This is a genomic window from Deltaproteobacteria bacterium (assembly GCA_016235345.1).
Lineage (GTDB): Bacteria > Desulfobacterota > Desulfobacteria > Desulfobacterales > Desulfatibacillaceae > JACRLG01.
Window position 1 is genome coordinate 1 of record JACRLG010000007.1, and the last position, 57,671, is coordinate 57,671.

The following is a 57,671-nucleotide window of genomic DNA, read 5'->3' on the forward strand; positions in this document are numbered from 1 at the left end:
GAGCGAACTCGCAAGAGAGGCAGCCAGCTAAGGTATGGCCGGTAATTGGGGTGGAGTCGTAACAAGGTAGCCGTGGGGGAACCAGCGGCTGGATCACCTCCTTTCTAAGGAAGTACCCGACTTTCGTCGTCGCTATTCGGTTTTGAAAGATCAGGAAACTGATCTTTGAAAAGTTTTTTTGCGTAAGTGCTTGAAAAGGCCGGGATTATCAACCCCGGCGCTCTTAGCATGAGTCCCGGCAGGGCCTGTAGCTCAGTCTCGGTTAGAGCGCACGCCTGATAAGCGTGAGGTCGATGGTTCAAATCCATCCAGGCCCACCATCAGGGAACGTGCCATCCGAAACATAAAGGACCTGGGGGTGTAGCTCAGTTGGGAGAGCGCCTGCCTTGCACGCAGGAGGCCATCGGTTCGAACCCGTTCACCTCCACCAAATACGCAAAATAACTCTTTCCGGTTACGCCGGAACCCGAAACCAGTTTCGGGATTTGTTCTTTGACAATTCATTGCGCGTGGAAAAAAGCGTTCAATCTCTCTTTATGGCGGACCAATTTGTGGTCAAGCTACTAAGGGCAGACGGTGGATGCCTTGGCGCCAAGAGGCGAAGAAAGACGTGGAAGGCTGCGATAAGCTCCGGGGAGCCGCCTAACAGGCTTTGATCCGAAGATTTCTGAATGGGGAAACCCATCCCGGGTAGTGTCGGGATATCCGTAACTGAATACATAGGTTGCGGAGGCTAACGAGGAGAACTGAAACATCTCAGTACCCTCAGGAAAAGAAAACAATTGTGATTCCCCAAGTAGCGGCGAGCGAACGGGGAAGAGCCCAAACCAGGTACGTGTCAAGCCCGAAAGCGTTGCGTATCCGGTGTCGAGGGACCAATCGGACGGAGTTTCGGATCCGTCGGGAAGTCAAAAATCCGTTACCTAGCTGAAGCATTGAAAATGATGCACCATAGAAGGTGACAGTCCTGTAAGCGAAAGGTATACGGACTTCCTGGGTTGTGTTCCCAAGTACCACGGCTCACGTGGAATCCCGTGGGAATTTAGGAGGACCATCTCCTAAGGCTAAATACTCCTTGGCGACCGATAGTGAACTAGTACCGTGAGGGAAAGGTGAAAAGAACCCCTTCGAGGGGAGTGAAATAGAACCTGAAACCGTCTGCTTACAATCTGTGGGAGGGTTATGGTATTTTTAAGGGCGACCTTCAAAATACCGGCCTGACCGCGTGCCTTTTGCATAATGAGTCAGCGAGTTACTCTGTGTGGCAAGGTTAAGCCGTTAGGCGGAGCCGTAGCGAAAGCGAGTCTGAAATGGGCGAATAGTCGCATGGAGTAGACCCGAAGCCAGGTGATCTATCTATGGGCAGGGTGAAGCGCGAGTAAAATCGCGTGGAGGCCCGAACCAATGTGGGTTGAAAACCGCTTGGATGACCTGTGGATAGGGGTGAAAGACCAATCAAACCTGGAAATTGCTGGTTCTCCCCGAAATATATTTAGGTATAGCCTCGGTGATTAAGTAACGGGGGTAGAGCACTGGATGGGCTAGGGGTCCTACCAGATTACCAAACCTAACCAAACTCCGAATACCGTTAACTTTTACTCCGGGAGTCAGACTGCGGGGGATAAGCTCCGTAGTCGAGAGGGAAATAGCCCAGATCGCCAGCTAAGGTCCCTAAGTGCGTGCTAAGTGGTTAAGGATGTGGAAACGCGTAGACAACCAGGCGGTTGGCTTAGAAGCAGCCATCCTTTAAAGAAAGCGTAATAGCTCACTGGTCAAGTGGGTTTGCGCCGAAAATGTATCGGGGCTCAAGCACGCCACCGAAGCTGCGGGATTCACTTTCGAGTGAATCGGTAGGGGAGCATTCTGTACAGTCAAGGGTGACCGTAAGGACATCTGGTTTGTACAGAAGAGACCATGCTGACATGAGTAGCGAAAAAACGGGTGAAAAACCCGTTCGCCGTAAACCCAAGGTTTCCTGGGTAAAGTTAATCTTCCCAGGGTTAGTCGATCCCTAAGCCGAGGCCGAAAGGCGTAGGTGATGGAAAACAGGTTAATATTCCTGTACCACCGGGATATCGTTTGTACGAAGGGGGGACGCAGGAGGGTAGGCCAGCCGGCGGATGGAAGTGCCGGTTCAAGCCCGTAGGCTGAGAAGGCAGGCAAATCCACTTTCTCACTAGGCCGAGAGGCGAGCTACCAGAGACTTTGTCTCATAAAGTGGCTAATCCCATGCTGCCAAGAAAAACCTCTAAGGAGATGTCCAGGTGATCGTACCGCAAACCGACTCAGGTGGGTGGGGAGAGCATCCCAAGGCGCTTGAGAGAATCCTGGTTAAGGAACTCGGCAAAATGACACCGTAACTTCGGGATAAGGTGTGCCCTCATTAGGTGAAGAAATTTACTTTCCTAGCCAAAGGGGGTCGCAGAGAAACGGCGGTAGCGACTGTTTACTAAAAACATAGGACTCTGCAAAGTCGCAAGACGACGTATAGGGTCTGACGCCTGCCCGGTGCTGGAAGGTTAAGGGGACGGGTTATCTTCGGAGAAGCTCGGAACCGAAGCCCCAGTAAACGGCGGCCGTAACTATAACGGTCCTAAGGTAGCGAAATTCCTTGTCGGGTAAGTTCCGACCTGCACGAATGGCGTAACGACTTCCGCACTGTCTCAACCAGGAACTCAGCGAAATTGTAATGACGGTGAAGATGCCGTCTACCCGCGAATAGACGGAAAGACCCCGGCACCTTTACTATAGCTTGACATTGGGTTTTGAAACTGCATGTGTAGGATAGGTGGGAGGCTTTGAAGCTGGGACGCCAGTCTCGGTGGAGCCAACCTTGAAATACCACCCTTGTTGTTTTAGAGCTCTAACCTCGATCCCGTAAGCCGGGCGAGGGACAGTGTCTGGTGGGTAGTTTGACTGGGGCGGTCGCCTCCTGAAGAGTAACGGAGGCGCGCGAAGGTTCCCTCAGGCTGATTGGAAACCAGCCGTAGAGTGTAAAGGCATAAGGGAGCTTGACTGCGAGAGAGACATTTCGAGCAGGTACGAAAGTAGGTCTTAGTGATCCGGCGGTTCTGAATGGAAGGGCCGTCGCTCATCGGCTAAAAGGTACGCCGGGGATAACAGGCTGATCGCATCCAAGAGTTCACATCGACGATGCGGTTTGGCACCTCGATGTCGGCTCATCACATCCTGGGGCTGGAGAAGGTCCCAAGGGTTCGGCTGTTCGCCGATTAAAGTGGTACGTGAGCTGGGTTTAAAACGTCGTGAGACAGTTTGGTCCCTATCTTTCGTGGGCGGAGGATATTTGAGAGGATCTGTTCCTAGTACGAGAGGACCGGAACGGACGAACCCCTGGTGATCCTGTTATCGTGCCAACGGTATAGCAGGGTAGCTATGTTCGGAAAGGATAACCGCTGAAACCATCTAAGCGGGAAACCAGCCTCAAGATTAGATATCCCTTTCATGCTTCGCAAGGAGCATGGACTAAAGACCCCTTGTAGACTACAAGGTTGATAGGCCGGATGTGTACGCCCAGTAATGGGTTCAGCTTACCGGTACTAATCGGTCGTGAGGCTTGACCACATTTCCTCCATAAGGCGAGAGTGAACGCTTTTTTCTGCGCGCAAACAGAATTGTCAAGGTGAATATGACATAAAGGTTTCCGGTGGCTACAGCGGAGAGGCCACACCCGATCCCATCCCGAACTCGGAAGTTAAGCTCTCCAGCGCCAATGGTACTGCACGGGCAGCTGTGTGGGAGAGTAGGTCGCCGCCGGAATTTAATACGAATGGCCCGCAAATCGAAAGGTTTGCGGGCCATTCCTGTTTTATGGCCCCGCCGCTTGACCCCAATCCCCCCGGAGGAGTATTTTATATGCATGATGTCATCATTCCGCGCGGTTCAAGGAGACCCCGCCATGCTCACGAAAAGCGCAGTGAAAGCCAAAGACCTTGATACTGTCAGCAGGCTTAAAAGCCTTTTGCAGGAAAAGGTAAGGCTTCACGAAGTGATACTTTTCGGTTCCAGGGCGCGAGGAGATGCCGAACCCGATTCCGACATGGACGTTTTGGTTATTCTGAATGAGCCTGTAACAAGGCTTAGGCGTAAGGCTTCAGAAGGCATGGGAGGCCGGGTTTGACGCCGGTCTTGTTGTGGTGCCGGTGGTTGTGTCCCGCGATGAATGGGAAAACAGTCCTCAAAGGTCTTCTCTTCTGGCCATTGCCGTGCATGAGGAGGGAATGCGGATACGAAGGATGACGACGAGAAGATTCTTGTCCGTTATCGTCTGGAAAGGGGGAAAGGTCCGGCAGTTGTCGGCTCTATACTCTGATTCTGTTTTGCCTTTTCCTTTAAGGCAATGCTGAGGTTGCGGGCGGCGTCCGGGTAATCGGGCCTGATTTTAAGGGCGGCCCGGAAAAGTTGTATGGCCGGATCCGTCTTCCCGGCGGCAAGGTACACGCCTCCAATGCTGTTCACGGGCTCGGCCCTGCCCGTATTGAGTTCATGAGCCTTCATGAGGTGCATGAGGGCGTCGTCATAGAGTCCCATCCGCGCAAGGGCGTTGCCCAGGTTGAGCTGGGCTGTGTAATTGCCAGGGCCGGTGACAAATATTGTATGGCTGAAAAGAGTCGCCCCATTTTTCCAGTATCCAGTCTGCATCCAGGCAGAAAATCCAAGCCCGCAGATTATAGCCGCCGAGGCTAAGGCCACCGCCTTTTTGTTGACCGCAGATATCTTCAAAAATTCCCCGAAGGATACAGCCACAGCCAGATACAGGCCAATGAAGGTGAGATAGGCGTAGCGATCAGCCACCAGGTAGTCGCCTATGATGAAAATACCGCTCACCGGGAAAAGCACGCCGCAGAACCAGAACCAGCCCGTGAACAGCCAGGGGGCCTTTTTGATGTATTTCAGCGCGACCAGGCTTATTGCCAAAAGCAGGAAAAGAGCACCCATCCATTGCAGTGCCGGGGCCGTGGCCGGGTAGGGGTAGCACACCGCAAGGTCCGTGGGTATGACCATTTTTCTTAGATAGGTGGCGTATGAAATTAAGGTGTTCAGAAGGCGAAGGGACCAGGGAATGGAATCCATGGAAACCCAGGCGCCGCCTTTTTTCTGATAGACTATCGCTCCCGCGCTCACCAGGGGAGTGAGCAGAAGAAACGGAATTTTTTCCACTGCAAGCGCCCGAAAACTTTTCCAGCCCCGCCCCATGCGCGAAAGCGGCCAATGGTCGAGCAGGAGCAGCAGAAAGGGAAATGTTACTAGCATGGGCTTTGACATGAGCCCCAGCACAAACAGCACCAACACCAGGATATATTTTTGCCAGGAGGGATTTTTTGCGTAGCGGGCGTATGCGATGAGAGAGAGCATGAAAAAAAAGCCGCACAGCAGATCCTTGCGCTCGGCCACCCAAGCCACCGATTCCACGTGTATGGGATGCGCTGCGAAAAGGGCGGCAACAAAAGCGCTTTCATACTTTCTTCCGGTAAGCATCCTGAGTGCCGTGAAAAGAAGAAGCACATTGGCCAGATGCAGGACCAGGTTGGTGCAATGGAAGCCGCCCGCGTTCACGCCCCAAATCGAGAAATCCGCCATGAAGGACAGCCAGACCAGCGGAATCCAGTAGTTGGGAACCAGGGTAGCCCCGGTAAAGGCGTACTTTACGCCCTCCCATGTAAGCCCGTTCTGCGCTGTGGGATTATCGAGGGTGTAGAGATAATCATCGTAGTTGACGAAATCAAAACCTGCGGTCTGCGAGTAAATAAGTAAAACAAGCACCGAAAGCAGAATATAAAAAAGAATTATGATTTTTCCTTCTTTGGAGTCCGTCATTTTTATTCCCCTTCGGGTGTCGCGGCATTTTAAAAGGCGTCGCAAGCATGAGGGTTCAGGAAAAAGAGTTTATAATCAGTCGTTTTCCCATAATAGTACCGCATGGCTGATGCACAGGCCACATAAAAATGACAACGGCGGCGGTCGGCTGACATGCCCGGACAGGGCTTTCCCAGGGGCGCTGCCGGGCCGCGTAAAATTTGCTTCCCCCTGGCCACGGCGAGAGTGTAAATTTATCTATAAAATTCATCTTCACAACCTGTTGGCGAAGAATCCGCAAAAAAAGGGGGGGGCGATGTCCGAGAAAAGCATATTCGGCGTTCATCACATCAACTGCTGCACGAACATGCCATGGGTGGGCGGGCTTTTCGACGGGCAGGCACCCGCCAGGGTAATATCGCACTGCCTGCTGGTGGAATCCGACCGGGGACTGGTGCTGGTGGATACCGGAATAGGCGCGGACGATATGAAACGCCCCTCGCGCCTGGGCGTCATGCGATTTGTCAACAGGCCGCGTCTGGACCCTGGCGAAACCGCCCTCATGCAGGTCAGGAAACTGGGCTTTAACCCTGATGATGTCAAAAACATCATCATGACCCATCTCGATCTGGATCACGCGGGCGGGCTCCCGGATTTCCCGAAAGCCAGGGTCCACGTGATGAAGCCGGAGCACGAGGCGGCTATGAGGCCCAAAGATATGAAGGAGAGGGAACGGTATCGCAAGGCGCACTGGGCGCACGGGCCCGACTGGGTTGTTTATGATGAGCGATACGACGAGCCCTGGTACGGATTCGATGCGATAAGGCGTCTGGACGGGCTTCCGGTCGGCATGGTTTACGTGAGGCTTCCGGGCCACAGCGCGGGGCACTGCGGGGTCGCAGTTGAAACGCCCGGCGGATGGCTCCTGCTTGCGGGGGACACCTATTATTATCATGAACAGATGATGGATGAGCCGCGCACTCCGTTTCTGGTCCATCTGTTTCAGCGTCTGGCGCACAAGGATTTTGGGCAGGCCCGAAACACGAGGGAAAAATTGAGGGCGACCCTGATCCAGAACAAAGACAGGCTGAGGGTGGTTTCGAGCCACGACAGGAAAGAGTTCGAGGAACTGTCGGGAACGCGGGTAAAGTAAACATTCAAAGCCAGGGGGAAACCGTGCATGAGAATATGAAAAGCCCCGCAATTCCAGCCCTCATAGTGTTTTCCTTGATGGCCCTTCTTGTTTGCCTGGGCGGATGCGGCTCCTACCCGCTTTCGCCTGACCCCGATCTTGGGGCGCGGGCGGAGTCAGGGCCGTTTTCGGGCGGCATCGACTCATTTTTCGCCTACAGCGCGGGCTCCGATGTTCTCATCCGCCGCATCCAGAAAAAAGGCCGCATCCGCATAAAAGACGCCTGCGAAGGGCCGGTCCTGGCCGTCGCGGTGAGCCCAGGGGCGAAGCTCCTTGCCGCAGCGGGAGGGGGAGGCGAAATCCGGCTTTTCGACATATCGGCCATGTCGGGCCTGGGCGCAAAAAGGCCGAAACCCGCAGGCTCGCTTTCCGGGGGTGTGCCGAAGATTTCCGCCCTGGCCTTTTCATCGGACGGCAAAAGGCTCCTGGTTTTGGGGCAGGAGACCGCCGAGCTTTGGGACACGGTTTCCAAGAGTGCCGTTGGCCGCCTGGATGGACCGCTGCCCGAAACGGGCTCGTTTCTGCTTTACGCGCGGGAATCGGTGATAGGGGCCGCAGGAGCCCGCCTGGAGTACGTGAAAAACGACAACGCCGTGGAAAGGGGAGGGTTCGAGAATCCGCCCCTTTTGACCGACGCGGTGTCCGGCCTGACCCTTGCCACCTTCGGAAAGCCCTTCTCGGAAAGCTGGGGGCCGGGCGGGCGCTTTCGGGGCTATGCCGACGGGAACGATATCCTTATATGGCGGCTGTGCCGGGCGGCGACGTGCAGGCCGGGTCCGGTCCGGGACCGTACCATTTCCCGGCTGAACCGTTTCGCTGCAACGATGTCCGCATAAACCCGGCAGCCGCCAGGGCCTGCTGTCGTTTCAAGGCCTGCTCCGCGCGGCTTTTGCCTGGGAGCGCGGGCGCTCCCGGGCTGGGGCGCGCAACAAATTTTCCGTTTCGCTCAAAAATTGCCTGGAACCGCGAAAGCCTATAATTCTCTTACATTTTCTTCCTTTTCCTCGGCCTCCATCTGATCCCGGTATTTCCTCGCCCAGATATCGGGAATGGTTTCCTCAACCTCCAGAATGGACCTCCAGGCGATCTTGAAGCCTGAAAAAATCTTCATCAAAACATCCTCGCCGGGAGCGAGCCACAGGCAGTACCTGGTGTTATTCTCCACGTTGTAAAAGGTGCGGAGCCAGGTGGCGGATTCGATCTCCGCCATTTTGGACCAGTTTTCTTCAACCTTGTCCCAGCTCATGCCGGGATCCCTGTGGACCACCATGAACTTTTTCAATGCCTTCATGTTGACCTCCTCTCAGGATTATCACAAAGTGAATACGCACCTCGCCCAAGGGCGAGGGCTTCGCTCTCCGGCCAAAGCCGGCGGCGTTTTCCCTAAAGCAGGCTTAAGAAGAAGGACTGTCCTTTGCGGCTGGGATTTCTCCACCGGCATATGGATTTTGACCGGTGGCATATGTAACAGCCTGGTAAGAATTATATCATCTGTCATGTTGCCGCCGCCACAACAAAAGCAGCCATGCGCCCAAAGGGGTCGGCCCCAATACATTTTTCCCGATTGGCCAAAACCTTCTTCACTTGATAGCATGATGCAGACGAAAAAGAAGACGGGGAACACAGGTGATCAAGAAATTGGCGGAAGTGCATGGGAATCGAACCCACCTGGGACGCTTCTCAACGCCCCACACCGGATTTGAAGTCAGTCCTTACTGTATATAATTTCAAGTAGTTATAATCGGTTGGGCGCTTTTTGGACGCACTAAATCTTGAACCCCTTGATCTGCTCCCGAAGGGTGTCCTCCAAAACCTTGGCGTAAATTTGCGTGGTGCCTATGTTGCTATGGCCAAGAATCTTCTGGACCGTCGAGATGGGCAAGCCGGAGGCCAGCATGTGCGTAGCGGCGCTATGGCGCAGGCTGTGGAGGTGGAATTGGTCGGGCAGTCCAAGCTCCCGGATAATGTCCTTCAGGCCGCGAGTCAGGAACTGCTCCATGTAGGTCGTGCTCGCGGGCTTGGGAAATACCAGCCCTATATCCTGGCGCGGCCCCAGGGCTTCGAGGGCTTGCGGCGTCAGCGGTACGAGGCGTTCTTTTTGGCCCTTTCCGGTGATCCTGGCCATGTCAGAGCGGACATTTTCCCACCGAAGGTTGATTATTTCCCCGCGTCTGCACCCGGTCCACACGGCAAAGGTCAGCATCCGCCCCAAAAGCGGGCTACGTTCATGTGCCTTTTCAAGCACGGCCATAATCTGCTCCGGGCTCAATACCTGCGGTAGCGGTTGAGGTTCCCGGACCATTTTCACCCGGACGGGTTTTTCCAGGTATTCCACTTCATAAGCAGCGTTCAGCGCGGCCCGGATATGGCGCAGATACGAATTGACGCTGGCTTTCGAGTTGCCACGGGCAAAACAGACGCCCACAAACTCGTCAAGCCGTTGCTTGGTGATGGAGCGCAAAAGGATGTTTCCCCCTATCGCCTCGCCCAAAAGCCGCAAGGAAAGTTCGTCCTTTTCAAGGGTTTTGGGCGACAGGTGGCCCCGGCCAGCGAGATATTCGTCCTTCCATTCCAGAAGCGTAATTCGCTCGCCCTTTGGAAGCTGGAACAGCGCAGCTCCTCGCCGGGCCTCTTTTTCAGCGAATTTTAACGCGGCTTGGGCCTCGGCCTTGGTAATTTTGCCAAGGGATTTTTTGTGATCGTGGTCTATTTGGAGATACCACCGGCCATTTTTGTGGAGGAAGATACGCATGTGGCCATTGTTAGCACGGGGAGTATGAGAGTAACAAGGGGTCATTTCGCAAGACGCCGCTTGATTTTTTCTTGCAGCCCACGCGCTACGGCCTGGAAGTTGTCCGCCTGCATCCTGTGCCACTGGTCAAGGCTTTCTGTGTTGACAAACCACGTTCCCCTGCCATCCTCGGCGCTTTTATAACCCCGCACGGCACCCGCCTGAATCAACGCCACTATCCGTTTCTCCCCCAAAGAGTATAGTCGGGCCGCCTCACGTACCCGGAGCCACTTGGGCTCCGCTGCCAAGGCCAGAACGCGCACTATTGCCGCTTCAAGGTCTGCGGTTGTTATGGGAACGAGAGCAGGCACCTACAAGACTCCTTTTTTATCGCCGGGCAACAAACAACACCTGCCACTGCGGCACATTCTTGTCGTTGAAACCCAGGAGCCGCGCTCCCTCCGGCATAAGCTTGAACAGATATTTTCCCCGTTCGATCACCGAAGGCGAAAGCTCCGCCAGTCCTCGCCCCGCAAGCCCCTGCATCACCGGCCAGTCACCCTGGCCCTCCCAGGCGTCAAGGCAATTTCTGACCGGTATCGTGCCGGGCCGGATATCGAGCGCCAGGGCGCGCAGCATCACGGCCTTTTCCGCTTCGCTTACGCCCCGCACAAATCGCTCCGTTCGGCCACCGCAAACGAGATCACCCAAACCCAAGGGTTGGTGTCCCACCCGTAGCCGCGCTTGGCGTTTATGCAGTCCCACAGCGCCCTGTAGGCCGATTGCGGGGTATGGTGGATGCAGGCTTCCAGGCTCTTCGGATCGGAAAAATAAGTGACGGTCCAGTTATCCACCCGTTTCCAGTCAATCCCCTCCGCCAGGGCGTCGTCCGCGCTTATATCCTGCACCCGCTCAAGCCGCACGCCGGTCACTTTCAGCGTCAACCGGCAGAACCTCCGGGGCATGAATATTGAGGGTTTCCAGGGAGGAACCGGATGCTGACCCGGAAGTCCCGCCTTAAACAGCACAGACCCATCAGCATGGAGATAAAACGTCTCCTTCACCCACAGCCTTTCGGGATATCCGCTTGCGGCCCAGGCTTTGTCGGAATCCGCCCGCATCTCCTGGAGGGATTCGGGGAGCCATTTCCCGATCCCCTTGAACACCCGCCTTGTCTGAGTCTTCCGGCCCGCAAGAATCGCCTCCATCATGGGCGTTGAAAACAGAATCGGAGATTCGGTCTTGACCCTTATCATTGCCTGTCACCCCCCAATCCTCTATTTGGCCTTTATTCCAACAAAGCAGTTCCGGCGCGTCACCAGCGCACCATCCTGGCAATCGCACTTTTTCTTCTTCACCTTCGGGTTGCTGATAAGCTGGATACCGAACTGCACCTTGCCAAGCGGCCTCAAGCCGCCGTCTTCGCACCATTGGCGGTAAACTTTATACAGGTCGTCGGAAGGGACTTTGTTGTCGGTCCCGAACTCCACAAATTCGTCCAGAAAATCCAAAAGCGGATTCAAGGTGTGCATAAAGTTGTCTGTATCCCGGACGATCTCTGCGTCAAGGTTCACGAATCCCTGCTTCAGTTGCAGCACAAAGGCTCCGTGAAGCATCCAGGCGAATATTCCGGCGGCCTCCTCACGGATCAACCTCTCCGGAAGGTCTCTGTCCTGCTTTTCTTCCGGTATCCGGTAATCAAAATTCAAAACGAGTATCCGGCGTTTGAACCCGTCCGTCTTGTCGGTCACGGCGGGCGGATTGTTCATGGCGAAGATGAACTTGCAGATGTTATGAAATTTTATCCTGCGGCCAAACTTCTCCTCGCCCATTATGGAGTCTCCAGCGATGGCCCGTTTGAAATTTTCGGTGCTCTGGGCTTCCCTGGTTTCAACCTCGCTCGCTACGGACAAAAGCTTTCCCTGCAAATCGAGCACTGCAAATGGCCGGGAAAAGTCGCTAAGGCTTATGGAGCACACGTTGTCGTTGCCAAGAAGCTGTTCAAGCACCGTGATTATCGTGCTCTTGCCGTTCGCGCCGCTCCCGAACATGAAAAGGCTTTTATGGAATTTTGCAGTCGGCATCAGGGTGTATCCGCAGAAAAGCTGCAACAACCCCATCTTTCCCCGGCTTCCCTCGAATATCTCATCCAGAAATTTCAACCACAACGGGCACTTGGCGTACATGTCATACGCCACCGGCAGTTGAACCCGGCTGCCGTAATCCTTGTCGTGCGGCAGAAGAATCTTTTCGCTGATGGAAGGGGCGTCCTCCCGGATTTGCTCAAATTTGTAGTGCGTGAAATCACACGACAGGTCGATCATTCCATTCTTGCAATTCACGAGATGCGGATACACCTCCCATGATAATTCAGGCTTGTTGACCTTGGCCTTTAAGAGCGCCAGGGCCGCATCCAGGTGGCCCGCCTTGCATAAATCCTTCAAAGCCCGGTAGATAATGTTCCTTACAACGTCCTGCTCCAAGATTTGCCACCACCCGCCCATGAACCTATAGAACTTCCCGTCCGTATGCCGGATCGGGTCGAAGTACCGGCCAAGGTATTCGGCCATGCGGCTTTCCACAAAGCTCCCGCGCTTGCGCTTGCCTTCCGGTCCCAGGTCGAAAAAAACGAACGGAGGAATCTTTTCGGGCAGAAGAGTGGGAAAGGCTTCCCAATCCACCCGCGACACCTGGGTCTCCGGGTCGTAGGTGATGAACTGCGCAACCAGCGCCATGTTGCGGGTTTCGATTTCGGATTCAGAAGGTTCGGCGTCGTTGCCCGACCGGTCCCTAAGCTTCCGTTTCTTGCGTTCCGGCTTCCAGTTCGGGTCGTAGCCTTCGCAGAATTGCGCCAATGAGTCGTTTCCTGAAATGGCGTTCCTGGCGTCTTTCCAGGTCCTTGACTTGCAGCTTTGGTGGAAACAGGCGTAAGTGAGGTACGGCTGGTTTGGGCTCAGAATCACGGCGGGCTTGCCGTCCGCGTGACCGGCGTCGAAGATGCAGTTTTCAAGCAAGTAAAAGGTGGAGGCCCCCTCAACCTTCACGCCCTTGAGCGGTACGCCATAGTGGGCAAGGTAGCGTTCCACGTCCACCGGCCCAAGATTGCCGTCCTGGGGCAGGCTTTTGGTCCGGGCGGGCGGTAAGCGCGGCCTCTGCTGGCCCTTGCCTTTTTCAGCCGGGGCCATGCCCGCCAGCTTTTCCAGCACCTCGCGGGGCGTCACCGGGACATCGGCAAGAGTCAATGGACTTCCCTGAAACAAAAGGCTTTGGCGGTGCGGCCTCTCCGGGGTGTTGTCGCCCTTGCAGGCCCGCGTTCCATAAAGCTTCCATATCCGCGCCGCGTTGGCCACGGTTACGTCGATCTTGACGCCATTACCCTTGAACCGGTCCGCCAGGGCGGCCAGGGACCGCGCAATGAGCCCATTGGCCCGCCCGGAAATCTCAGGCTCGTTGGGAAGGTCCGGCAGGCGGTAGTTCAGGTGATACCCGTTGCCGCTCATGGCTTTCACCGGCGTGGCGAATCCGGTTTCGGCCATGAACTCGCTCACCTGTTTGCCAAGTTCCTTTGCGAGTTCGAGTTCCTCCGGGCTCGCCGAAATGCCGCTTGAACGCTCCGGGTCCAGGTCCACCAGAAGCCAGCGGATGATGGAAATATCGGTGTCGCCGGTAAGAGGCTGATCCTTGGAGGACTGGTAGCCCACAAGGTGGTTTGCGGCCCGGCTCAAAAGCTCCGGTTTGCAAGGGTTGGGCGTGAAATAAATGCCCTTGGGCGGCTTGTCGAGCCCGGCCATCATGGCCGCAGCCCTGCCGAAATCGCTTGCGTTGTCGAAATATCCGTAAACTATACCGGTGAAGGCCGCGCTGTCCCAGGCCCTGTGAGTCCTCTGGGGAACGGCGAGCACCCTTATTTCTGTGACTTCGCCCGGATTGAAAAACGTCCGGTAAACCTGATCCAGTTCAAAGCCCATAATGAGAAACACCCGTAAGAGAAAGGTTTCCGGCCAGCATCAAAATTGAATTTCACCCCTGCCGCTCGCCATGGAAAGCCGGAGCGATAAACCCCGGTCCCGGCGCAAGGCGTCCGCCACGTCAACGGCCCTGGCCTTTTCCCCGAAAATCTCCGTGAGCCATTTAAGGCCCGCCATCACGTTTCCGTTAATGGCGAACCCGCCCCGGACCCTGGTTTCCGCTATTTCAGACGCTTCCATTTGAAGCCTCCTCTTCCGGCCACACCACATCCACCGGCCCGCTGTACCGTTTGTGCAGGTCCACAAGCGCCTTGTGAACATTCCTCTGAAAAACGATGCTGGTGTCCCGCACCCCATCCGCCGCCAGGAAGGTTTTCTTGGGAGGCAGAATCCGGATTTCCTTGTAGGGTTTCACTTCATGCACGTAGATTTCATAAGTCCACGCCAACTTTCCAACCACGTGCCCCAATCTCAGGACAGACGCATAGGCCACACAGTCCAGAAGGCACCGGTCCGCCACCACGATGTCGTTTTGGGCGCAAAGGGAAAGTTCCCTTGAAAGCTGCTGGCCGAAAATCCAAAGCTGGCCTTCCGCGCCCCCCTTGCGGTTGATGGGATAAGGGCACTCGCGGGCGACTTCGCTCAAAAAGCCGATTTTCGCCCCGGGGTTTTCGAGCTTGAGCTTCACAGCAAGCGCATGCGCCGCCGTGGTCTTGCCGGTCCCGTGGGAGCCGGAAAATGCGATTATCTTTCCCAAGTTCATTCTCTCCCCATTTCAAGCCACGTTTTCACCCGCAGGCAGGCTTCCACAAGCTCGCCGATCTCCCTGATGCAGGCCCCGCGTTCGCCATCGGTGATGAACCCGTCGCTTATGGCCCTGGCGAAGGATTCCGTGGCCTGGGCAAATTCAAGGGCCATGGCGCTTAAACCCTTTACAAGATTCTCCGGGCTGCCCCAGGGCCGCCCCGGAACAGGCACCGTCACCCGGTTGAATATGGCGTTAATCTCCTCCAGGGGCCGCATGTCGCCCGTCTTTGCCATGATCAAAATCGCGGTTGAGAGCCCCAGCTTGTAGGTCGGCTGCCTGGAAAGCTCGTTGGCGAGCGCCGAATAGCTCTTGTCCACTTCCGGCGCGAGTCTCTTCATCCCGAAGGTTTTCGCCGCTATTTCCAGGGCGTCGAAAACGTCCTCCAGCTTTGCAAGTTGCGGTGTTTCGGCCATAACAACCTTTCTTCGGTTTTCTGATGGATTCTTGAAGGTTACGGGCGTAGGCTCCTTTAAGACGTAAAAAGGAACGCCGCGCAGGCGCGTTTTAAAGGAGCCCGATGCAGCTAACGCCCGAAACCGCCCTTCTCCGCGAGCATTTCAAGGCCCTCTTCCATCCATCGGAGGATGCCGTCCTTTTCCTCCTCAAAATGGAAATGAAGGGGCGTCTCGAAGTCTTCCGGCAGGCTTACGGGGAAGCTCACAAGAATCATTTTTCTCGTGATGGAGGTATCCGCGTCCGTGGGCGGCTCCTGGAAAAAGCATACGATCTTCGCCCGCGAGCGGAAGCTTATGCGCGGCCGCATTTTCGCCTCGGCGGTGATGAAATCCCCGGTTACAAGCCTGAAAAATTGTTCGACATGCTCGCTGTTCCGGGGAAGCTTGCCCCGGTAGCGCGCCAGCCACGCATTGCGGAACGCCATGCGGCCGAAGCAGGAAAAGGCGATGACGTCAATTTCGATGGTCTTGTCCTCGCCCGCCGCCATGGCCATCACCCTGAAAACCGCGCCCGTGGCCTCCGCATCGCCGCAAAGCGCCAGAAACCGCTCGTACCGGCAGTGGTCCGCCAGCACGTACCCGCAGAACATTTTAAAATCCTCCAGGCTTTCGGCCTTGTCCTCGAACAGCTTCCCCACGAATCCTTCCCAAACCGGACACTCGCCCATCGTCTTTCCTTTCGTGTTGTAAATATTAAAAAATCAGTTGATTGCGCTCTGAAAAGTGCCAAATGCAGGCCAATGACGGCCAACAAATCCCCGCTCCAATCCGGTCAGCGTGTCCGAGGAGTTTTTGGGAACGCCTCCCCTACAATCTGTTCATGTAAACCTTCTCCAGCTCCTCCGGCTGGACGCAAAGGTAGGCCAGGGTTTGCTCCTGGCTGGAATGACCGAACGCCGCCATCAAAACAGGTATGCTTTCGCCGAAGGTGACCCTTGCATGATACCCCCAGGTTTTGCGAAGCGTGTGGCTTCCGTAGTTGCCTTTAAGGCCCACGGCACGGCACCAGCCTTTCACGAGCCGGTGAACCGAAGGCACGGTCAAGGGGCCTCTGATGCCCCGGAACAGCCTTTCCCCATCATTCCCGCCGCAGGCCGCCAGATAAGAGTTCACGGAATCCGTAACGGCCTCGTTCAGGGTGATGTGGCGCTTGTTGCCGGTTTTCTTCTCTTTCAAAAGAAGCCCGTCGCCCGGCATTTTGCCGCGCACCTGACCTATGGTGAGCCTCAAAAGGTCGCTCGCCCGCAGGTTCGTGTTGACTCCGAAGGTGAAAAGGCACAGATCGCGTGGCCGGTCGGCCAGAAGCCGCTTTATGGCCTCGATGTCCTTCTGCCCCCGTATCGGCTCCACCGTTATCCGGTCGCCCTTTTTCGGATGATTCAGGTTCCCGTCCATTCAAAATCCCCCCGCGCAAGCCTCCGCCTGGGCGTCCGCCATTTCGTTCAACCGCCGGACCCTTTCCCGCTCCGCCTTCTCGATCGCCGCCCGAATCTCCGCCGGCGAACCCTCAAGCCACACAATGGGATCGGTTCCCGTGGCAGCGGCAAGACGCTTGGCGGTTGGCCACGATGGGCGGGCCTTGGCATGAAGAATCAGGCTAAGATGCGCGCCTGTAATTCTTGCCCCTTGCGCAATTTTTTTATGGTCTCCGTGTTTCATGGGGTAATAATGAAAAATAATTTAATTTTAGTCAAGCAAAAAGATTAAACTATACTTAGTATTAAATTCTTTTTAATTTACTCCGTATATGATAAATAATTACAATCTATTATCCTCTATTCATACACATCACTACCGATCTAAAGGTGAGGATCACTATGAATCCCAACGCCGAGATCATCTATTCCTATTTCATAGCTGCGTTGCGGGAAATGGCCGAAAAGGAAGGCCGAGGCATACAGGTCACCTGGGCCATGGAGATTGAAAGGACGCCTACAGCGGTAAACCAAATTCTAAGCGGAAAAGCGAAGGCAGGATTTGCGGCGCAGGTGGCCTTAGCGGGTGCATGTGGCTATAATTATATTGATTTTTTGGTTTACGGTAGAAAGATACTTGAGAGCGATACCCTACCAAATACCGAGGACAAGACCCAACAATTGCCACCAGACTTGCTGAAAAAATTGGCAAATCTTGATTCCAGGCGTCTTAAATCCCTGAATGCCTGGATTGATGGCCTTGGCTTTGACCAAGCGCTTATATCAAAGCTGACATCATTGGATCGGCGGGGTATACAATTTTTGTCAACGTGGATGGATGGGTTTCTGGCGCGCGAACAAGTCGAACCTAAAGCGTCCTGAATATAAGACTACAAAACTTCCTCCCCTTCTGTCGTTAAGTACCATTTAACAATTAAATGATATTTAAATATGCTCAGAGCATTTTTTCCCCAAAAAATGCCCTCGAAAAACCATGTTGTTGTTAAGCGCAATTTAATAATTAAAGGGAATTTAACAAAATTCGAGAAAAGCGGTGCAAATTTTTCTGGCGAACCGGGACAAATTTTGTTAAATACCATTTAATAATCAACAACTGGATGTGCATGAGCCATTTTGCCGGACTATCAGCCGGAGAAGCTCACACGCCTTGACAAATGGGACCGGCAGGCAATTGACATTTGGCTGGACGGCTACTTGGCGTGCATGAAACATCAGGAAGAAAGACCGGACTTCATATAACCGCTTTAGGCTGCTTTTTGGACTACGCACACAGAGTTAACAAAGCATGGAAATAGTTTATTGCTGTCTAAATTATATAAAGCATCTCAGGCGGTAATTGATTCACAGTACAAGGAGAAACCATGTCTCACACTTTTACAAATTTGGCATCTAAGGTCTTCCCCTCGGATGCGAATAAAATCTGTGCTGAAAAAATTCCGCTAATGCATACTGTTAGGTCTGCGGACGGAATTAACCGACTAATAGATATTTTTAAATCGGGTAGATTAGGCGGTGTTGACATCTGTCAACGTGTATCCACGAACAGTGCTCAGCAGGAATTAGGAATTCCTGCCAATTCAGCATATTTTTATGCTGGTAGAGTATTCCCAGACGATTTTGATCCTCCGGCATGCTTTCTAATAACAGGCGAGCTTGAATCTGAAGCGGATTCCGGAATAGGAGGCAAGCCTCCATTTGTAGGCGGCGGGGCGGTTCCTTTTGATTCTGGAGGCTTGGCAACCGACAAGCTCAGGCTTTGGGAATTTCAGAAGACCCTTGCTCAAACCGACAAATTGAATTATTTTAAAGATCATTCGGTCACGCTGGAAAAATGGCGTGAATACTTTTCTTTATTCGTGGAAGAATTTTTCAGCAATCCCGAAGGGTATTGGGGGAGCAACCCTGCAAAAGCTATAGATAATGTCACCTTTGAGCCTGAAGACGATTGGCGCAACTGGTCGTTTGAAATTCATTCCTCAGCCCCGGTTGGCTTTGAGAACGCCGAAGTGGTTTTTGTTGGTGAGAATGTTTTAAACACGCTCCAAGACGAGTTGGTTAACATGCCGCAGCTGGCATCCCTAATGGGAAAATTTCAAGTTTGCACTTTTTTGCAGGTTGATGCGCTAAACGAAGCTAAAAGACTATCCTGTAACTTGTAGGGGATTAAAATGGGCAAGCTTCGACTTGAGGGGATTAATGGCATACCGTTAGGTGATGCAGGCCTTCTTGCGCCTATTTTTTCCTATGACGAAGGCTTTTTTCAAGCAGGCGATACCAGGGGTAAAAGTTTTTCGAAGGAACATCTCCTTAACGCCTTTGGGTCGGGAGGAGCCTTTCGGGCTCAGCCGAATAAACTAAATAAAGAATATGCAGAAGGGGAAATGCGCTCTTTGGATATGGTGACATTTCGTTATGCTCTTCCTGCAATAATTATATATATCGCAAAAGACTTATTAAAGTCTTTTATAGAAAAAGATGAAGTGCATAGTCTTGTATTACAAAGTCATGGAAAAATACTTAAGCTTTCGTCTGATGTCACTTTCGAACATAAGGCGTTTGATTACTATTTATTTAAGCGAAAAGATGCTATCTCTTTTACTGCTAAATTTATCGAACAAGCCGCCAAGGCTATAGACAGAGAATTGATTGAGCGTCTAAAAAGCTTAAATGCCAGAGAGAATCTTATTTCAGGTCAGAACGATTCAATCTATAGGCTTGCTCAAGTCATGCACAATCTTGCAGGTGCAGAATCTATATACGAAGCGGTGAGGTACAAAAGCTTCTCAATACTTTTTGGGCCGAATGCTAAAAATTTTCGCATTTGGCTGAGATCATTTTTGACCCGCTCCGACATCGCCAAGCTGTACCTGCCACAAAGTGCAGACCATTGGTTTGATGCAGCACTTGGACTCTTTGACAACGCAGAAATGAAACTTAAAAAAGCTATGCATAGAAGGAAAATTGGTTACACTGCAACATTGAATTATCTGTCAGGCTATTCCCATCCAATGATTATGGGTAGCTCTATAAAAGGATATCTCCGCGACTTAGCTAATGATCATTCCATTGTTTTTACTCAAAAGGAACGGATAAAATTTGATCCACTGGCAATAGAAATAACAGGAGCAAGTCAGCCTTTTCTTGCAAAGCAGCATGCAAAAATATTAGTTGAGTATAACAAGAGTTCGTTGTTTGAAACACAGGATACCGATGATACACCTATTGAAGAAAAGATAGAGCAACTCTATAAGCAACCAACCTTAGAACAGGCAACACGTCATTAAAGGAGATTTCTATGTCTCAGATTTCTGTTGAAAATGATATTGCCGAATTGGTAAAGCTATCCTCCCAAGAAGAGGGCAGAATCAAATCTATTCTACAAACCGAAAAGCCACAACGGGAAATTTTAGAAAATGAAATACCTGGTTTTTTCTTTCGGCTTCTATTTATCTATAAGTTAATTATAGATAACGGTGGGATAGACAACCTGGAAAAGGCGACTATCCCAACAGTTATGCCTTTATTTAAATGGATTAATGACAAACTTCCTAATGTATTAAGCATGCCAGGGTTTAATGAAGTCTTAGCATATGCAGAAAAAGTTCATTCGCCAAAAATTAGAAACGATTTAAATGCTAATGCAACACGTGAAAAAATTATCGCTCAAAAAATGGGTAGTACAACTACAATGCATGCTATTGAATTGTTAAATTGGAAATATACTCCGACACTAAGAATTTTTTTTATGAATGAAGATGAAATTCTTTTTGATTCACATAACGGATGGGGCGAATGGCTTTATGTTGCTGGCAGCATAATAAAATTTATTTCAAATCATGCAGAAAGGCTAAACGGGTTGATACCTGTTTGGGCAAGCTTACAACAAAATATTTTGCAAGATAATATTCAAAATCTCAAGAATGAACTTGAGATTTTTGAATCGGTACTAAAAGCCAACTCTGCTCCACAACCTATTGAGCCACCAAAAAGCAAGCGAAGAAAACGAAAAGCTGATCAAAGTAAAAGAGTAGGGCGTTAATGAAGGTAAGCATTTTTCACCTCGTCCTAAACTCCCTAAGCTTCGTATTCTCCACCAGCCTATCCAGCGTCTTTGCCGTGAAGACCTTGCCACGGGTTGCCAGAATCATTTTCTTCATGTCCTCCCGGCGCACACCAAACCCACGTCCGCCGATGCAAGCTATCACCTCGTATTTGGGCGAGTCCTTTGTGCGCCCGTCCCGGCTCAGTTGGCCCAGGTGCTGAATGCGGGTCACCTTGTCCCTGGCTGTCCCGTCGTCTTCGGTGATCTTGGCCTCAATTATAATCTGCGGATTGAATTCGCTGGGGATTATGAAGTCCGGCGTTTGGTCGAACCCATCTATTCGTTCAGCCCGCTTTGTCTTGCGGAAGCTGATCCCGGCCTGGGACAAAACCTCTTCAATAGCCGATTCCAGGCTGTCTCCAACCAATTCGCTCACGGAATCACGATGGCCAGCAAAGGGCCTTCCAAGAAATCTTTCGTAAAGCAGCATGGCGTATGGCGCGCCCATGCCCGCAAGATTGGAGATGCTTTCAAGCCCTCGCTTTGTGTCCGCCTTATCCAGCCTGTGTAATTGTTTGGCACCCACTTCGGGTGCGCCTTCCGAAAGCAACCGGCAGGCAGTATCCACAAGGGCGGCAAGGCGTTCTTTCGTCACCCCGTTGGCGCTTATCGGCGTTTCGGGCGACATGCGGACTTTGCGGTCAAGGCTGCGTACAAATCCCTGATCTATTTTAACACCGGTTTTCTGGCTTGTCACATAAGCCCACTCCGGCGGGGTGAATCCAAGCATGGTTCGCAAAACTACTAAAACGATGGGCTCCGCAATGGTCACGACAAGAACGTCCGCCGGTTCAAACTTGGCAAATCCTTTGGAAGCGGCTTTAAGCGCCTCGTAACCCCGCTCGAAAACGGGGTATTCAACGAAACCCAATCCCTTGGGCATAATAAGGAATTCCGATTCAAGACAGGAAAAAACGGCGTCAACATAGCTTTCCGGGTCTTTCAGAATTTCATCGAAAGAGGCTTCAAAAGGAAACATTGGCATATAAAAGTCCACGATCTCCAAGGGGTTCATTTCCAACTGGCACATGGGAGTCAGGTAGGGGGCTTTCCATGTTCTTAAGGTGACGGCTCACTTCCGGCCATCCTCCAAAGTCGTTCAGCCAAGCATCTACGACTGCAATTTTTTGATTCGTTTCCGCAGCCTTGTCCCAAAAGTTTCGCAGATTCCATATCGCCAGCCTCACAAGATGCCCATAGCCTATGCAGCGGGTGTCCCCCAATGAGGGCTTGACATTGCCTTTCCGCAGTTCTTCCAAATCCTCATTCACCAGCGCCGCGACGCCTTCCGGCGAATCGGGCAGTTTCTTTTCCGAAACCGCCCCGGAGGCGCGGCAAACGAAGACGGTATCAATAATTGATGAACCGGTTCCGTTGATATGAATTGAAGCGCCCATCTCAGCCGGACACGGCAACGTGGCCGAGCAGGTCAGGCCGGAGTCAAGGATTGCCACGGCCACCGGCAGATATGCGTCCATGTTGTTGTGATGATAGGTAAAGGCCAGCGGGGCGCCTGGTTTAAGTGCAGCGGCCATCTTGCAGAATACCGAGGAAAGCCCTTCCGTGAAATGGTCAAGGCCCCGGCCCATATCAATATTTCCGGTCAACTCCTGTGCGTTTCTTGTTGATTCCTTTTTGAACGATCCAATTTTTTCGCCCACCAGATTCCGAAGCCACACGTAACAAAAATCCATCAGCTCCGCATATTGAACGTTGCCGAAGTAAGGCGGGTCCGTGAAAACCGCATCAAGTGAGGATTCCGGCAGATCAACATCGGCGGCATCCCCGCAGAAAATGTTCACCGAGCGGACCTTGCCGTTCCCGGAGCCGTTAAGTGTGTCGCCGATCCATTCGCCGGATGTTCGCACGACTTCCTTCTTGCTTCCCTTGTGTCTCATCTCGAAGGGCGCGTCGCAAAAGGATTTGGCTTTGCGGTATTTCTCGGTAACGTTTTTCCAGCCGCCGCTTCCCACGCACATATTCTTGTCAGGGTCCATTATTCCAAGGAAATTGGATTCGCACTGAATAAGGCCGACAGGAAAACCATGCACGGAAAATATATCCAGGGACTTAAGCGCCATGGAATCATAGCGGCAAAGCATGTTCTGGTAACGCAGAAGATCAGAAAAATTGGTGGCCAGGGCGTTTCTCACGCGCTCGTTTGAAATCCGGGATATGAATCTGGCTGAAAGCTCAAGGCCCAACAACTGCCTGTGGTTGAACATTTCGCGGTAGCGCCTGTATCCCCACCTGTGAAGGCGGTTGGTCTCATCCCCGGATGGAATTTCGGCGTCAGGCACATAAGAGGCGAGCGTAGAGCCCCACCTTTCTTCGGCTTCTCTGGCCTTTCTAAGGTCTTCCCTGTCGGGAACCTTGAAAAACCGCCCGGCGTGGCCGCTCTTGCACAAGGGACAATGATATTCCATTGCATACAGGCGGTGCTTGGGTGCGCCACGTTCGGCCTGGGGAAAATGGTTTTCCGTTTGGCAGTTTGGGCACCTGCATTTGTTCCGGCTTGCCGGGCCGCTGGTCAAAAGCATGTCGCCGCAATGGCCGCAAATGCCTGGATTGTTTTTATCTTCGGTTTCGGTCAATTGCCCGCAGGAGGCGCAAACGAAAACATTTTTTGGGTGCCGCGCGTCAATGGAAAGAATGTAGCCCGGAAAAAGGTCAATCTCTTTGGCGCATTTTTCGCATTCAATGGTTTTGACCCACAGGAAGTATTTTACGGAGGCGTCGGGATTACCGCAAATAGTGCATTTTGTCCGGTACAGCCTGCCGATTTCCCTTTCAAGCTCCCCGCGCAAGGCTTGCGCTTCAACATCGTAGGCTTCAAGGTCAAGGTGTTCGATTTCCTGTTTTACAATCCAGTAGGACATGGGATTGATGTCAAACCCGATAACGTCGCACCCGATGCGGTTGGCTTCCAAAAGAGGAGTACCGCCTCCCATGAATGGGTCGGCAATTCTCAATCCCGAAAAATCGTTGGAATCGTAAAATGCAACTTTGAGCGGAGTTTTTGAGAACTCGGAAAGCAGAAGCCCACGAAAGAGGGTGCCGGGCCTGCGGGCGAACCACTTGTGAACCCCGATTATGGGGCGATAGTTCTGCTGAATCTGCTTTTCCCTAAGGGCAAGGTCCGCAATGAATCCTATGTCGAAATTCTTCTCGATCACCTGACAAATTTCCCGTTTATAATTTTTTCGCAACGCCTGCGCCTTTTCCCATCTGATACCACATGGCGCATTTTGTCGCTATCCAATTTTTCCGCCAGCGACCAAGCCTCTAAAAGCCAAGCCGAATGTCCCCGCCAATGTGGAAAACGAACTTTGAGGAATGAATCTAATTCTTGCCTTGGCCTTGTTTTTGTTTTACTCTGCACAAAACACATCACATGGGTAGTATAGGCCACTACTGAGGCTGGCACCAGGAATTGGGTAGGCGCGGGTTTGGGGTCCCATAGCGCTATCCGTCGGGGTGAGGAGGCCAGGAGGAATCATGAAACTTAAGACTGTGCAGGTAAGGATGTTTCGCAACATCCTCGATTCTACGGTGGTAAAAATCGATGACAAGGTTACCTGTCTTGTTGGTAAGAATGAATCAGGTAAGAGTGCTTTTCTTAACGCGCTGTGGCGGTTAAAGCCTGCTCGCACGAACCCGACATTTTACATTCCAGATCATTACCCGGCTTGGCTCGAAAAGAGGCACAGAAACGAGGGGATAAATCAAAAAGATGTCACCCCCGTAGAAGTATGTCTTGAATGGGAGCCAGCAGACGTTCAGCACATTGAGAAAAGGTTCGGCCAAGGGGTGGTGACATCAGGGACAGAGTTGCGGCTGTGGAAAAGCTACGACAACAAATTTCGCTGGGATAACGGTTGTAGCGAAGGACAGGCCGTTAAAAATTTTCTCAGCAAGTGCAGTTTGCCGACTAAAGCAAAGTCAACATACGCAGCTTTTTCGGATTTCGAAGCTCTCGAGACAAAACTATCCGAGGATATGGCTAAAAGCGCGGAAGCTCCAGATGACCTAAAACTTTTCAGCAACGCACAGGCTGCACTAAAGGCCCTGTTTGGTAAGAATCAGAGTTTCGACCAAACGACCTGGGAAGTGGCTGCGCCCAGGTTACCTGAGTTTTTCTACTTTGCGGATTACAGCAAGCTTCCTTACAGTGTGAAGATTGAGCGCATACTTAAGGAGAGCAATCTTGATGATGGTGAGGCAACTGCGCGTGCACTTCTGAAGTTGGGAGGCACCGAAGACGAGTACATGCTAAACCCGGATTACGAGCGCCGGAAGCGCGAATTAGAGAACGTCGCGAACGTGCTTACGAATGACATAAACACCTACTGGTCGCAAAATCCGGATCTCCGAGTTCAGCCCGACATCACGCAGCAGACAGTACGCAACAATCAAGGTCATCAATCCGTTCTTGATGAAATGAGGCTACGCATCTGGGATAACCGACATTTGTTGTCCCTACCATTTACAGAGCATTCGGCAGGGTTTCAGTGGTTCTTTTCCTTCTTGGCCGCGTTTTCAGAATACGAACATAGAGATCCGCCAGTTGTTATTCTGCTCGATGAGCCTGCTGTGGGGCTGCATGCGAAAGCTCAGGCCGACTTCCTCCGCTTCATTGAGGAGCGCCTGACTAAGCGTTGTCAGGTTATTTACACTACGCACTCGCCTTTTATGGTGCAGCCCGGCAAGTTGGAACGCGTGCGCCTTGTTGAGGATTGTGGCAAGGAGATAGGTGCTGTCCTATCCAGTGATGTATTGAGCCGGGATCGGGATACGTTGTTTCCTTTGCAAGGCGCACTTGGATACGACTTGGTACAGCACCTGTTCGTCGCTGAGCACAATCTCGTTGTCGAGGGAACGTCAGACTACGCTTACCTCAAGCTGCTATCCGATTTTCTTGAGGAAAAAGGACGGACGAGCCTTGACCCTAAATGGAGTATCGTTCCTGTGGGCGGGGCGGATTTAATCCCTACATTCGTCGCCTTGCTCGGCAATCACCTAAAGGTGACTGTGTTGGTCGACTCACGTAAGGAAGGCAACCAGCGTCTTGAGCGCATGGCGAAGGATGGTTACCTGGAAAAGCAGCGAATAATTATTGTCGGTGATGTACTCGGTCGAAAGGCTGGCGACATTGAAGACTTTTTTGAAGTGGACGAATACCTCAAACTCTATAACAAGGCATTTGGAAAATCGCTTAAGGCCAAAGACCTGAAAGGCGACGACGCGATTGTGGCCCGAATTGCTAGATTCGAAGGTGTAGGCCGATTCGACCATGGCCGTCCAGCCGATTATCTGTTGCGGGAGCGGATCTCGGTGTTGCCAAAGCTGAGCGAAGAGACATTGGGACGCTTCGAGAATTTGTTCAAGCGTATCAATATAACTCTTGGGGAGTAGTATGACTAACTCACACTACAATTTTATTATTTCCGATGCGAGTTTGAGTCATACTCATGATCATTTTCGAATTGTTTTGAATGGCTCCAACACTTTTTCGGTTTTGAATAATTAGGGAGTTAAAAAATGGGAATTGATCTCATTATGATGCTGGGTTCAGGTATACTTACAACTATCGCTGGCCTAATAGCTACAATGATATTTCGTAAAAGAATTGAACAAGAAAATATTCAAAAGAAAAATATTGAATTCATAGCAGAAGCGGTTAGTGCAAAAGCATCTGAAGCTCGCTCTAATGTTATTGCAGCACTAGCTTCTAAACTTCCTGAAGGGAGAACACTAAAAGAAATCGAGCAACTTCTTCAAAGTAGTATAAATATCGGAGGGGATCTCATAATAACTCAAGCTGATAGCGAGGAAGGAAATTTTATACAGGATTTGGTTAATAGCTATCATCAACAAGCTCTCTCGCAAGCAAAGGTGCAATTTTGGTTTAGTGTTTTTGCTGCAACAATAGGGTTTATATTTATTCTTTATTCATCTTCATCAATTACAGTTCAATATCCTTCAAGTTTCATAAAGATTATGCCTGGTGTAATCATTGATGCAGTTGCCTTACTGTTCTTTCGTCAGGCTGAACAAACGAGAGAAAGAGCAACAGCTTTATATGACAGACTGAGATCTGATAATCAGATGCTTAAATCTCAATCTTTAGTAGAAAGCATCGAGGATATTCAAATACGCAGTGCAGTGAAAGCCCAAATCGCTCTGCATATGGCAGGCTTACGCCCAAAAGAAATAGACCTGCCGACTTTCATGAGTCCAAATGGCTCTGAGAAGCATATAAGCTCCTGATTAGAGCTTTAACCTTCACAAATCACCTGCATTCCCCAAATCACTCCCCCAACCTCGCCAGCCACCCGGCCAGAAACCTCGGCTTGCCAAGCCGCACGTACCGATCCGCCGCCAGATACTTCACCGCCATCAGCAAGGCGTCCTGGTGACGCCAGGAGTTGGCGTATCCTGCGGTTTGCGGCCCCATGGCACCGTCCGCCGGTGTGCGGAGGCCAAGCAGGGTCAAGGCCCCTTGGAGAAACCTCACCGCGTTTCCGGTCCCGCAGTTTACGCCAAGGTCGAAGAGCTTGGCGGCGAGCTCGTCGTTTTTCAGCCGGTCGAACCGTGGGGCCTTCCAGTAATCGCGGTAATAGATTTCGGCGGCCCGCTCACGCGTGAGCGCCTTGATGTCTTCTTTCGGATAGGCCCGCTTGCTGATTCCGAACTGGGTTTCCCCTCCCGGATCCGTCGGATCGTTCACGTACCCACCCTCGTGTTCCAGGGTCTTGTCCAGAACCTTCAAAAACCACGAGTCAAGCTTGCTGTCCATACCCCCCTACCTTTCATATTGTCCGCGCAGAAACGCCACATCTTCCGCCACTTGGTCCAGCTTCTTGCCCTGGTCCTGCTGGGTCTTTTCCATGCGCTCGATTATCGCGTCACCCTTGGCCAAGCGCTCCTGATGCTTCCTTACCGTCTTCTGGCATTCCGAGTCCTGGCATTTGTCGCCGCTCGCCGGGCCGAATTTCAGCACCCCGGCCTTGTGCAAAATCCCGCCCGCGCCGACCACCACGGCCACCGTAACGCTCAAAACCTGCACCACCGCCTGATCCACTTGGCCGTCCCTCCGCTCGATCTCAGCCTCAGTTTACGCACCACACCCAGGCCCCGCCCGTCTGCGGCCTGTACTCGTCAATCCCGATGTCCCAGGCCGCGCCATAGGGCCTCACGTCGCCTTCAAAATCGTCCGTGAAGGTCCCGGAAAGGCTCGTCCCCTGGTCAATGGCCAAGGCCGCTGTCGATTTGAGCCGGAAATCCCCGCCCGCCGCGTCCACGAAACCGTTGAACCCGTCGGCGTTGCGGATGGAGGTAACCCAGGACGGGCCGTTGCCCCAGGTCTCGCCCGAATTGTCGTCAAAGATGCAGTTTGTGGCCGTCCCGGTTCCGGCCACGGTGCCCCAATAGCCGTTGGCCCACTTGTAAATTACCGAATTGTTGAGCGAAAGCCCGCCCGTGGTGGACGTGACGATGGCGTACAGGCTGTCCGTGCCAAGGCTGCCCCGGAAAACCGTGTTGGTGACTGATGCCGTGGCCCCGCCGTAAAGCTGCATTCCCACGCACCCGGCGGAGTTGGCGTTCACCAGCGGGCCGATCACGCACCCGGCGACCCTTATGTTCTGGCAGCCGCTGAAAAAAAGCGCCTTCACGACCACGTCGTCGTTCACGTGAAGCCGCACGGTCAAGTCGTAAAGGCCGAAATTGCTTTCCGTGGCGTCCCAGATCACGCCCGCCTGGGTGTCCTGGCTGGCGGCGCTGTCGATCACAACACGGCGCTCGAACCCAGGCGCGGCGCGTATCACGCGGAAATAGCTGGAATTTACGGTGGCGATGCCGATGGCCACGGTCTGGTCGTAGGACACCTCGTCCGGGTAGCAGGTGAGGACCTCGCCCCGGCTGTTTCCGGCGCAGTTCACGTCCGTGTCGTTTTCCCAGGCTTGGAGCGACGTGTAATTACGGCCCGCACCGGCTGAACCGAAGGTGCTCTCGTTGTAGGCCAGCGGCAGGGGGCGGCTGGACGCCGGATACACCGGCCCCGAAAGAACCAGCAGAACGGCCAAAAGCCTGAAAATCAGGCGCGCCCGTTTCATTTGATTTCCTCCAACGCGGGCGCGGACTTGGCCTCAAGATCGGCGGCCACTGCCGCTTTCGCCTCGGTAGGCGTCACGGCAAGGGACGTGGCCCTGTCGCCGATCACAACCCTGCCGTCAACCTCGGAAGCCGTGAACCTCTTTTTCCGCACCAAAGCGCCCTCTTCGTCCGTCACCGGGGCAAGCAGGGCGTCGCGTTCGGCCCTTGTCGCCGAAATTCTGACCACCTTGTGATGAAGCAAGTCCCTGTCCCCGAAAGCGTGGCCGCATGGGAAGCAGTCCACGATGTCGCCCTCCACGGCCTTCCAGGGCCGCTCCGGGTCTTCCGGCCATGTGGAGACGAGGCAGTCCCAGCAGAGGTCCTCACCGGCCCGCGCCAACAATGCAGAAACAGAGGAAAAAGCAGCAACGAGAATGAAGACGGCAGAAATTTTCGTTACCTTATTCATAAGGCTCCCGCGATAAGGCCCGGATCAATTTCCTGATGCCACGAAATTGATCCGGGCGTTTAAGGCAAAAAATTCAACGTAATCCACAGCCCCTTGGACGCAGTTGAATGAATCCGCGTCACGTTCACGCTTACGATGTCGCCGGCGGTCACGCGCTCGTTTGCCTCGGTAAGGGTTCCGTGCCAGCGGGTGTAGCCCGTGGCCACGGTGGCCGAATACATGGTTGCATCGCTCGCTCCGGTGCGCCGGGTCACGGTAACGTCCAGGGTGCCGGTTCCCAATCCCAGATCGTAAACCCGAAGATCGGCGTCAAGAATCCGCCAGCCGTCCATCCAGCCCGGAACGGTGAAGGCCGCCTTATTGTTGCCCACCGTCGCGGCGGTGGGCGGCCCGTCAATCTGTATGGCGACCGACCGGCTCCGGGCTTGTCCCTTCCAGGCCCCTTGTTCGTTCCAGCCCGCAAGTGCAAGGCCAGCCGAAAAGGCGAGAGCGGCGGCCAAGGCCCAAAAGCCAATGGTGCGCTTCATTTGTTGATCCCCATGCGCAGAAAGATGCCCATCAGGCAGGTCACTCCGGTTTGTAGGGCCTGCCCCAGGCTTGCCTCGCCTGCTGCGTAGGTTCCGGCAGCGGTCACGACTCCGGCAACGGCGGTCCAGAAGGTTTTGGTTTTCCAGATTTTGTTTTGCAGAATTGCGGAAACGTCCATGATTTTTCTCCTTTGATTGTTGGCAAAATTGCCGGTTTGCGTTTTTGACGGGCCTCAATTGGCCAGGATAAAAAGCGTTCCGCCCGTCAGGCTCAAAACCCCGCCGGTTTCCGTCACGATGAAGCGTATCCAGAAGGCGAAGTCAGGCGAGAATTGGGCGTACTTGGGCGCGGCGGATGTGACCCCGTTTAAAATGGACGAGGCACCCACCGGGGTAAACCAGTGGACGTTGTCCGGCGAGACTTCGTAGGTCACTTTTGCGGTGCCGCTCCCGGTGATGGAAAGCGCGACGGCAAAAAGCCCGTGGGAATAGGGGACAGCGCGGGATACGGCGTCGTAGCTCGATCCGGCGGCGCAGACGGTGGTGTAGGACTCGCCGGTCCCCTTGGAGAGGGTCACGGAGTCCTGCATCTTCCAGCCGTTGTCACCGGCAAGGGCAAGGGGCGAAGCGAACAGCAGAAAAATGGGGATTGCGGCGAGACAGAATAGAAGCGTATTTTTGAGGCGGAAATACCCTTGAAATGGCAGAAACCCAAGCATGGCGCGCCCTCCGCGACGAAACGGGAAGAGCCGCCAAAAGAAAACGGCCCTCCCCACGTTCTTCGCGGCGGGGAGGGCCGTTCAACTACGCAGCCACACTACACAATATACAGCGGTCCTGTCAAGCACATATTCAAAATGTACGAAAACAACCCAAATCGTGCCCTAAACACATTTTGCATACGACCGGTTAAGAAATTCGAGAGGAAACGACACGAAAGCCTAAGGGGCCTGTCGTGTTGTTATGAGAGTCCCAGCCGCGATTCGCCGACCGGCAGGTCCCGGCCTCGTGGCGATTCGAGCCACCACGAAGCACGCGGAAACGAGCGGAATTCGGGCCTTCTGGATCAACATTTGGCGATTTATCATAATAATAAGTGCTTTCATACCAATCCTTACACCATTCCCAAACATTGCCATGCATATCATAGAGTCCCCATTCGTTGGCCTTCTTTTTACCGACCTGATGGGTTACACCGCCGGAATTTTTATTATACCAGGCATATTCAGCCAATCCGTCATCCGAATCCCCGAAACAATACTTGGTTGTGCTTCCCGCCCGGCAGGCATATTCCCATTGGGCCTCGGTGGGCAGGGTGAATCTTCTCCCTGCTTCCTTGGAAAGCTTTTCGCAGAAAACCATGGCATCTTCCCAACTCACATTTTCAACCGGACGGTTCTTGTCTTCGAAGTTTGAGTGTAAGTATGAGGGTGTCTTGCCCGTCAATGCCTCGTATTGCTCCTGTGTCACCTGGGTAGCGTTCATTTCAAAGGCGCTTAAAGTAACCTCGTGGGGCGGGTTGTTGTTGTCCAAGCCATCGCCCATCGTAAATGTCCCGGCGTGGATTGAAACCATGTTTGATTCTATTTCAGCGATGACCTGGGCCAGCTCCCTTTTCGGCCAAGCGAACTCATTTTCAGGCTGCTTGTGCATCTCGCCTTTATCGGGCAGCCTGTCATCCGGCTTTTCATCTTTTAGAATTTCAGTCAGTTCCTCCCGGTAATTCTTGTCCTCAAGCCATCTGATCCCTGCTTCAGTTATCAGAATGCTGCATAAATGCTCATCTTTTTCTATTTTCTGCAATTTGAAGTCCATAGTTGTTGCTTCTTCGCATATTATTTTTTCCCTAAGCGTGGCGCATCGTAAATTATGGCTTGATGAGTTCTTAACATCATCAAGTTTAAAAGCATTCGCCAATTGCTGGCCGATTGTTGTTTCGTCGTCTTTCTTGGGCTGATAATCCAGGTCAGACCGGAAGGAATCGTATTTTTTTTCTCCAAGCACTTCATTTATCAGCATTGCGAAAAGATCAAATTTGTCTTTATTTTCAGCCTTCCGAATCCGGTACTTTACGATGAGTCCATTCAGTTTTCTTACAATTTCACGGGGATTATACTTGCCAACTTCGGCTATGAGGGCATAGAGCTTGTCCGGCGAAATGCCGCCAGCCAGAAACACACTCTTTATACCAGCCTCGTCCAGAAGCTTTTCTATGAATTCATTCATCTCCCCTGAATTGCGTTTGGGCACATAGTGACGAACCTGGATAATTTTCCCCAAATATTCCTTGAAATACTCCAAGTACTCGCCCATGCGCTGTTTTAATTCCTGATCGTCCCCGGCAAGGGGGGCAAAATGATATTCCTTGGTGTACTTGTTTTTTACGAATTCCTCAATAATCTCCGGGTATATTCCAAGTACGAAAGCGAAGCCGGGCTGATGCAGCACCAGTTTTATGCTTTCCAAAAGGCGCACGGCCTGTTCGGGAAAGCAGCGGTCAAGGTCATCAATAAATACAACTATCTTGGGCTTGTTGATATTTTCGTCGCAAGCCAGTCGGCTCAGCTTGTCGAAGGCGTCGAAATAGAGGCTACGGTCAATCAGTGAGTTCTGGGTAGGAATGTCTTTGTTAAGTTCCTTATAACGCTCGATCATGTCTTTTACTGAGGCATTTATCTTGACCTCGCTTATCCCCGGTATTCCAAGCTTGCCTTTCATGGAAAGCCCGAAGAGAATCGAACGGAGTGCGTTGTGGACCTTTTCACCGCCGTCCTTCAATATTTCCAAGCCTTTTTTAGCGGCTTCGAAAACATTGTCAGCTATGCCAAGCTCATCTCTCTGTTTTCCGTCCCGTGAAGAAATATACTCCCAAAACTTCTCTTTATTGGCAATATCGCGGGCTATGGTTGAAAGAAGCGGGATAATGAGGTGCTCCTCGCGTTCGTATTGCCAGGCGTTGAACCAGACAGGCACTGCTGTGTTTTCGAGCAAGCCTTCGACATTTATAACATTCATCATAAGGCGCATGAGGGAGGTTTTTCCCGAACCCCAATTTCCGAAAATACCTATGGTTATGGGGTCAGGCGTATATAGCGCGGCCTTGGCTAAAACTTCGGCTGTTGCAGCGAAACTTAAATCGTCTTTGCGTGCGGTCTCGTTAACCGGTTGATCGCTTATAAGGACGTGGTTCTTCTTCGGGCTCGACCCTGCTTGGCTCATGCGGTATCTCCGAAAAAATTACAGGGATGGCAATCTGGCAAGACAATCTCAACGCTTATGGTATATTGAGGGCATACTTCGGAATTGGCATGACGTCAAGTACGTATGCCTTAACCGAAAACATGGAAATTTTTTCCATACCAAAATTTGTTGAGGCGTATGGCTTCGGGCCTTCGCCTTCTCAAGCCGCCTCGGCAACCTTTGCCGCCTTAGCGTCCCTAAGCACCTTCGCTTTCGCCTTTTTCCTGGCCCTTTCAATCACCTTTTTAAAAGCTCTGGCTTTCTTTTCATCCGTCAATCCCGCCCAGCCCGGCGTTTCAACGTAGCGTTTTAGGCGCGGCTCCGCGATGCGGGCGGACTCTTCCACGTAGGCGCGGTATTGGGCGTTGGTCATAGTCATGGGGATTCCGCCCTTGGCGTAGTTTCGGCCCGGAGGCCCCATGGTGAAGGCCCCGGAGTCCGTAAGGCGCTTCATTTCATTAAGCACGGCCTTGTTTTCGGTGCGCACGGCCAGCGTCTCCGGCGCGGCGAAGGCCCTTTGTATGTGGATACCGCCCGCCTGCAAAAGGGCCGTCAAGCCGTCCTCCTCGCCACGCAGTTTCTGCAACAGGGCCTGCGCCTGTATGGGCTGCATGGATAGCGCCACGTTGGCCACCGTCGCCGGAAGCCTGTTCCAGAACCCTTCCACTGGCTGATGATAGCTCTTGCCCACGGTTTTTCCGGTTGCCAAAAACTGCCCGGCCCCGGTGAAGGGCCGCCCGGCGTAATCCCGGCCCGTGGCGAATGACCCCGCAATCTTGACCACCGGCGCGCCCTTATTAATGATGAGCCGGTCCAGGTCAATGATCTTCAATGGGTCCAGAAAATGCCCGGCAACAGAGAAAACTTTGCGTTCGCCGTCGTCAAGGTCCTGACCAAGCCATCCGTAAATCTTCGTAACGTCCACCCCGGCCCAGCGGAACCGCTTGAAATTTATCCAGTTATCCGTCTGCTCCTTCCAGAACTCCCAGGTGTCCTCCCAACCGTTTATCAGCATCTGTAAAAGCATGGTGGTCGCCACCGAGCGCACAATCACCTTGGTGAAAAACTGCCGGTAACGCGCGGGCATACCGGGCGGGGGCGCAATGTCGCCGATTGCCCGGCTGATCTTTTCGTTTACGCCCGGCACAAGGCCCGTAACCATGCGAAAATTCGATTCCGTCCAATCCGGGGCCAGGAGCAGCAGCCGCGCCGCTTTCTGCAAGGTCGGATTCCTGCCCATGCGCCCCAGGTGCAGGCCGCCGAAGTCCTCGTTGATAAGGCGCGCCGCGATCTCGGCGACCTTGTCCGCGTCCGGGCGCGGTCCCTTGCCTTTAAGGTGCGCGTCGTGCCGCTCCTGCAAAAGGTGAGCGTACTCGTGGATGAACGCCTCGGCCTTGAGCCCCGCGAAAAAGCGCCCGAAAAGCGAGGTCTCGAAATTCTCCCGGCCCCGCCTGATGCCCCGGATAACCTTCACCGCCCGCTCAAACCCGGCTGATTCCGCAAGGCTTTCCACGATGCCCGGCATGGAGCTCAGGGCACTCTCGTTCCAGTCCGCAACCTCACCAAGGGTGAGTCCGTTTTTGACGCCCAGCGTGATAAGCGGATGATTGTCCATAATCTTCTGGAACCCGGCCTTGTAGGCCGAAACCGGGTTGACGCCAGCGCTCTTGTAAACCCGGCCAGTCATGGGGTCCTTTATTTTGCGGCCCGCGGTCCAGCCGTGATTCACCGCAAGCGCCCAGCTTCGCGTTCCCGCCATGTGATGGAAAAAGCTCGACAAAAGTATCCAGCTTTTGAGGGACGCATTGAACCGCGCAAGCCACGAGGCCCCCGGAGTCTGCCGGAAAAGGGCGTCAATGGCCGTCATCTTGTTAATCATGTCGGCCAGCTCGACAGGCGCGTAAAGGTGCCGTTTTTCCCACATGTCGGCCACATCGTGGGCTGGCCTGTGCTGGATGAAAGCCCGGTCCCAACCCTTTTGCGCCGCGAATTCCTTTGCGTCCTCTTCGGTGTCGAAAATCCGGTAAGCCCGTTCGTTGCCCGCAAACTTAAACAGCGCCCATTTCTCCGGCACATGCCTCACCGGAGCCACAAAGAACGACCGCGTGCCGTAAGTGTCTACCATAAGGGCCGATGCGTCGTCAGGCCCGGCCCCGGCGCTTGCGGACTGCCCCGTCCATTCCCAGACCGAAAAGCCCGGCGCTTCCAGCTTCGCGTATCCGGGCCGGTTCGAGTCAGTGTCGAAAAACCGCCGCCCGTTCGCGTCGCGGGTTTCGTAGCCGTTTTTCAGAAAATCCTTGTGCGCCAAAATGGTTTCAAGCTCTTCGGCGTAGGTCCCCCAACTGTTGGTGAGGCCCTTTACGCCAAGCTCGTACCCGGCCTCCCATCCGTCCAGAATTGAATCCAGGCTCCGCTTTTTGGCGGCGGTGGTGGAAACCCTGAACCCGTAGCCGCTCCCTGCGCCCGAAAATTCGGCCTTGCGTTTTTCCGGGAAGCTCCATATCCGGCGCACGTAGTCGTCGGCAAAGCTCTGGATGACCTTGTTGGCCTTGGCCACGTTAAATGCGTTGTCGAAGCGCGCGCCGATCTCGTCCGCCAGGGCCTTTTCGGCGTCCGTCAGATTTTCCACCCGGTCCAGGATCGCCAAGTGGTCCTTGATTTTCAGCTTCTGCTTTCGTGATGCAAGCGGGCTCATCATCTGCTTTTTTGCCCAGGCACGGTGCTTTTTGATCCTGCCTGTCTCGCCCTTCACGTCCCGCCAGACCATGAGCGCCAAGTCCAGAAGATCGCTGTCCGCGCTACGCTTCCATTCATCGAACCCGATCACCTTCTTGCCGAGGAACTTCCTGCTTCCCGCAAGCTGCTGAAGGCGCTTCTGAAGCCTCAGCACGTCCGTTCGGGCCTGCTGAACGCCCACGTCCTTCTGCTCAAAAAGCCTGTTGGCATAGCTGCGGTTCTGCTCAAGGTCCCGCGTCAAGGAAGGGCCTGTCACTTTTCCGGTTGAAAACTCGGCCCATCCGCCGCCGGTAGCGGGTTTGACAAAATCTAAAATATCCGTTATTTTTATCTTGAGGCTGGATGCAGGCTGGTTGCCAGGAAGTTGTTGGTCCCCGCGCCAGGCGACCCCATCCAGCCTCTGTTTTTGAAACACGCTGTGATCGTAAAATTTCCTGCCAACTTGTGTTTCTCTGATTACGAGTTTAACCGCGTAACCTTCCCCGGCAATATCCACCGCACCCAACAACGTATGAATTGCCTTAATATTTCTGTCGCTATGCCTGTGAGTTGTTGTTCGCGCCAAGACTGCGGTTTCCAAAAGCCTGGGTATTGCAGCAATGGACTTCAACTGTTGTAGGGGCATCCATGCGTGAGAGGTCGTGTGCTTGACCCCAGACCACAACCCGGTTATCTCCCATGACGTGTCTTTATTCACCACGGATTCAGGAAAATTATGTTTAGCGTATTTCCTTGCATCATCAGCCCTCAATTCGCCCGAATGAGAAATTTCTTCCCCGCTTATCAGCACCACTTCCATATCAGGCTTTTTGGCGGCTTCCTCCTGCGAAAGCTCATACAGCTTGTCGGTGTCGTAAGCGGCGCTTATGGCCGCCTCAACAACGCTTGGCCTTCTTGCCTGAATACGCCCCCGCTCCAAATCCCGCACTACCCTTAAGCCGGTCTTTGTAACCAAGTTCACCAGGGCGTCCGCCCAATCGGCCAGCCGTTGAAGCACCTGCCCAACAAGGGTCTTGCGGTCGAAGTCGCGTTTTGCAAGCGCCCATTCCACGTAGCGCGCCCGGTCCTCTTTGCCGCCAAGGAGCTTTTCGTCCTTGCCCTTTGCTTCATCAAAGGCGCTCTTGAAAGGCAGCTTACCGGCCTTGTGGAGCCCCTTTACGGCGTCACTTAACGCCTCGATCTCATCGTCGGTGAAAAATCCCAAATCCTCAAGCCCGTGCGTCGCCTCATGCGCGAAAGTCCACCTGTCACCGGCCTTGCGGCTTATGGTGATCCGCCCGTTTGCGTAGCGGCCTTTTACCACCTCGCCCGTTTCAAGCTTCCTGCCACGGCTGGCCTTGAATGTCACCGAGTCCGCGCCGATTTCGTCCACGGCCTCAACCAGAAAGCCCACACCGTCAAGGTTCTTAACGAACACCGCCCCGTCCGGGCTCCTATCCACGCTCCACCCGGCATGTTCCGGGAAAAACCCCTGCACTTCCTGGATGTTCACATCCGACCAGGGCGCGAACTCATCACAGTCAAAGGCCCCGGTCAGGTCCTCAGTGGAGAACTCCGCGACCGGCAAGGGGCTTGCAATCCCAACCGCAACAGCCGCTTCCGCGTCGTCAGCTCCTTCCGGCTTTTCACCAAGCCCGGCCAAAAGCTCATCGTCGCCCTCGTCGTAATAGGCAACCTCGCCCGACTCCTGGCCATCGCCCGCCACCGGCACATCCAGGGTCACGCTTCTTAGGGCGTTGCGCATCCCGAACATGACCGCATCCATCATTTTCCGGTCCGGCTCAACGTCCGGAGGCGCGTTCTTCCCGGCCTCCTCAAGGGCCGCGTTCACCTCGCCCAGGCGCTTTTCGGCGGCCTCAAGCAGGCCCTTTTCCTCAAAGGGGATTTCGGCGTTTTTCGCGTAATCGGCCTTTTCCCTTTGCAGGTTTTCCAGGCGCTTTTGAAGCCTCCTGTCCTTGCCGAAAACCGGGGCAGCCTCGCGGCCTTCCACGAATTCCAAGGCCCCCTTGGCCGTGGCATACTGCATCCCGTCCCTGGTGTAAGCCTTTTCAACTCCAGGTATCCCGCTAAAAACCACCGTTGCCTTGCCCAGGTTGTTCACCCCGGCTATGGTTTTTTGCTCGTTACCGTCCTTGTCCGTGAACGTTGGAAGGAAGAGGGCGTCAACCTTGATCTCGAAAAGGCTCCCTATGCGGAACGCCGCCGTTTCGCCCGCAAAGCTGTGTTTCTCCCGCAGGGCCTTTAGTTGGTCTGAATACTGGCTCCTGGTTTCCTCTTTTTGGGAGTCGAGAATTTTCTTCTCAAGAACCGCTTCCTGGAACTTGAAATCGTCAAAATCCCTTTTGGTGTAGTTCTTGAAATGCTCCAAAGCCTTTTTGCGGTTCTCCGCGTGGAACTTGGCCGCCAAATCCAAAAATTCCTTGCGGCCAAGCTCCCGGCCATCAAAGGTAATGGTTTTGGCCTTTATGTCGCCTTTTTCATCCTGCCCGAAAACCTCAGCGTAGGCATTTTCCGCCGTCACGGCCCTTTCTATTTTGGGAGCCGCTTCCTCAATCTCCCGCCTTGTCTGGGCCAGCATCCGGGCCGCCTTTGAAACGCCCATCTCCCAAAGGGACTTTTTAACCTTAAGATCGTTCACCTTATGGGCAAGGTCGTGCTGCTCCCATAAAAGGGGGTTGCCCGCAGCAGCCGCGCTCATCTCCGAAAAGCTCAACTGTTCCGAGCTTACCGGCTCGGTCATGGTGCGGCTCCATTCCTCGGACCCCAGAATCTTGTCTATGAAGCGCTGCTTTTTCTCCAATATCTTGTAGAAGACCGAATCAAGGGACCGGTCCACAACGTAATTGGTGATCCTCACGATCTTGTTCATGTTGCCATGGCGCACCAGCCGCCCGTTGCGCTGCTCGAAAAGCATGGGGGTGTAGTTCACGTCAACGTGATGAACCCGCACAAGCCTGTCCTGGATGTTGACTCCCACCCCCAACGATTCGCTGTGGCCGATTATGACCCTGGCCTCGCCGCTTCTGATCTTGTCGAACATCTCATTGGCGGCCTTGTCGGTCTTGGCCTCGCTCCGAAGCAAAATCTCGTGCCTCGGCACACCTTTTTGAACAAGCAGATTCCGTATTTCATCATAGGCGTTAAAATATCCCGGCGTGCCTTCACCCGACTGATAAACGTCCAGAAAAACCGCCTGGGACAATCGGTCCTTTTCGGTTTTTTTCCAGGTATCAAAAATCTCGTCCGCTACGTGAAAAAGCTTTCCCTCCTTCACGTCCGCGAACCCCACCGGGTCCACCAGCCGCAAATCAATGGCCGCCTTGCGCGCCAGGGTGTTTATCACCACCGGCACCGCCGAAGAATCCCGCTTGTCCTGGCCGGAAAGTTTTTCCCACGACTGCATCACCCGGCGCAAACCCGCGATGAACATGCCAAGCCTGTCAGAACGGGGAATGACTTTAACTTCCGGCTTGCCGCCCTCGATCTGCGGCAGGTCAAGGTCCGCGTTGGCCGTGAGCATTATGTCGGTTCCGGCCTTGAACATGGCCATCAATTCCGGCATGTTGGTGTAGTCGTTGAACCGATCCACCCGCTTGATCTGGCCTGTGGCCGTTTCCTCAAGGTCGCTTGTGGTGTCGCAGAACGCGGCGGCAAAGGCGTCAAAGCTCCGGGCGTGATACTGCGCCAGAACGTCCGGGCGCACGTAGCGCATCATGGTCCAAAGCTCGGCTATGGTGTTCGAGATTGGCGTTCCGGTCGCCAGCACCACGTTCTTGCCGCCGGTTTTGCCCTGCACCCACCGGGATTTCAGAAGCAACGTGTCGCCCCGCTGTGAGCTTGACTTATCAATGCCCTTGATTCGGGGCATCCGGGTGAAAAACTCGCCGCGTTTGAAGGCGTGAGCCTCGTCAATCAAAAGCGCGTCAATGCCCAAATCCTCAAAATTGAGGATTCCCGGCGCAACCTCGCGGGCCATGAGCTTTGCCAGCTTTTTCTTGTAGCCGTTAAGTATCCCTTCAAGCTCCTTTACGGACGGGGCCTTTTTCCCGGCGCGTTCGCGCTCCGCAATTACGGCGTTTTCGGCCTCGTCAATCCGGGCCTCCATCATCGCCTTGTACCGCTCCTTGGAGTCCGGTATGGCCTTGAACCAGTCATGGGGAACCACTATGGCGTCCCAATCGCCCGTTGCGATCTGGGACAAAACCCTTTGCCTGCCCTTGCCGCGCTGGGTGTCGTCGGGGATAAGGAGCTTCGCCTGGGGGTAAAGCTGCGCAAAGGCGCTTGCGTACTGGCCCACGGTGGAGCCCTGCACCACTATAAGGGGCTTTCGGGCGGTGCCAAGCCGCCGCATTTCCATGGCAAGGGTCACAAATATATTGGTCTTGCCGGTGCCGACCCCGTAGGCCAGGAGCACCGATTCCTTCAAGGCCCGGCTGACGGCGCGCTTTTGAAGGTCGCGCAACTTCACATCATGGCTGGCCCCCGGATAGTGCTCGATTGCCGGAGCCGCAACCTTCTTGGTTACGAAGCGGTTGATCTTGTCGTTATATTGGGCGGCCACGTTCGGCCCCCATTTTTCATGACCGGCGATCCAGGCGTTGAAGGCTTTCACAAGCTCCTTCTGCTTGGCAACCGCCCCTTCGGTGGCCTTCTTGTTCAGCATCTGCCGCACGCGCTCTTTGCCCGAATCGTCCGTATATGGAACAGGGTCATGGCAGACCGGACGCTGCTGATTAAGCGACATCCGCAAAAAATCATCCGCCGAAAGCGAGCCGCCGCTCCACGTAAATTCCCAGGAATCGCTTTTTACCTGATCCCCGCCAAAGCCCTTGGTAAGAACGTGGGTCACGCGCTCATCATTCACGCTCCCCAGGCGACTCACAGAAACGTCATCGAGGCCCAAAACCTCGGAGCCGAAGTCCGTGTAAACATCCGTGTCAATCCATGTCGCGCCCGGCCTCACCGCTATCTGGCCTATGGTAAGGTCAACGGGCAGAACCCTTTCAAGCGCCCGCGCGTTCTTCTCGTACCTGGTTACGTCCCTGGCGAGCTCGCGGACCTGCTCGAACTTGGTCTTTACGTCGCCTGAAAGATACTCCGACGCCGACACCCATCCGTTGGTGGCCGGATCGTGAAAGACATCCGGGCTTTCCCAGAAAAGGCTTTCAACCTCGTCCCTGGTTTTCCCCATCACCTCGGCAACGTAAGCGGTGTCAAGCTCGCCGGTCATGGCGTAAGAAACCGTCACGGCGTCCCCCACGCTTTCCACGTTCTGGGGCGTCCTGGTGGGGAACATGGTGCGGCGCGCAAGGCATTCGGAAGGCGCGTACTCCACAACGTCCTTGAATATTTTGTCCCCGTTGGCAGCGCGCGCCTCCTCCTTGTGAACCCGCGCCGTTTCAAGGGCCGCAACTGAAACATATTCGGTGTCAATCTTACGAAGAAATGATCCCCCCTCGTGAAGGCGCTTGTGGTCCCGCACAAAGGCGTCGTAGTGGGTTTTGAGCGCCTTCCGGGCGCTTTCAACGGCGGCGTCCGGTGCGTCCGGGTCCAGTTGCAGGCGTATGTAGTCCTTGAAGGCCCGCTTTATGGCCATGTACTTTCGGGCCTTGTCGCGGGCCTGCTTTGCGCCGTCCTCTTTGTCGGAGAAAATTTCGGCTTCCCGCAAGGTCCCCTTTTTCTCGTCACCCCGCGTTATGGTCGGCTCCGCGTATTCGCCCTTCACAACGGTGTAAAACCTGCCGTCAACCTCGACAAGGCTTCCTTCCTGGTCGCCGGGCGAGGCCGGGCGGTGGTTCACGATCCCGCCCTTAACGGGTGCTGCGGCTTGCTCCATTATGCCGGGCGCGAAATTCCCCACGGCCCGCGCAAGCTGCTCCGCAAAAGGAGCGTCCTCCTTGGGGAAGACCGTGTATTCCTTTTCGTCCGCCTGCCTCGCGTGCATCTTGCCGCGCATGGAATGGGTCCCCAGAACCATCTCCGGGTGTTCGGCGAAATACTTGTTAATGGTGGCGGTGTTGCCCTCATCTATGATGTCGATTTCAATGGTTTCGAGGAACGACGGGTTGTCCACGGCGGCCAATTGGTCCCCGCGTTTTTGGAACACCAATATGTCCGTCACAACCTCGGTTCCGGCATTTGCCGCAAAGGCCGTGTTGGGAAGCCGCACACCGCCCACGAACGCGGCCCGCTGGTGCAAAAACTCCCGCACGCTCATGTTGCTTTTGGCGTTCGCGGTCCAGGCGCTTGTAATGGCGATAACAAGCCCGCCCGGCCTCACCGCGTCCAGGGATTTGCCGAAGAAATAGTTGTGCAGGCTCCATCCGCCGTAAGCGGGCCGGGAGGCGTCGTAAACGCTGCTTTTTTGCGCAAAGGGAACATTTGTGATTACAAGATCGAAGCCGTTCATGCGCCGGGCTTCTTCAAAGGGCGCGACCTGAACGTCGGATGCTGGATAGAGGGCCGAAAGCACGGCCCCGGTGAGGCCCATGCCTTCTGGCCAGGGTCCACATGGCCCCTATGACTTCATATAGGTGTTGAATATCAACTCCACGTACTCTTTTCTTGCGGGAAACACATACCGATGATATTAAAATACTTCCGGTTTCCATAAAATCGCCTTGGATTCGATTGTTCCGTTTTGGCCTACGAATCAGCATGGGGGTACGCGATGTCAGATTGGATTTTTGCACGTCTTGAAAAAATGCTTCTTTGGCAACGCTTTGAAAAAACTGCGACACCGGAACAATTGGTAAATGTTAAAGAACTTATCCTTTCCGCAGCACCTATGCTGGATTTAGTCAGGGACACCTTTCCCACCTACACCCTCCATAATCATGTACACGCGGAAAACGTGGTTTCCATAATGGGTGATCTTCTGGGTGAAGCCCTGGAACGAATCACTGCACTTGAAGCCGCCATGCTGGTCCTTTCTGCGTATTTTCACGATATCGGCATGGTGTTCAAAGAAACGGAAGTAAACAATCTTCGCAATGAAGCAGGCTTTAATGAATTTCTTGAAAAGCACCCCGACCAATACGTCAAAGCAGCAAAGGCCGCAGACATTCCCCTTGATGTGGCCGAAAATTATTGCAGGTGGATACATGCCGATAGGGTGAAAGTATATCTTGATGAAATTGAAAAAACTAGCCCCAATCTTCTAAAGTGGGGCTCGCCCTCATTTAAGAATCCCTTGGAAAGTCTCTGCCGCAGTCACAATCTTGCGGTATCGTGTCTAAAAGACAGAACCATGTATCCCATAGATTTTCTATACCAGGCCGATCTTTATTTTTGTTCGATTCTATTGCGTCTTGCTGACATTTTGGACTTCGACAATTCCCGGTCTCCTGAATCTGTTTATCGGTTTTTAAATCTTGAAACGCGGAACGAACCGCGCAAAGCTATGAGTGATATAGAGTGGCGCAAGCATTTGTTCTGTGATGGTTTCAAATTTCCACCAACACCACGTCAGCCCAATTATGAATTAGGCTTTGTTGCAGGGCCAGACAGCCCGGCAGTGGAACATGACGCCCGGCAATTTTTAGACACCATAGAAAAGGAATTGCGCCTTTGCCGTGAAGCACTCAGTTTTTGCTCTGACAAATGGCGAAGCTTTATCCTCCCTGGCAGCATCAACCGCTATAATATTGTAAGCAATGGCTATAAATATGGGGAGCATAGGTTCACCCTTGACCAGGATCAGGTGCTGGACCTTTTCATGGGCGAGAATCTTTACGAAGACCCCTATGTTTTCGTGCGGGAACTCCTGCAAAATGCAATAGATACATCACGGCACAGGGAACATTTCGAAAGATGCCAGGGTAACAAGAATTTTTCCGCCGACCCTATTACTGTGACTGACTGGCAGGATAATGAAGGCCGCCAATGGGTGCGATTTGACGATTACGGAATGGGCATGGATGAGAACATTATCATACGATACCTATTAAAAGTTGGTGTTTCCTATTACCGATCATCAGATTTCGAGGCAGAAAAAATTCGCTATAGCGGAACCAATGATTCCGGGTTCACTCCCATAAGCCGGTTTGGAATAGGCCTGTTATCATGTTTTATGGTGGCTGATCGGCTTGAAATAAGTACTCGCCGCGTAAAAACGGATGGGGGCTCGCCTGCACCAGTGCGCCTGTCGCTTCCTGGTTTGCATGGTTTTTATACTCTCCAGACCGGAAATCACACACCAGCGCCAATGCCATCAAAACAATATAACGAATTTGGCTATCGAGCCAAATTCGGCACTTCAATAGCCTTAAGGATTGATCCGCTTAAAGGAAACATAAATATGAATCTATTAAAACTATTAAATACATACCTACTGTTGAGCCCAATACCAGTGAACTATAATGAAAAACCAGTGAACGATATTCCGCTTTCTTTTATTGAAAAATCGCTAATAGAAAAAATTTTTATCTATACTTTCTCCGAAAATCAGGTGCAGGAAGTCGAAAATGTTCTTGATTTAAAAATCGAAAATGAAATTAAAATTTATATATTCCCATTGGATATAACCAAGCACTCACCAAGACAAGAGTTGAAAGGGCAAGGAATTGTTGGCTACGTTGAGTGCATTGACATAGAACATATGTTGGCAGAAAGAGTTGACGACTATGATGTAAACGGCTATAGTTATGATGTAGAATTAGATATTGGTGAAAATGGTATTGTTTATTTCAAAGCATCATTTATTACAAATGAATTTCTTGAAAAACATTCAACTTTATATGATAAAGAGTATTCAATAAATATTTTAGATTTGAATAATTCAGGTATAAATTTAATCAATTCTCATCTTGCTACTATTAATTCTAAATACTTAAATCGGAATATGGCTTTTCAGATGCTTTCATATAATGGTATTTTCATTTTTGATAATTCAAAATATGATTTGCGACATGGCTCATATAATTCTATAAATTTTAATTGTGATAAATTTTTCAGTAAGGCTTATTTTATATCGTCAATTATATATTTATCTGATTCATTTTTACCAGATATATCTATTTCTCGTGATTATATTAAAAGTTTATCGTGGCCTATGATGATTTCAATGGATTTATCACTTGCTAAAATTGCTAAAGAATATATTAATGAATTATGTCAATTTTTAACTATACATAATTATAATTACAATTTTTTTAAAAATAAAAATATGAATACAGTAAAAATATTACAAGAACAATGCAAGACTTTGCTATCAGAATTTTCTGATGTGCCTTATATTAAAACTTCGAATAGCGTTTTAAGTATAAACGAAATAAATATTGAGTTATTAGCTAATAATCCTATATCAATCGAATCAATTTATAATATATTTTCACCCCATGAAATTATTCAAGCTATTTTAATATATAATAATTTTTTAGTTGAATTTTATATTGAAAATAATTCAGGTAAGTTGTTATTAAAATTCAAAAATCAACCTATTGAAGATGCAAATCTTTCATTTTTTCCTCCATTATTTTTTGTGCCATATATAAATTCGATTAAACTCAGATTTAATAATTTTCCAATAAATTCTAATCATCCATTTTCAGTATGGCTTTTAAAAAGCGCTTCTATACTTAACACAAAGTGTCAATCTCTTCTAAGTATTCTTATGGATGCACTTCAATTTAGTCCATCGCAAATTGAAATTGGAATATCCACTATTAATCGAATATTAGCGACTATCAGAAACCTTAAAATGCCTGAAATAATAATGCCAACAAATTTCAATATTACTGCGGATGATTTTGAGTTTGATATTCCTGATGATTAGAGTTCATTGTTTTAAATTTTATCGTATCATTAGCATACAACGGAATTATAGTACTTAAGTACACTCTGTGGTAAATTTCGTCCTGGTTGTGTGCCTCCTCCATGAAGCTGTCGTACTCGGAAAACCCGTAGACCGTGCCGCCCGAAAGGGCGAACGCACCCACGGCCCCCACCGGGCCGCCGATGACCGCGCCCGCAATCGTTGCAGGCCCCTGGGTGGTGAGGCTCTGGCTGGCGCTGGAAACGCCTTCGGTCACCCACCGGCGAAGGCCGGTTCGTGACTGTTTTGATGTCTGCACAGCCGGGGTGTCATACGAAAAATCCGAAACCCGCTGCACGGCACGGTCCAGCAGCCCTCCTTCCTCCTGCTCGTCGCTTCCTCCCGTCACCGCCTGCAAGGCCCGAAGGCCCGTCTCCACTCCCTTCACCGGCCCTGAAATCACGGCGGCTCCAACGTCTTTGGCAAAGCCGATCTTGCCCGGCCTGTCCGGGGCCGTGTCCTCCATGTTGGCGTCTATAAAGGAGTTGCGCCGCCGCCTCATGGTATCCTGGTCGTATGCCGGGGGGCTGCCCTTGGGGTTTTCCCACTGGTCGAAAAATAGGCCAAGGGATTCGCGTTTTTTCGACGGCTTCTGGGCCTTGTATTCGGGCGAGGCGGTGAACTCGGACAAAGCGCCGGTTTGCCGGTCGTAGTCGGCCTGACTTCCGGGAATCAATTCCTCAAGATAGTCGTCCAGGCTGCTGTTGTAAAAACCGCGCGGCATATCGTTATCCTTTTATCGGTGGGCCTTCGGGTATCATCCCGGCGGGGCGTTTCACCGGCTGCGGGCCGTAATTCAAAATCGCATCCATTGCTTTTTGGATTTCGCCCTCATGGCCGCCTTTCCGGGCCTTGTGGAGATTGCGGCCAAGGGCGACGGCAACGGAGCGCGGAAGTTTTTTGAGGGCCATTTCGGTGCGGGCCTCCTTCTGGCTTCGCTCGTAGCCCTTTTCATCGTCGGGTATGACGTCGGGCTGGTGTCCGGCCTTGCCGGTGGGTTTTGCGGAAGGCGGGGGCGTATCCGCGCCGCGCCCGTAATAGTCGGCGCTCAATTGCTCTGCGGGGATGAATCCAAGCCTGAATTTGTTGTAGCCGCCCTGGTAGCCGCTTCTTTCAACATCGTCCAGGGCTCCCCAGGCTTTTCGGGCGTCGGACTCCCATCCGCTTACGCGCTTTTCTATCGTTCCGTTGAAATAGGGCGATGCCTTGAAAGCGGCCTGCACCGAGGCCGCGCTAAGGGGAGCCGTCCCAGCGCTCGGAAAAAGCGCTTTGAACTGCGCCGCCGCCTTGGGTCCGAACCCGTATTCTTTGATCCAGCCGTCAAGGGTTGCGGATTTCGGATGTTTGCCAGAAGCCGCGCCGCCGCCATCACCGGCAGGCCGCAAACTTGCCCGGTAGGCGTCGTTTTTCCGTGTTTGGGCGGCCTGATAGGAAATCACGTCCATCTGGTCTTTTTTGGACTGCGCCCGTTCCTTTTCGCGCTGTGCGACGGCGCGGGCCTCCTTGGCCCGGTCCCGGACCTCATTCACCACCTCGCCCCATTCTTTGGCGTCCGGCACGTAGTCCAGGTTCGGATATCTTGATCTGATTGCGGCCTGTTCATCCTTGGTAAGCCCGCCTTCCGAAAGCCGCTGCTTCACTGGCTTTCTTGTGCGTCCGTCCTCGATCTGGGCTCCGATTGCCGTTGAAACGTCAATGGCCTCGGCCCGGATAACGAGCTTGCCGGTGTCGCCCTTGTAATGGGCAAGGAACTTTTCCTTTGCTTCGGGCGTAAGCAGACTCGCCCAATACTCCACGGTGCGGGTTTCGCGGTTGCTGCCCGGCAGGTCCCGCAGGCGCTTGACCTCATCACTCACCCGGTTGATGTTGACGTCTATCGTTCCGAGGCTGTCCGGTCCCCAACCGTTGGCCACGGCCTGGGAGCGCAAATCGTAAAGAAGGTCCAGGCGCTTTTGCTCGAAAGGAAGAGGGTCCGCCGCGTAAGCCTTGCGCTTGGCCGTAGCTTCGGCCAGCCTTGCCTTGGCTTTCTGAACCCCAGGAGAAATGTTGTCGGCATTGGAGGAAAGGCGAGGGTCATTGCCGGTGGGGTCATTCGCGCCGGGCAGCGAAAAAGCGGCGGCAATGCTGCGCGGATCGTTGGCCCCCACACCTTGGGAAGCCGGATCATTGCCGCCGGGAGCGCCACCCGGAGCGTTTGCTCCGGGGCTGCGGGCCTCTTCGGACTCGGCGGCAGAAAGCCCGGCAACGGCCTTTGCGTGATCGTCTTCCAGCTTGCGGCCCACGTTGGTCTTGCCCGCCATTATGGCCGCAAGCCTCGGCCCGAATCGCAACATGTCCCGGTTACTTACGAACTGCCGGTCCTTGCCGGTGGGGTTCCTGTACTTCCACCGCTTTGTTTTGGGGTCGAAATCGGCCTGCATGACTTCGGAAAAATCGCCCAAAAAGTCAGTGGCCGCGTGAGCCTGATCCAACGGATCATCACCCCAAAGCCTCCCCGAAAAAGCCTGATTATCCATCTGAAGCTCTGCAAGCTCGGCATCGAGCTTTGGCCGCTGGTACTTGTCGAAAAGGGCGGCCTCGGTTTCGATCTGCGCCTTTTTTAGCCCAAGCTCGGCCCGCTCGTTTTGCGCCCGGCCAAGGCCCGCCACGCCTTGCGTAATGGTATCGGCCAGGGAGGCATAAGCCCGGCCCACGTCCCAATCAGCCATTTTAAGCCCTTCCTAAGCGCCTGCCCAAAAACGCGAACTGCTGTGTTGCGCTTCAAAGCCAATTCCGCCACGTACCTTCAGTACGCTTGCTCATTGGCTTCTCGCGCGCCTTGCATTTCATCGTTTTTATCCAGGCTGCGTATCCGAATTATTGAACGTGCCATTAGAGCGCCGACCGCACCTGATCCAAAAGCGAAGTATTGGAAGCCGCCGCGTCGCCATTGCCGTTCATTTTGCCCACCAAGGCCGAAAACTGCGCATCGACGTCGGTGTAGTTGGTGCGGGGAAGTGACACGCCGAAAACTGTGTTGAAATAGGTTTTGGGCTCAACCGCCGTTGGGTTTGCGTCCCAAAAGGACGTGGCTTGCGCGTTCGCGGGCTTGTAGCTCGTGGACTTGTTCCAGTCCGGGCTTCCGTTCCTGCCTCCGGTCATGCCGAACATGTCCCGCACGTCGTTCGTGGCCAATCCAAGCTGCTTGCCTATGGCTTTGCCTTCCTCGATGTAGGAAGTAAAATCAGTGGGCAGGCTGTCGTAGTCAAAAAAGGTGTAGTCGCCCTTGTTGGTGGTGCCGGTCTTACGGTTGGCCGAATACACCGAGTTGTAATCCGGCGCGTCCGGGACTTCATACCCAAGCTCCCTGGCCTTGGCCCATCCGTTTTGAGCGGTTGACCAGTCCTCCTTTAAAACATCGCTTCGATACGCCTTGTCCCAGGGCGAGTCGTCGTTGCCGAAAAGGGCGTCATTCACAACGTCCATGCCGGTCTGGACCGGGTTTGCAAGCAGATTCCCGGCACCATAAGCAAGCGCCCCGGCAATCCCGGTTGTACCCAAGACGCCAAGGGCCGACGCTGGCATACCAAAGGCCGTTGCTGGAACAGCAGATGCGATGCTTGGAGCAGCAGCGGCAATCACGGGTTCAGCCACTGCGTGGGTGGGCGCTATAAGCGCCTCAGCAGCCGCAGGGACAGCGGCGGTGACGGGGGCGGTTGCGGTTGCGGCCCATTTGGCGGCGAGCGAAGGAAAGATTTTCGCCAGGACAGCCTTGCCAGCGCCGATCAATGGAGTTGTAAGCCCCAACTGGTGAGCGCCCAAAACGCCGGAGACGCCAAGGCCAAGCTGGCCTATGGTTTCCTGGTTTGAGGCGCTCTCACGGTTTGCGGCAAGCTCATCTGCGGCGTTTTGCTTTTCGAGCGCGATCCTCTGCCGTTCAAGCTCAAGTTCCGCCTTGGCCGTGTCATCGGCGGCCTTGTAGGCGTAAAGCTCTCTTAGGGAAGGCGCAGCGGCTTCGATTTCGGCGGCGGCGCTTGGATAGAGCTTTTTCCGGTAAACCGCGCCCATCTGACTCGTGTTAGCCATTGCCCACCCCCACGCCGTAGGAGTTTCCCCGCTTCTTTATGTAATCGCTCAACTCATCCAGTTGATCCTTTGTCCGCCCGTCCTCTCGCAGCCTTGCCAGTCCCATGAGCCCGGAAATTCCCACCTGTGCGGCCCCAAGCCCTGCGGTTTTGCCTGCCTGATCCTCACGAAACGATTTTAAGGCCCCGGCCTCCCAAACCTTGTTTGCAAGGGCCTGTTTTTGAAGGCCAAGCCCTGTTGCGGCGTTTTTCTCCTTGGAGGCCGTGGCGAAATCCTGTGTCATGTTTTTGGCGGCCAGCCCGGCGAGACCCGCGTCAATTCCCGCCGTGCTCACCATGGGCGCGTTCTGAGGAGACTTGGCGATCATCCTTGCAACAGCCCTTTGGTACTGAGGGGTTTTCTTCAGGGCTTCGAGGTATGCGGATTGGGCGCTCATGAGTCCTCCCGTTCAACCTTGTATTCGAGGCCAAGGCCCTCAAGCCAAAGGCCGGGAGCGGAGGCCGAAGTTACAGCCGCAATCCTGAACCGTACGGCCCAACCTTGTGCGTTGATGGAAACCGTCTTGCGGAAAAGCCTTCCAGCGCCCGCGTTGAGTGCAACAGTCCCAAGGCTCGTAAAGGCGTCCCCGCAATCGGGAGCGACCCCCAGGGCCGCGTTTGCGGGCTCGCTCAAAAGATGGCCCCAGAGCCGGAATTTGCTCACAAGCGCCCGGTTCCAGGCACCTGCAAGCAGCAAGTCGCCGGTCTCAAGCTCGCAGGTGATGGCGGTTCCATCCCAGGTTGGGCCGTGTTCCAGGCGCAGAACGTGGCCGTATCGTCTGCCGCCGTAAACGAATCTCACGCCGCCTCTGCTTGAAACCGGCACGGCGCAGACCGGGAAATTGCCTTCTCCGGGGTTTTTGGCGAACCATGCTCGCTTTTTGAGATCGAAAACGGCCCAGAAGTCGGGCTCGGTTGAATCATTAAGGGGTAACAGAAGGTTCAACTCGCCGTGGGCCGAATCGTAGAACATCACGGCGCAGTCCAAATCGTCCGGGTTCACGAAATCCGAGGAATCCTCGTCAAAGAAGCGCTCAAGCCCGCCCAGGGGCGTCAGCACCGCGCCGTCGAAAACAACAGGACCGGAAGCTGAAAGCCAGAAGGCCACGTTCCGGCCCAGGCCCTGGTTGACCTCGAAACCCATCTCGGCGGCGCACAGGGCCTTTGCGGACACGCAGCCGATGGAGCCCGAAACAAGGCGCACCGCGAAATCATCCGGGTTGCTGCCGGTTAAAATGAAGGTTTCGGTTTTTTTGAGGCCAAGCCAGAAGGAGTGAACATCGTTCCCAAAGCGGTTGAACATCTCGATCCCGGCCACAAGGGGCTCGTTGCCACCGAAGTAAAGGGCCTGTTTGCCGCCATCGGAGGAAAGCTCGCCGTTGTTGACTTCGGGAGCAGACGGCGCTGAATAATCCACGCGCCCGCCTTCGCCGCCTTCAGAGTAGCCGCAAAGAAGCAGGCGTCCGCCGTAAGCTGATGGAAAATCGCAGGCTCTTGGAGCTTTCCCGGCAGGGATGCCGAAGCAGGAGTCAATTTTTACGTCCGCCGATAGCGCCGCCGAAAATGCAATCCTGTAGGCGTAGCCGTTCACTCCGAAAAGGCTTGCGGGCGATTCCTCGGTCTCGTTCGGCGGGTTCCAGGCCATGACGCCGCTTTGGCCAAGACTCACCCAATTCATTGAGGCTCCAAGCATTGTTCCGTCGCGGGGCGCTCCAAGGCCCACCCAACCGGCAGGCCCGAGAAAGGAAACCGTGGGCCGCGCTGTGCTTGCGTTGGTGCTGCCCGCGATCATTGAAAACACGAGTCCTGCCATGCGTTCTTCAAAGATCACGGTCACGTACCCGGATGTGGCCAGGGCGGAAAGGTCCGCCGCGATGGGGTAGAGGGCGCTCGATGCCTCGGCCACTTCCAGGGTGTAGTCCTTGTCCGCGCTTCCCGTGTAAACGTGAAAGGCAATGGCCGTGCGGTTCACGCCGTCCCAAACATCGCCCAATTTCTGAAAGGGCGCGTCGAGGGTAAGCCTGCAAATTTCGGCGCTCCCGGCTGAAAGGGAAAACAGGTAGGCATAGAGGAAGAGCCCGCCGAAATTCATGGGCCGAGCCATGCCGCAGGTTGAGGGGAACGATATTGCGCCCCGGTCAACGGAAAACCCGGATGAACCGTCCGTCACGTCCAAGGCCGCCATGGTGTTGCCGTTCCAGGCGGAGACCGCAACCGAGGCCCCGGTTTCGTTGTTGGAAGCGGACAGCAGCGCCCTTGCTCCCTTTATCGGCCTTGTTGAAAAGGCCAGAAAGCTCTTGGAGGGCGTCATGTACTGGTTTACCGGAAGGGTGAAATCGGCTGTCCAGCGGCAGACGCCCTTGCTCCAACGGAATTCGTCAATCCTGCCGTTGACGTAAAGATACGTTGATCCGCCGCCTGCGCCGCGCCCGATTTCGAGCGGTGCCGCAAAGTCAGGTATGTTCACGATCCCGCCCGGCCAGACCGCAAACACCGTTTTGCCGTCCACGAAAAGATACCACTTGCCCGTGCTGTCCCGACAAAAAGCCAGGTGGTACCAGCGCCCGGTGCTGAAACCCTCGGCAAAATGAGCTGTATTGGCGGAAAGATAGGAGCCGTTTCCAATCCAGAAGGTTAGGAAGTTATTGCGCAAAAGAAGTGAAAAGCTGTTCAGCGCATCCACCCGCTGCTCGAAAACAAAGGCCCCGTTCGGGTATGCGCCCGGAAGCACGTTGAAGTTCACCCAAAAATCAATACTGAAAGGGCCGGTCCCCAAATGCCAGTCGGCGGAATCGGCCATTGAAACGTAATCGCCAGCGCCGTCCAGGGCGAGGCTTGACGCGCCGAATTTTTTGTCAACGGTGGTGAGCTTCGCGTTGCCGGAAAACGTCACCGGGTGGGCGGAAGCGGATGAATCCGTTGTGGATGTGGCCCCGTGGGAGCCGTCGAAATGAAGCAAACACTTGGTGTATGCGTCGTTGCCGCCTCCAAGCTGCATTGTGTTGCCGGTGGTTTTCAGATTGTTGTTCACGGCCTCGGTTACATCAAGCACACCGTTTTCACGGTTTTCGTAAGGGAGCGCCGTTATGGTGACAGCGGCCCCGGCGGACTCGGTGACGATAACGTCCTCAAGAACGGCAAGGGTTTTGTTGCCGGTCCCGGAGATTGAAAGCACGGTCACGGTGTTGTTGTTGGACGCGCTCCCGGAAATCGTGATTCGCACACCGGGCCGAAATCCAGCCGCCCAAAAATCCACCGTTGCCGATGCTATTGTGTCGCCGCTTGATGCAAAGCTGATGTCCGATGCGGTGACCGTTACGTCCGTCAGAAGAAAGCAGGCCGCAACCTTCATGTCCGGCCCATTCCAGATACAGATTTCCCTGCCGTTGGCGTAAATTGCGCTTCCGTCCGGGCCTGTTGAGAAAGCGCCGCTTGTGGCTTCCTCGTCGTCCTCCCAGAGGACTTCGGCCTCAAACTCGCCTGTCGCGGGCGGTTCGGCCCGGTTCTCGAACACCCGGCCACGGCCCAGGGCGTCTTTTGCCCGGACAAGCAAGAAGGATGAATCTTCCGGCTGGGAGCGGATTTGAACCCCGCAATCGGGGACAAGCGCACCAAGCAGAAGGTTTTCGATGTCGCCCGTGACTCCCGTACCGGGAGCCGGATTTGACACTCAGCCGCCATCGTCGGAGGCCACAACCAGATACCGGAAGCTGACGGGCTCTTCCAGAACGTCGGAGAACTCCGGCACCTGCCCGGCGAAGGGGACCGAGTAGCCGGAGTCCGTGAAGATGCTCACCGTGACCCTGCCGTAATCGCCGTAGGTTGCGTCAAAGCGGATACGGATGTAGTAGCGCACGCCCAGGTCAAGCTCGATTGCTCCGCCCGCGCCACCGTCCGGGTGCAGAAAGGTGAGGGCGATCTTGCGGCCATAGCCCCAGGAGGTCATATTGATAAGTGTCGCGTCGAGGGCGAGGTAGTCCTCGTGATCGGTGTATCGAAGCTGATCGTTGGTCTTGCCGGTCGAGTTCACCAGGGTCCAGAGGCAAAGCCCGCCGTGGCTCAGGTCAACGTCCGCGCCGTCGGTGATGCAAAACGAAAACTTGTGCTCAAAGCTCCCAGCAAAGTACCCGGCCCCGAAGTCCCTTGTTACGGCCACGGCCTCAAGGGCGAAAAGGCCAGTGAACGCGATGGAGTTTTGGCTCACGGATAAGCGGTTGTTGGCTGTGTCGGTCTCGGAGTAATCGGCGGCGAAATCCTCAGTGCCCGTTGAAAGGGGCTGGGAGTTGATCCGGCTGAACCCGGAAACAGCCTTCAAACCCCCACCCGGCGCGTATCGCAGGTTCACAAGCTCCCGGTAGTTCTGCGGCCCGATGCGGGAAGCGTCCACCGAGGCGGCCCACGCGCCGTTAAAGTCAATTTCCATTCTTTTGGGCTCGTAGGCCATCGGAACACCTCTTTCGGGACTCGAATCAGAAAACAGATTCCTGCATTTTCAGCCGATAAATGCCCCTGGGGAGGCGCTCAACTTTGCCGTCCGCGATAAGGCGGTCCAAAATCGCCTTAGCGCCCTGATTGGTCCTGCACAGCATGTGACCCACCATGTCGAGCCTTGACGGCCCCTGGCCGGAAAGCCCGTTCAGCACAACCTGTTTCAATTCCTCGATCTCATCCATGCCGCACCTTCTAAAGCCTTGTGGGATATGGGTTTTGAGCCAGCGCCATGCGTCCCATTCGTTTCCTGGCTTCCCTGATTTCAAGTTCATAGGTCTTGTGCCAGTAGTCGGCCCCGGCCATTTCCTTTTTCGTGTCCATAAAAAGCGCCGCCGCCTTGAGGCAGATCGCCGGACAGTGTTCGTCCGGGATTCTCCACGTCCTGTAATCCGCGAAAACAGGTTCGGGTTTCGCCACGTAGTCAATCTGAAACGTGTCTCCGGCGTTTAACGAAGGAGCCCACAAGTAAAGCTCGTGGGTTGCGGCTGGCATAAGAACAGCCGCGTCGTTTGCGGCCCACTGGTTGACCGCACCACCGAAAAGGGCGGTTACAAGGTACGTTTCGTTGGCGTCCTCGTCGGAAAGGACATCCAGTACAACACCTTTGGAGCCGTCCGTGGTGTTGGCGACAAAATCGCGCGGATGCAAAAGCGGGGCAAAATCGGCGGAGTTCAAAACAAGGGTGCATTCCCCATTCGCAGCCGCCCCGGAAACCTTGGCGCTCCCGGTCCTTGGCGTGGGGGCTTCGGACCGGGAACGGATGGTGAAGGCAATTGGCGTTTCCTCGGCCTCGGTCCTGTCGGCCAGCCGGATTTTTTCGTAGCTCGTGAGCACGGGCCATGAAACATCGCCGCCCGCCGTCTCGTATCTGGCGAACAGGCGGCGATTGCCCATGGTTCTTTCGTAGGGCTCGATGTAATCCGGGGACAGCGCATAGGTTTGCCGACTGGCCACGGTGGTTATTGAAACGCTGGAGGTCAGAATCCGGGTGCGGCGGCAAAAATCCAGGGCCGCCTCGTCCAGGTACTGGTAGGCTTTCTTGAGCGGGCAGTACGCCTCGCTCACTCCGGCCTCGTTCAAGGCATCCAGCATTCTTTGAACCGCCGCCGCTCCGTGCATGTCAGGCCCCGCGTTCCGTCAGGTTCACCGGCTCTTCCGGCTCTTTGGCTGCCCGGTCATAAAGGTTCGCGCCGCAATGGGGGCAGACCGTCAAATCCTGGTACATCCGGTCATCCTCAAGGGAGAGCTTCCCGCAACGGGGGCAGCGCCTTAAGTCGCCATAAGCCATGATGAAAAGTCCTTAGAAATCAGCTTCCTCGTCATCCGCCGGTTTTTCTCCGGCAACGCCTGGCCTTGCTTCGATGTCGCCCGCAACGGCCACTGACTCCACCGGCGCGGGCGTTTCAAGTGCAAGATCGCTTCTGCGATAGCGAAATTCCTTGAAGAGAATTTCATCGCAGCTTCCCCACCAGTCGGGACGCGAGGTGAAGTATTCGCTCCATACGCCCGGACCCTGCCACTCGCCGTCACCGTCGCGCCGGGATCGGTAATAGGTCGCCGCGTCAAGGTCGGCCTCGGCGAACATTGCCTTGTCGTTGTGGTCGGCGGCTTTCGCGGCCAGCCGCTTGTTGAGCGCCGCGTAGTATTCCTCGGAAATCCTGCGGCCCTTCATCTGCCACCAGCGGTCCGCCACTTCGCGCTGCCGGGGGTCAGCTATAACGTCCAGGTCCTCCCGCCCGCGCACGGGCGCGCCGTTTTTGAACCCGTACTGGCCGTCCGAAAAAAGGAAAATCTGCCCGTTGGAAGCCTGCCAGCTTCGCACCACGGTCAGCACCTTCTGGCGTTCAACGCCGGTCGACGGGTCTTTTACGGTCACAGTCAATGTCTGCATGGTTGTTCATTCTCCGATTAAAAGAAGGGACACAGTGACCGCAGCAGGGGCGATTGTCGCCGGAAGCTCAATCATCCCGCCAAGGTCATAGGTTGTGCTGGCCGCCGTTCCGGGAAGCCTTGGAAAAGCCTCGCTCCCCCCGGAATCAAGCACCTTTGCGCCGTCGGTGTTGGCCGCCGCCGCCGTGGCCCCTGTGACCACTCCCTGAGTGTAGATTTTCACCTTGTGGCTGGCCGGATCGTACTTGTAGAGAAAGCCGTTCGTGACCGGCTGCTGAACAAGGCCGAACTGGATTATCTTTTTAAAGCCGAAATTGCCTATTGCGGGAAGCGGCACGCCTCCCGCCGGATAGGTCAAAGCCCCGTCACCGAATGTCACGTCGAAAATCCCCATGGTCTTGTGCGACCTTGGGGAGATGTCCACGCATCCGCTCTTGGGAGCCATTGCCACGTTTGCCGATGTAATCGCCGCCATCGTTCATTCTCCAATCTTGAAGCCCGTTGGCCGGGATTAGGTTGTCTCGATCATATCCGGCAGATTCGCCATCACTTCGGGATCGTACTGAACCAGCAGGAAGGGCCGGACGTGTCCAGCCGCGCCGGTCCCGGTCGCCCGAACGGTCAGTTCCGCCACGACCTCATCACCCGGCATGAGCACGGTTCCCACGGCGGCCTTGTCGTAAAGAATCTTTCCGGCGGCGGTGGTTCCCAGGATGAAGTTGGCTATGTCGCCGTCACCGCGCCCGGTGTCGCTCCCGGCTGTTATGCGCCTGTCGAACTTCATGACGGGCGTTGTGGTTGCGCCCGCGCAGGCTTCCGTCACCAGAAGCCCGGCAAGCAGCACGATGCACTTGAAGGGAACGATGAAAAACAGGATGTCGGCGGGGGCTTGGTCGCAGTCCACCCCGGCGGTGTCTGCGTAGCCGACCGCCTGCATCATGGGGAGCGCTATGGGTAGGTCACTTCTCAACATTTCAATTCCTCCTTATTTTTGCCTTTTGGGCTTTTTCTTTCAGCACCGCGTCGAGGGCCGATCACAAGGGATGAAATGCAAGGAGAGCGAAAAGCCAATGAGCAAGCGTACTGAAGGTACGTGGCGGAATTGGCTTTGAAGCTCGACACCGCAGTTCGCCCTTGTGGACGGCCCCCCTCCTAAGCGGAACAGACTCTGATGATCTTCGCTTCGCCATCGTTGGCGGTATCCCAATAGGTCCCGTATGCGACCTTGCCGTACCACGCCACGGCCTTGCGGCGTCCGAAGTCGCTCTTGTAGTTGGGATCGGCCAGGAGGTGCGGACTCTCGATTTCAAGGCGGGCAAGCGCCTCGTCGCCGAAGACGATTCCCTCGCCAAGAACGCCGCCGCTACCCACACTGTTGGAAAGCGCGGATTCGTTGGTGACCTCGATCAGGCGGATCATCTCAACCCGGCCAAGCTCGCCGGTGTAAAGCACGTCGCCTTCCCGCAGGTATTTGAACCAGTCCTCCAGGCCCTTGTCGTCCTTGAGTCCGCGAAGCGCCTTGGTGGAGAACAGGCCGATGTAGTGCCGGGCCTCGTAGGGCGGGATGTGCAGGTCTTTGACCATGTAGTCGCGGATGAGCCCCAGGAGCGACTTGTTCATGTTCTGGGTGGCGACCGTTGAGGGCGTGCCGTCAACGTCCCAGGTGCCGCTCGTGAGGCCCGTGGGGATGAAGCAGACCTTGGCGGATTTGAGCGCCGAAGCCGAAGCGTTATCCATGCAGTGGTGCATCTGCTGCATCAAAGCCTTCTGGCAGGCCTTTTCCGGGTCGAACACGGAA

General features: G+C 54.0%; 47 protein-coding genes, 2 tRNA genes and 3 rRNA genes (1 of these 52 running past the window's edge). 16 read left to right on the forward strand and 36 right to left on the reverse strand.

Annotated features, from left to right (window positions below; translation table 11 throughout):
* From HZB23_03360 to HZB23_03385, 6 genes are all read left to right on the forward strand, one after another.
* Nucleotides 1-111 (forward strand): 16S ribosomal RNA (locus HZB23_03360); the annotation flags it as partial.
* Nucleotides 112-241: 130 nt separating this feature from the next.
* Nucleotides 242-320: transfer RNA gene (locus tag HZB23_03365), tRNA-Ile, on the forward strand.
* A gap of 34 nt (nt 321-354) precedes the next feature.
* Nucleotides 355-430 (forward strand) — tRNA-Ala (locus HZB23_03370).
* A gap of 122 nt (nt 431-552) precedes the next feature.
* Nucleotides 553-3,587 (forward strand): 23S ribosomal RNA (locus HZB23_03375).
* A 73-nt stretch (nt 3,588-3,660) separates the two neighbouring features.
* Nucleotides 3,661-3,777: ribosomal RNA gene (gene rrf, locus HZB23_03380) — 5S ribosomal RNA — on the forward strand.
* A 139-nt stretch (nt 3,778-3,916) separates the two neighbouring features.
* Nucleotides 3,917-4,138 carry a nucleotidyltransferase domain-containing protein gene (locus HZB23_03385; GenBank protein ID MBI5843693.1) on the forward strand — a complete coding sequence of 74 codons (222 nt, stop codon included), beginning with the start codon at nt 3,917-3,919 and terminating at the stop codon, nt 4,136-4,138.
* 140 nt (nt 4,139-4,278) lie between these two features.
* Here the strand turns inward: HZB23_03385 and HZB23_03390 are convergent, their stop codons facing one another.
* On the reverse strand, nt 4,279-5,835 hold the full coding sequence (locus tag HZB23_03390; protein ID MBI5843694.1) for a tetratricopeptide repeat protein: 1,557 nt from the start codon (nt 5,833-5,835) through the stop codon (nt 4,279-4,281).
* 295 nt (nt 5,836-6,130) lie between these two features.
* On the opposite strand from HZB23_03390, the gene HZB23_03395 reads away from it, so the two are divergent.
* Nucleotides 6,131-6,967, forward strand: coding sequence for an MBL fold metallo-hydrolase (locus HZB23_03395; GenBank protein ID MBI5843695.1), 837 nt, complete (start codon nt 6,131-6,133; stop codon nt 6,965-6,967).
* 23 nt (nt 6,968-6,990) lie between these two features.
* Nucleotides 6,991-7,842, forward strand: coding sequence for a hypothetical protein (locus HZB23_03400; GenBank protein MBI5843696.1), 852 nt, complete (start codon nt 6,991-6,993; stop codon nt 7,840-7,842).
* 137 nt (nt 7,843-7,979) lie between these two features.
* Here the strand turns inward: HZB23_03400 and HZB23_03405 are convergent, their stop codons facing one another.
* From HZB23_03405 to HZB23_03455, 11 genes are all read right to left on the reverse strand, one after another.
* A complete protein-coding gene (locus HZB23_03405) occupies nt 7,980-8,297 on the reverse strand; it encodes a DUF4242 domain-containing protein (protein ID MBI5843697.1) in 318 nt (105 codons plus the stop codon).
* 474 nt (nt 8,298-8,771) lie between these two features.
* Nucleotides 8,772-9,758, reverse strand: coding sequence for a tyrosine-type recombinase/integrase (locus tag HZB23_03410; protein ID MBI5843698.1), 987 nt, complete (start codon nt 9,756-9,758; stop codon nt 8,772-8,774).
* Between the two features lie 41 nt (nt 9,759-9,799).
* Nucleotides 9,800-10,108: a hypothetical protein gene (locus tag HZB23_03415; GenBank protein MBI5843699.1), complete on the reverse strand. Its 309-nt coding sequence runs from the start codon at nt 10,106-10,108 to the stop codon at nt 9,800-9,802.
* Between the two features lie 16 nt (nt 10,109-10,124).
* The gene (locus HZB23_03420) at nt 10,125-10,409 is read right to left on the reverse strand and encodes a hypothetical protein (GenBank protein ID MBI5843700.1); all 285 of its coding nucleotides are present in this window, start codon (nt 10,407-10,409) and stop codon (nt 10,125-10,127) included.
* On the reverse strand, nt 10,397-10,993 hold the full coding sequence (locus HZB23_03425; protein ID MBI5843701.1) for a hypothetical protein: 597 nt from the start codon (nt 10,991-10,993) through the stop codon (nt 10,397-10,399). The genes HZB23_03420 and HZB23_03425 overlap by 13 nt, the downstream gene beginning before the upstream one ends.
* Before the next feature lie 21 nt (nt 10,994-11,014).
* Entirely contained in the window at nt 11,015-13,705 is a 2,691-nt protein-coding gene (locus HZB23_03430) for a hypothetical protein (protein MBI5843702.1), read from the reverse strand.
* 39 nt (nt 13,706-13,744) lie between these two features.
* Nucleotides 13,745-13,945 (reverse strand): hypothetical protein, encoded by a 201-nt coding sequence (locus HZB23_03435; GenBank protein MBI5843703.1) that lies wholly within the window; start codon nt 13,943-13,945, stop codon nt 13,745-13,747.
* Nucleotides 13,932-14,468: an AAA family ATPase gene (locus tag HZB23_03440; protein ID MBI5843704.1), complete on the reverse strand. Its 537-nt coding sequence runs from the start codon at nt 14,466-14,468 to the stop codon at nt 13,932-13,934. Before HZB23_03440 ends, HZB23_03435 begins: the two co-directional genes overlap by 14 nt.
* Nucleotides 14,465-14,926, reverse strand: coding sequence for a hypothetical protein (locus HZB23_03445; GenBank protein ID MBI5843705.1), 462 nt, complete (start codon nt 14,924-14,926; stop codon nt 14,465-14,467). The genes HZB23_03440 and HZB23_03445 overlap by 4 nt, the downstream gene beginning before the upstream one ends.
* A gap of 110 nt (nt 14,927-15,036) precedes the next feature.
* Nucleotides 15,037-15,606, reverse strand: a complete 570-nt coding sequence (locus HZB23_03450; GenBank protein ID MBI5843706.1) for a hypothetical protein — start codon at nt 15,604-15,606, stop codon at nt 15,037-15,039.
* A gap of 169 nt (nt 15,607-15,775) precedes the next feature.
* Nucleotides 15,776-16,363: a tyrosine-type recombinase/integrase gene (locus HZB23_03455; protein ID MBI5843707.1), complete on the reverse strand. Its 588-nt coding sequence runs from the start codon at nt 16,361-16,363 to the stop codon at nt 15,776-15,778.
* Nucleotides 16,364-16,785: 422 nt separating this feature from the next.
* Between HZB23_03455 and HZB23_03460 the strand changes: the two genes are divergently transcribed.
* The 4 genes from HZB23_03460 to HZB23_03475 all read left to right on the forward strand — a co-directional run bounded on the left by HZB23_03460 (nt 16,786) and on the right by HZB23_03475 (nt 20,443).
* Entirely contained in the window at nt 16,786-17,265 is a 480-nt protein-coding gene (locus tag HZB23_03460) for a hypothetical protein (protein ID MBI5843708.1), read from the forward strand.
* Between the two features lie 500 nt (nt 17,266-17,765).
* Entirely contained in the window at nt 17,766-18,563 is a 798-nt protein-coding gene (locus tag HZB23_03465) for a hypothetical protein (GenBank protein MBI5843709.1), read from the forward strand.
* Between the two features lie 9 nt (nt 18,564-18,572).
* Nucleotides 18,573-19,688, forward strand: coding sequence for a hypothetical protein (locus tag HZB23_03470; protein ID MBI5843710.1), 1,116 nt, complete (start codon nt 18,573-18,575; stop codon nt 19,686-19,688).
* An 11-nt stretch (nt 19,689-19,699) separates the two neighbouring features.
* Nucleotides 19,700-20,443 carry a hypothetical protein gene (locus HZB23_03475; protein ID MBI5843711.1) on the forward strand — a complete coding sequence of 248 codons (744 nt, stop codon included), beginning with the start codon at nt 19,700-19,702 and terminating at the stop codon, nt 20,441-20,443.
* 16 nt (nt 20,444-20,459) lie between these two features.
* On the opposite strand, the gene HZB23_03480 is transcribed toward HZB23_03475, so the two are convergent.
* Nucleotides 20,460-21,491, reverse strand: a complete 1,032-nt coding sequence (locus tag HZB23_03480) for a hypothetical protein (GenBank protein ID MBI5843712.1) — start codon at nt 21,489-21,491, stop codon at nt 20,460-20,462.
* Nucleotides 21,472-22,587: a hypothetical protein gene (locus tag HZB23_03485; protein ID MBI5843713.1), complete on the reverse strand. Its 1,116-nt coding sequence runs from the start codon at nt 22,585-22,587 to the stop codon at nt 21,472-21,474. The genes HZB23_03480 and HZB23_03485 overlap by 20 nt, the downstream gene beginning before the upstream one ends.
* Before the next feature lie 309 nt (nt 22,588-22,896).
* On the opposite strand from HZB23_03485, the gene HZB23_03490 reads away from it, so the two are divergent.
* The 3 genes from HZB23_03490 to HZB23_03500 all read left to right on the forward strand — a co-directional run bounded on the left by HZB23_03490 (nt 22,897) and on the right by HZB23_03500 (nt 26,776).
* Nucleotides 22,897-23,529, forward strand: coding sequence for a hypothetical protein (locus HZB23_03490; GenBank protein MBI5843714.1), 633 nt, complete (start codon nt 22,897-22,899; stop codon nt 23,527-23,529).
* 475 nt (nt 23,530-24,004) lie between these two features.
* Nucleotides 24,005-25,921 carry an AAA family ATPase gene (locus HZB23_03495; GenBank protein ID MBI5843715.1) on the forward strand — a complete coding sequence of 639 codons (1,917 nt, stop codon included), beginning with the start codon at nt 24,005-24,007 and terminating at the stop codon, nt 25,919-25,921.
* Between the two features lie 126 nt (nt 25,922-26,047).
* Complete coding sequence (locus HZB23_03500) at nt 26,048-26,776, forward strand: hypothetical protein (GenBank protein ID MBI5843716.1); 729 nt, start codon at nt 26,048-26,050, stop codon at nt 26,774-26,776.
* Nucleotides 26,777-26,816: 40 nt separating this feature from the next.
* On the opposite strand, the gene HZB23_03505 is transcribed toward HZB23_03500, so the two are convergent.
* The 9 genes from HZB23_03505 to HZB23_03545 all read right to left on the reverse strand — a co-directional run bounded on the left by HZB23_03505 (nt 26,817) and on the right by HZB23_03545 (nt 42,065).
* Nucleotides 26,817-27,305: a peptidoglycan-binding protein gene (locus HZB23_03505; protein ID MBI5843717.1), complete on the reverse strand. Its 489-nt coding sequence runs from the start codon at nt 27,303-27,305 to the stop codon at nt 26,817-26,819.
* 6 nt (nt 27,306-27,311) lie between these two features.
* Nucleotides 27,312-27,590 (reverse strand): hypothetical protein, encoded by a 279-nt coding sequence (locus HZB23_03510; protein MBI5843718.1) that lies wholly within the window; start codon nt 27,588-27,590, stop codon nt 27,312-27,314.
* Between the two features lie 28 nt (nt 27,591-27,618).
* The gene (locus HZB23_03515; protein MBI5843719.1) at nt 27,619-28,623 is read right to left on the reverse strand and encodes a hypothetical protein; all 1,005 of its coding nucleotides are present in this window, start codon (nt 28,621-28,623) and stop codon (nt 27,619-27,621) included.
* Complete coding sequence (locus HZB23_03520; GenBank protein ID MBI5843720.1) at nt 28,620-29,072, reverse strand: hypothetical protein; 453 nt, start codon at nt 29,070-29,072, stop codon at nt 28,620-28,622. Before HZB23_03520 ends, HZB23_03515 begins: the two co-directional genes overlap by 4 nt.
* A gap of 59 nt (nt 29,073-29,131) precedes the next feature.
* Nucleotides 29,132-29,599, reverse strand: a complete 468-nt coding sequence (locus HZB23_03525; GenBank protein MBI5843721.1) for a hypothetical protein — start codon at nt 29,597-29,599, stop codon at nt 29,132-29,134.
* Nucleotides 29,596-29,778, reverse strand: a complete 183-nt coding sequence (locus tag HZB23_03530; GenBank protein MBI5843722.1) for a hypothetical protein — start codon at nt 29,776-29,778, stop codon at nt 29,596-29,598. The genes HZB23_03525 and HZB23_03530 overlap by 4 nt, the downstream gene beginning before the upstream one ends.
* A gap of 54 nt (nt 29,779-29,832) precedes the next feature.
* A complete protein-coding gene (locus tag HZB23_03535) occupies nt 29,833-30,318 on the reverse strand; it encodes a hypothetical protein (protein ID MBI5843723.1) in 486 nt (161 codons plus the stop codon).
* 190 nt (nt 30,319-30,508) lie between these two features.
* Nucleotides 30,509-32,818 (reverse strand): SUMF1/EgtB/PvdO family nonheme iron enzyme, encoded by a 2,310-nt coding sequence (locus HZB23_03540; GenBank protein ID MBI5843724.1) that lies wholly within the window; start codon nt 32,816-32,818, stop codon nt 30,509-30,511.
* 181 nt (nt 32,819-32,999) lie between these two features.
* Entirely contained in the window at nt 33,000-42,065 is a 9,066-nt protein-coding gene (locus tag HZB23_03545; GenBank protein MBI5843725.1) for a hypothetical protein, read from the reverse strand.
* A gap of 180 nt (nt 42,066-42,245) precedes the next feature.
* Between HZB23_03545 and HZB23_03550 the strand changes: the two genes are divergently transcribed.
* On the forward strand, nt 42,246-45,350 hold the full coding sequence (locus HZB23_03550; GenBank protein ID MBI5843726.1) for a hypothetical protein: 3,105 nt from the start codon (nt 42,246-42,248) through the stop codon (nt 45,348-45,350).
* On the opposite strand, the gene HZB23_03555 is transcribed toward HZB23_03550, so the two are convergent.
* The 13 genes from HZB23_03555 to HZB23_03615 form a co-directional block, all read right to left on the reverse strand.
* Complete coding sequence (locus tag HZB23_03555; GenBank protein ID MBI5843727.1) at nt 45,310-46,113, reverse strand: hypothetical protein; 804 nt, start codon at nt 46,111-46,113, stop codon at nt 45,310-45,312. The genes HZB23_03550 and HZB23_03555 overlap by 41 nt on opposite strands.
* 4 nt (nt 46,114-46,117) lie before the next feature.
* Nucleotides 46,118-48,097, reverse strand: a complete 1,980-nt coding sequence (locus HZB23_03560) for a hypothetical protein (GenBank protein ID MBI5843728.1) — start codon at nt 48,095-48,097, stop codon at nt 46,118-46,120.
* Between the two features lie 163 nt (nt 48,098-48,260).
* Complete coding sequence (locus HZB23_03565) at nt 48,261-49,454, reverse strand: hypothetical protein (GenBank protein ID MBI5843729.1); 1,194 nt, start codon at nt 49,452-49,454, stop codon at nt 48,261-48,263.
* Nucleotides 49,447-49,890, reverse strand: coding sequence for a hypothetical protein (locus tag HZB23_03570; protein MBI5843730.1), 444 nt, complete (start codon nt 49,888-49,890; stop codon nt 49,447-49,449). The genes HZB23_03565 and HZB23_03570 overlap by 8 nt, the downstream gene beginning before the upstream one ends.
* On the reverse strand, nt 49,887-53,162 hold the full coding sequence (locus tag HZB23_03575) for a hypothetical protein (GenBank protein MBI5843731.1): 3,276 nt from the start codon (nt 53,160-53,162) through the stop codon (nt 49,887-49,889). Before HZB23_03575 ends, HZB23_03570 begins: the two co-directional genes overlap by 4 nt.
* The gene (locus HZB23_03580; protein ID MBI5843732.1) at nt 53,163-53,915 is read right to left on the reverse strand and encodes a hypothetical protein; all 753 of its coding nucleotides are present in this window, start codon (nt 53,913-53,915) and stop codon (nt 53,163-53,165) included.
* Between the two features lie 46 nt (nt 53,916-53,961).
* Nucleotides 53,962-54,165, reverse strand: coding sequence for a type IV toxin-antitoxin system AbiEi family antitoxin domain-containing protein (locus HZB23_03585; protein MBI5843733.1), 204 nt, complete (start codon nt 54,163-54,165; stop codon nt 53,962-53,964).
* A gap of 10 nt (nt 54,166-54,175) precedes the next feature.
* Nucleotides 54,176-55,102 carry a hypothetical protein gene (locus HZB23_03590; protein MBI5843734.1) on the reverse strand — a complete coding sequence of 309 codons (927 nt, stop codon included), beginning with the start codon at nt 55,100-55,102 and terminating at the stop codon, nt 54,176-54,178.
* A 1-nt stretch (nt 55,103) separates the two neighbouring features.
* Nucleotides 55,104-55,271, reverse strand: a complete 168-nt coding sequence (locus tag HZB23_03595; protein ID MBI5843735.1) for a hypothetical protein — start codon at nt 55,269-55,271, stop codon at nt 55,104-55,106.
* Nucleotides 55,272-55,283: 12 nt separating this feature from the next.
* Nucleotides 55,284-55,874 carry a hypothetical protein gene (locus HZB23_03600; protein ID MBI5843736.1) on the reverse strand — a complete coding sequence of 197 codons (591 nt, stop codon included), beginning with the start codon at nt 55,872-55,874 and terminating at the stop codon, nt 55,284-55,286.
* 6 nt (nt 55,875-55,880) lie between these two features.
* The gene (locus HZB23_03605) at nt 55,881-56,348 is read right to left on the reverse strand and encodes a hypothetical protein (GenBank protein ID MBI5843737.1); all 468 of its coding nucleotides are present in this window, start codon (nt 56,346-56,348) and stop codon (nt 55,881-55,883) included.
* A 36-nt stretch (nt 56,349-56,384) separates the two neighbouring features.
* Nucleotides 56,385-56,846 (reverse strand): hypothetical protein, encoded by a 462-nt coding sequence (locus HZB23_03610; protein MBI5843738.1) that lies wholly within the window; start codon nt 56,844-56,846, stop codon nt 56,385-56,387.
* Between the two features lie 179 nt (nt 56,847-57,025).
* Nucleotides 57,026-57,671: the 3' portion of a N4-gp56 family major capsid protein gene (locus HZB23_03615; protein ID MBI5843739.1), read on the reverse strand. 317 nt of this gene lie beyond the right edge of the window; 646 of the gene's 963 nt are visible here — the last part of the coding sequence; its start codon lies beyond the right edge, outside the window — the gene reads right to left on this strand; it ends in the stop codon at nt 57,026-57,028.

Bases quoted from the DNA above. Each gene is read 5' to 3' on its own strand.
- HZB23_03385 (MBI5843693.1), top strand. From the start codon at position 3,917: ATGCTCACGAAAAGCGCAGTGAAAGCCAAAGACCTTGATACTGTCAGC.
- HZB23_03390 (MBI5843694.1), bottom strand. From the start codon at position 5,835: ATGACGGACTCCAAAGAAGGAAAAATCATAATTCTTTTTTATATTCTG.
- HZB23_03395 (MBI5843695.1), top strand. From the start codon at position 6,131: ATGTCCGAGAAAAGCATATTCGGCGTTCATCACATCAACTGCTGCACG.
- HZB23_03405 (MBI5843697.1), bottom strand. From the start codon at position 8,297: ATGAAGGCATTGAAAAAGTTCATGGTGGTCCACAGGGATCCCGGCATG.
- HZB23_03410 (MBI5843698.1), bottom strand. From the start codon at position 9,758: ATGCGTATCTTCCTCCACAAAAATGGCCGGTGGTATCTCCAAATAGAC.
- HZB23_03425 (MBI5843701.1), bottom strand. From the start codon at position 10,993: ATGATAAGGGTCAAGACCGAATCTCCGATTCTGTTTTCAACGCCCATG.
- HZB23_03430 (MBI5843702.1), bottom strand. From the start codon at position 13,705: ATGGGCTTTGAACTGGATCAGGTTTACCGGACGTTTTTCAATCCGGGC.
- HZB23_03435 (MBI5843703.1), bottom strand. From the start codon at position 13,945: ATGGAAGCGTCTGAAATAGCGGAAACCAGGGTCCGGGGCGGGTTCGCC.
- HZB23_03440 (MBI5843704.1), bottom strand. From the start codon at position 14,468: ATGAACTTGGGAAAGATAATCGCATTTTCCGGCTCCCACGGGACCGGC.
- HZB23_03445 (MBI5843705.1), bottom strand. From the start codon at position 14,926: ATGGCCGAAACACCGCAACTTGCAAAGCTGGAGGACGTTTTCGACGCC.
- HZB23_03455 (MBI5843707.1), bottom strand. From the start codon at position 16,363: ATGGACGGGAACCTGAATCATCCGAAAAAGGGCGACCGGATAACGGTG.
- HZB23_03460 (MBI5843708.1), top strand. From the start codon at position 16,786: ATGAATCCCAACGCCGAGATCATCTATTCCTATTTCATAGCTGCGTTG.
- HZB23_03465 (MBI5843709.1), top strand. From the start codon at position 17,766: ATGTCTCACACTTTTACAAATTTGGCATCTAAGGTCTTCCCCTCGGAT.
- HZB23_03470 (MBI5843710.1), top strand. From the start codon at position 18,573: ATGGGCAAGCTTCGACTTGAGGGGATTAATGGCATACCGTTAGGTGAT.
- HZB23_03475 (MBI5843711.1), top strand. From the start codon at position 19,700: ATGTCTCAGATTTCTGTTGAAAATGATATTGCCGAATTGGTAAAGCTA.
- HZB23_03480 (MBI5843712.1), bottom strand. From the start codon at position 21,491: ATGCCAATGTTTCCTTTTGAAGCCTCTTTCGATGAAATTCTGAAAGAC.
- HZB23_03485 (MBI5843713.1), bottom strand. From the start codon at position 22,587: ATGGCGCTTAAGTCCCTGGATATATTTTCCGTGCATGGTTTTCCTGTC.
- HZB23_03495 (MBI5843715.1), top strand. From the start codon at position 24,005: ATGAAACTTAAGACTGTGCAGGTAAGGATGTTTCGCAACATCCTCGAT.
- HZB23_03500 (MBI5843716.1), top strand. From the start codon at position 26,048: ATGGGAATTGATCTCATTATGATGCTGGGTTCAGGTATACTTACAACT.
- HZB23_03505 (MBI5843717.1), bottom strand. From the start codon at position 27,305: ATGGACAGCAAGCTTGACTCGTGGTTTTTGAAGGTTCTGGACAAGACC.
- HZB23_03515 (MBI5843719.1), bottom strand. From the start codon at position 28,623: ATGAAACGGGCGCGCCTGATTTTCAGGCTTTTGGCCGTTCTGCTGGTT.
- HZB23_03520 (MBI5843720.1), bottom strand. From the start codon at position 29,072: ATGAATAAGGTAACGAAAATTTCTGCCGTCTTCATTCTCGTTGCTGCT.
- HZB23_03525 (MBI5843721.1), bottom strand. From the start codon at position 29,599: ATGAAGCGCACCATTGGCTTTTGGGCCTTGGCCGCCGCTCTCGCCTTT.
- HZB23_03530 (MBI5843722.1), bottom strand. From the start codon at position 29,778: ATGGACGTTTCCGCAATTCTGCAAAACAAAATCTGGAAAACCAAAACC.
- HZB23_03535 (MBI5843723.1), bottom strand. From the start codon at position 30,318: ATGCTTGGGTTTCTGCCATTTCAAGGGTATTTCCGCCTCAAAAATACG.
- HZB23_03540 (MBI5843724.1), bottom strand. From the start codon at position 32,818: ATGAGCCAAGCAGGGTCGAGCCCGAAGAAGAACCACGTCCTTATAAGC.
- HZB23_03545 (MBI5843725.1), bottom strand. From the start codon at position 42,065: ATGGGCCTCACCGGGGCCGTGCTTTCGGCCCTCTATCCAGCATCCGAC.
- HZB23_03550 (MBI5843726.1), top strand. From the start codon at position 42,246: ATGTCAGATTGGATTTTTGCACGTCTTGAAAAAATGCTTCTTTGGCAA.
- HZB23_03555 (MBI5843727.1), bottom strand. From the start codon at position 46,113: ATGCCGCGCGGTTTTTACAACAGCAGCCTGGACGACTATCTTGAGGAA.
- HZB23_03560 (MBI5843728.1), bottom strand. From the start codon at position 48,097: ATGGCTGATTGGGACGTGGGCCGGGCTTATGCCTCCCTGGCCGATACC.
- HZB23_03565 (MBI5843729.1), bottom strand. From the start codon at position 49,454: ATGGCTAACACGAGTCAGATGGGCGCGGTTTACCGGAAAAAGCTCTAT.
- HZB23_03570 (MBI5843730.1), bottom strand. From the start codon at position 49,890: ATGAGCGCCCAATCCGCATACCTCGAAGCCCTGAAGAAAACCCCTCAG.
- HZB23_03580 (MBI5843732.1), bottom strand. From the start codon at position 53,915: ATGGAAATTGACTTTAACGGCGCGTGGGCCGCCTCGGTGGACGCTTCC.
- HZB23_03585 (MBI5843733.1), bottom strand. From the start codon at position 54,165: ATGGATGAGATCGAGGAATTGAAACAGGTTGTGCTGAACGGGCTTTCC.
- HZB23_03590 (MBI5843734.1), bottom strand. From the start codon at position 55,102: ATGCACGGAGCGGCGGCGGTTCAAAGAATGCTGGATGCCTTGAACGAG.
- HZB23_03595 (MBI5843735.1), bottom strand. From the start codon at position 55,271: ATGGCTTATGGCGACTTAAGGCGCTGCCCCCGTTGCGGGAAGCTCTCC.
- HZB23_03600 (MBI5843736.1), bottom strand. From the start codon at position 55,874: ATGCAGACATTGACTGTGACCGTAAAAGACCCGTCGACCGGCGTTGAA.
- HZB23_03605 (MBI5843737.1), bottom strand. From the start codon at position 56,348: ATGGCGGCGATTACATCGGCAAACGTGGCAATGGCTCCCAAGAGCGGA.
- HZB23_03610 (MBI5843738.1), bottom strand. From the start codon at position 56,846: ATGTTGAGAAGTGACCTACCCATAGCGCTCCCCATGATGCAGGCGGTC.